Annotated in this window: 40 protein-coding genes; 11 read left to right on the top strand and 29 right to left on the bottom strand. The window is 59.5% G+C overall.

All coding sequences use genetic code 11. The features are described from left to right. Positions 1-181: 181 nt before the first annotated feature. Positions 182-1,030 (top strand): SDR family oxidoreductase, encoded by an 849-nt coding sequence (locus NOM06_RS18460; RefSeq protein WP_255912681.1) that lies wholly within the window; start codon positions 182-184, stop codon positions 1,028-1,030. Between the two features lie 59 nt (positions 1,031-1,089). After that, the gene (yciA, locus tag NOM06_RS18455) at positions 1,090-1,494 is read left to right on the top strand and encodes an acyl-CoA thioester hydrolase YciA (protein ID WP_005337875.1); all 405 of its coding nucleotides are present in this window, start codon (positions 1,090-1,092) and stop codon (positions 1,492-1,494) included. Here yciA and NOM06_RS18450 read toward each other — a convergent pair whose 3' ends face one another. After that, positions 1,495-1,719 (bottom strand): hypothetical protein, encoded by a 225-nt coding sequence (locus NOM06_RS18450; RefSeq protein WP_005337874.1) that lies wholly within the window; start codon positions 1,717-1,719, stop codon positions 1,495-1,497. A gap of 107 nt (positions 1,720-1,826) precedes the next feature. On the opposite strand from NOM06_RS18450, the gene NOM06_RS18445 reads away from it, so the two are divergent. Beyond that, on the top strand, positions 1,827-2,672 hold the full coding sequence (locus NOM06_RS18445) for an endonuclease/exonuclease/phosphatase family protein (RefSeq protein WP_005337873.1): 846 nt from the start codon (positions 1,827-1,829) through the stop codon (positions 2,670-2,672). Between the two features lie 106 nt (positions 2,673-2,778). Here NOM06_RS18445 and NOM06_RS18440 read toward each other — a convergent pair whose 3' ends face one another. From NOM06_RS18440 to NOM06_RS18400, 9 genes are all read right to left on the bottom strand, one after another. After that, positions 2,779-3,075, bottom strand: a complete 297-nt coding sequence (locus NOM06_RS18440) for a GrxA family glutaredoxin (protein WP_255912687.1) — start codon at positions 3,073-3,075, stop codon at positions 2,779-2,781. A 94-nt stretch (positions 3,076-3,169) separates the two neighbouring features. Next, on the bottom strand, positions 3,170-4,609 hold the full coding sequence (gene dacB / locus NOM06_RS18435) for a D-alanyl-D-alanine carboxypeptidase/D-alanyl-D-alanine-endopeptidase (RefSeq protein WP_255912679.1): 1,440 nt from the start codon (positions 4,607-4,609) through the stop codon (positions 3,170-3,172). A 112-nt stretch (positions 4,610-4,721) separates the two neighbouring features. Further along, positions 4,722-6,482, bottom strand: coding sequence for a DEAD/DEAH box helicase (locus tag NOM06_RS18430; protein WP_255912685.1), 1,761 nt, complete (start codon positions 6,480-6,482; stop codon positions 4,722-4,724). A 114-nt stretch (positions 6,483-6,596) separates the two neighbouring features. Continuing rightward, positions 6,597-7,634, bottom strand: coding sequence for an HlyD family secretion protein (locus NOM06_RS18425; protein ID WP_255912678.1), 1,038 nt, complete (start codon positions 7,632-7,634; stop codon positions 6,597-6,599). Positions 7,635-7,637: 3 nt separating this feature from the next. After that, the gene (locus NOM06_RS18420; protein WP_255912677.1) at positions 7,638-7,976 is read right to left on the bottom strand and encodes a DUF3302 domain-containing protein; all 339 of its coding nucleotides are present in this window, start codon (positions 7,974-7,976) and stop codon (positions 7,638-7,640) included. A gap of 222 nt (positions 7,977-8,198) precedes the next feature. Next, complete coding sequence (locus tag NOM06_RS18415) at positions 8,199-9,620, bottom strand: carbon starvation protein A (protein WP_255912676.1); 1,422 nt, start codon at positions 9,618-9,620, stop codon at positions 8,199-8,201. Positions 9,621-9,760: 140 nt separating this feature from the next. Further along, entirely contained in the window at positions 9,761-10,465 is a 705-nt protein-coding gene (gene btsR / locus NOM06_RS18410) for a two-component system response regulator BtsR (RefSeq protein WP_255912675.1), read from the bottom strand. Beyond that, on the bottom strand, positions 10,462-12,132 hold the full coding sequence (locus tag NOM06_RS18405; protein ID WP_255912674.1) for a sensor histidine kinase: 1,671 nt from the start codon (positions 12,130-12,132) through the stop codon (positions 10,462-10,464). The genes btsR and NOM06_RS18405 overlap by 4 nt, the downstream gene beginning before the upstream one ends. 353 nt (positions 12,133-12,485) lie before the next feature. Beyond that, the gene (locus NOM06_RS18400; protein ID WP_255912672.1) at positions 12,486-13,721 is read right to left on the bottom strand and encodes an HD-GYP domain-containing protein; all 1,236 of its coding nucleotides are present in this window, start codon (positions 13,719-13,721) and stop codon (positions 12,486-12,488) included. 230 nt (positions 13,722-13,951) lie between these two features. On the opposite strand from NOM06_RS18400, the gene NOM06_RS18395 reads away from it, so the two are divergent. Beyond that, entirely contained in the window at positions 13,952-15,568 is a 1,617-nt protein-coding gene (locus NOM06_RS18395; protein WP_255912669.1) for a phosphoethanolamine transferase, read from the top strand. A 71-nt stretch (positions 15,569-15,639) separates the two neighbouring features. On the opposite strand, the gene NOM06_RS18390 is transcribed toward NOM06_RS18395, so the two are convergent. From NOM06_RS18390 to nagB, 3 genes are read right to left on the bottom strand one after another with little or no spacing between them, the layout of a single operon-like run. After that, on the bottom strand, positions 15,640-16,854 hold the full coding sequence (locus NOM06_RS18390; protein ID WP_005334312.1) for an ROK family protein: 1,215 nt from the start codon (positions 16,852-16,854) through the stop codon (positions 15,640-15,642). A 4-nt stretch (positions 16,855-16,858) separates the two neighbouring features. After that, positions 16,859-18,004 (bottom strand): N-acetylglucosamine-6-phosphate deacetylase, encoded by a 1,146-nt coding sequence (gene nagA / locus NOM06_RS18385; RefSeq protein ID WP_115520892.1) that lies wholly within the window; start codon positions 18,002-18,004, stop codon positions 16,859-16,861. A gap of 9 nt (positions 18,005-18,013) precedes the next feature. Then, positions 18,014-18,814, bottom strand: coding sequence for a glucosamine-6-phosphate deaminase (gene nagB / locus NOM06_RS18380; protein ID WP_005334308.1), 801 nt, complete (start codon positions 18,812-18,814; stop codon positions 18,014-18,016). Between the two features lie 273 nt (positions 18,815-19,087). Here nagB and nagE point away from each other — a divergent pair, with 273 nt between their 5' ends. The 3 genes from nagE to glnS all read left to right on the top strand — a co-directional run bounded on the left by nagE (position 19,088) and on the right by glnS (position 25,368). After that, positions 19,088-20,566 (top strand): N-acetylglucosamine-specific PTS transporter subunit IIBC, encoded by a 1,479-nt coding sequence (gene nagE, locus NOM06_RS18375; protein ID WP_005334306.1) that lies wholly within the window; start codon positions 19,088-19,090, stop codon positions 20,564-20,566. A 121-nt stretch (positions 20,567-20,687) separates the two neighbouring features. Then, entirely contained in the window at positions 20,688-23,351 is a 2,664-nt protein-coding gene (locus tag NOM06_RS18370) for a beta-N-acetylhexosaminidase (protein ID WP_255912667.1), read from the top strand. Positions 23,352-23,706: 355 nt separating this feature from the next. Continuing rightward, entirely contained in the window at positions 23,707-25,368 is a 1,662-nt protein-coding gene (glnS, locus tag NOM06_RS18365) for a glutamine--tRNA ligase (protein WP_005334302.1), read from the top strand. A 116-nt stretch (positions 25,369-25,484) separates the two neighbouring features. On the opposite strand, the gene fur is transcribed toward glnS, so the two are convergent. Then, positions 25,485-25,913, bottom strand: coding sequence for a ferric iron uptake transcriptional regulator (fur, locus tag NOM06_RS18360; RefSeq protein WP_005334301.1), 429 nt, complete (start codon positions 25,911-25,913; stop codon positions 25,485-25,487). 242 nt (positions 25,914-26,155) lie between these two features. Between fur and NOM06_RS18355 the strand changes: the two genes are divergently transcribed. Continuing rightward, on the top strand, positions 26,156-26,629 hold the full coding sequence (locus tag NOM06_RS18355; protein ID WP_255912665.1) for a DUF4442 domain-containing protein: 474 nt from the start codon (positions 26,156-26,158) through the stop codon (positions 26,627-26,629). Positions 26,630-26,715: 86 nt separating this feature from the next. Here the strand turns inward: NOM06_RS18355 and fldA are convergent, their stop codons facing one another. Genes fldA through NOM06_RS18335 form a run of 4 tightly spaced genes read right to left on the bottom strand, consistent with a single transcriptional unit; the run spans position 26,716 to position 28,638 of the window. Continuing rightward, complete coding sequence (gene fldA, locus NOM06_RS18350; RefSeq protein WP_005334298.1) at positions 26,716-27,240, bottom strand: flavodoxin FldA; 525 nt, start codon at positions 27,238-27,240, stop codon at positions 26,716-26,718. Between the two features lie 39 nt (positions 27,241-27,279). Then, entirely contained in the window at positions 27,280-27,576 is a 297-nt protein-coding gene (ybfE, locus tag NOM06_RS18345; protein WP_005334297.1) for a LexA regulated protein, read from the bottom strand. 20 nt (positions 27,577-27,596) lie between these two features. Next, the gene (locus NOM06_RS18340) at positions 27,597-27,818 is read right to left on the bottom strand and encodes a DUF2788 domain-containing protein (RefSeq protein ID WP_005334296.1); all 222 of its coding nucleotides are present in this window, start codon (positions 27,816-27,818) and stop codon (positions 27,597-27,599) included. Positions 27,819-27,873: 55 nt separating this feature from the next. Beyond that, complete coding sequence (locus NOM06_RS18335) at positions 27,874-28,638, bottom strand: alpha/beta fold hydrolase (RefSeq protein ID WP_255912683.1); 765 nt, start codon at positions 28,636-28,638, stop codon at positions 27,874-27,876. Between the two features lie 292 nt (positions 28,639-28,930). Between NOM06_RS18335 and seqA the strand changes: the two genes are divergently transcribed. Together seqA and pgm are read left to right on the top strand one after the other, a co-directional pair. Beyond that, entirely contained in the window at positions 28,931-29,440 is a 510-nt protein-coding gene (gene seqA, locus NOM06_RS18330; RefSeq protein ID WP_255912663.1) for a replication initiation negative regulator SeqA, read from the top strand. Positions 29,441-29,498: 58 nt separating this feature from the next. Continuing rightward, entirely contained in the window at positions 29,499-31,163 is a 1,665-nt protein-coding gene (pgm, locus tag NOM06_RS18325; RefSeq protein ID WP_255912662.1) for a phosphoglucomutase (alpha-D-glucose-1,6-bisphosphate-dependent), read from the top strand. Between the two features lie 86 nt (positions 31,164-31,249). Here pgm and NOM06_RS18320 read toward each other — a convergent pair whose 3' ends face one another. Next, positions 31,250-32,131 carry a DMT family transporter gene (locus tag NOM06_RS18320; protein ID WP_127006826.1) on the bottom strand — a complete coding sequence of 294 codons (882 nt, stop codon included), beginning with the start codon at positions 32,129-32,131 and terminating at the stop codon, positions 31,250-31,252. 95 nt (positions 32,132-32,226) lie between these two features. On the opposite strand from NOM06_RS18320, the gene NOM06_RS18315 reads away from it, so the two are divergent. Then, positions 32,227-32,709 (top strand): MarR family winged helix-turn-helix transcriptional regulator, encoded by a 483-nt coding sequence (locus NOM06_RS18315; protein WP_216963609.1) that lies wholly within the window; start codon positions 32,227-32,229, stop codon positions 32,707-32,709. 48 nt (positions 32,710-32,757) lie between these two features. Here NOM06_RS18315 and mltB read toward each other — a convergent pair whose 3' ends face one another. The 10 genes from mltB to NOM06_RS18265 all read right to left on the bottom strand — a co-directional run bounded on the left by mltB (position 32,758) and on the right by NOM06_RS18265 (position 42,630). Next, the gene (mltB, locus tag NOM06_RS18310) at positions 32,758-33,849 is read right to left on the bottom strand and encodes a lytic murein transglycosylase B (RefSeq protein WP_255912661.1); all 1,092 of its coding nucleotides are present in this window, start codon (positions 33,847-33,849) and stop codon (positions 32,758-32,760) included. A gap of 132 nt (positions 33,850-33,981) precedes the next feature. Then, the gene (locus tag NOM06_RS18305) at positions 33,982-34,596 is read right to left on the bottom strand and encodes a CDP-alcohol phosphatidyltransferase family protein (RefSeq protein ID WP_108542448.1); all 615 of its coding nucleotides are present in this window, start codon (positions 34,594-34,596) and stop codon (positions 33,982-33,984) included. Between the two features lie 16 nt (positions 34,597-34,612). Continuing rightward, positions 34,613-35,263, bottom strand: coding sequence for an ATP-binding cassette domain-containing protein (locus NOM06_RS18300; protein ID WP_255912660.1), 651 nt, complete (start codon positions 35,261-35,263; stop codon positions 34,613-34,615). 16 nt (positions 35,264-35,279) lie between these two features. Then, positions 35,280-36,920, bottom strand: coding sequence for an ABC transporter permease (locus NOM06_RS18295; protein ID WP_255912659.1), 1,641 nt, complete (start codon positions 36,918-36,920; stop codon positions 35,280-35,282). Between the two features lie 77 nt (positions 36,921-36,997). Next, on the bottom strand, positions 36,998-38,221 hold the full coding sequence (locus tag NOM06_RS18290) for an ABC transporter substrate-binding protein (protein WP_255912658.1): 1,224 nt from the start codon (positions 38,219-38,221) through the stop codon (positions 36,998-37,000). A gap of 17 nt (positions 38,222-38,238) precedes the next feature. Beyond that, positions 38,239-40,392, bottom strand: a complete 2,154-nt coding sequence (locus NOM06_RS18285; RefSeq protein WP_255912657.1) for an FAD-dependent oxidoreductase — start codon at positions 40,390-40,392, stop codon at positions 38,239-38,241. Continuing rightward, positions 40,392-40,973 carry a carboxymuconolactone decarboxylase family protein gene (locus NOM06_RS18280; RefSeq protein WP_021231092.1) on the bottom strand — a complete coding sequence of 194 codons (582 nt, stop codon included), beginning with the start codon at positions 40,971-40,973 and terminating at the stop codon, positions 40,392-40,394. The genes NOM06_RS18285 and NOM06_RS18280 overlap by 1 nt, the downstream gene beginning before the upstream one ends. A gap of 25 nt (positions 40,974-40,998) precedes the next feature. After that, positions 40,999-41,673, bottom strand: coding sequence for a DUF1499 domain-containing protein (locus tag NOM06_RS18275; protein ID WP_255912656.1), 675 nt, complete (start codon positions 41,671-41,673; stop codon positions 40,999-41,001). A gap of 180 nt (positions 41,674-41,853) precedes the next feature. Beyond that, complete coding sequence (locus NOM06_RS18270; RefSeq protein WP_005334269.1) at positions 41,854-42,132, bottom strand: peptidylprolyl isomerase; 279 nt, start codon at positions 42,130-42,132, stop codon at positions 41,854-41,856. A 123-nt stretch (positions 42,133-42,255) separates the two neighbouring features. Next, complete coding sequence (locus tag NOM06_RS18265) at positions 42,256-42,630, bottom strand: hypothetical protein (protein ID WP_255912655.1); 375 nt, start codon at positions 42,628-42,630, stop codon at positions 42,256-42,258. Positions 42,631-42,797: the final 167 nt, after the last annotated feature.

The following is a 42,797-nucleotide window of genomic DNA, read 5'->3' as shown; positions in this document are numbered from 1 at the left end:
CGTTTTGTTATCCGGTTTGAAGCCGTATGACCACTCCCTTTTGTGGGCAACTGTCAGGTGAATACCATCTCCATACATACCACCATCTTGACGGTATTTGTCTATCTGCAGGTCAAGGCTTTCTTTTCCCTCCAAGGCAGGTAAGCTGCGGGACAAAATGCGTCAAGCAGGAGAAGGGACGATGACAGAACAACATATCGCCGGGACGATCGGCATTCTGGGGGCTGGGTGGCTCGGGCTGCCGCTGGCGCGGGCCCTGCTGGCGACAGGCAAGCAGGTGGCGGCCACGGTCAGCAGCGCCGAGAAGGCGGCACGCCTGCAGGGGGAGGGGATCGATGCCTATCCGCTGACCATCTCTGCCAACATGGGCTCTGCCGAGATGCCCGTTGCTGATCAACAAGCGCCGTGGCCCATCCCCTGCGAGAGTCTGGTGATCTGCGTACCGCCCAGCAAGACCGATGACTACCCGCAGGCGGTCGCAAAGGCCTGTCAGCTTGCCAAAGCGAGTGGTACCCGGCGGGTGCTGTTTGTCAGCGCCACCTCGGTATGGGGCGCGGGGCAGCAGGAGGGTGAACAGCCCAAACCGCGCCATGCCCGTGGTGAGCGGATGCTGGCGGCTGAGCAGGCGGTGCTGGCGGCCGGTTTCGAGACGGTGATGATAGTGCGCCCCTCCGGCCTTTATGGCCCGAAACGCCATCCCGGCCGTTTCCTGGCGGGCAAGACCCTGGATGGCGGCGCCCAGTCGGTCAATCTGGTTCATCTGGACGATGTGGTGGCGGCCTGCATCTTGCTGCTGGAACGGGGCAAGGACGGGGATGTTTTCAACCTGAGCGCGCCGGTGCATCCGCGCCGGGAGCAGTTCTACCCCTTTGCAGCCCGCCAGCAGGGGCTGCCTGCGCCGGTCTTTATCGAGCCTGCCGGTGAATTTCAGCCCATCGACGGTCAGCTGATTTGCCAGCAGATGGGATTCAACTATCGCTGGCCCGATCCGGCCCACTGGTTTGCCGAGCTCGCCGCCTCGGGCAATTGAGGTTTGCCAAGGGGGTGATCGCCCCCTATCATGCCGCCATCCATGAGAGAGAGGCGGTAATGATGGTAGATACAAAACGTCACCCCGATGGGGAGTTGTTGCTGAGAACCCTGGCAATGCCAGCCGATACCAACCCCAATGGCGACATCTTTGGTGGCTGGATCATGTCCCAGATGGATATAGGTGGGGGCATTATGGCCAAGGAGCTGGCAAAAGGACGTATTTGTACCGTATCCGTCGAAGGCATGACCTTTCACAGTCCGGTCAAGGTGGGTGATGTAGTCTGCTGCTACGGCCGCTGCATGAAGATCGGCCGCAGCTCCATGAAGCTCAAGCTGGAGGTGTGGGTCAAGCCGGTACTGCGGGAAAACGACGCCCAGCGTTACTGTGTGACCGAGGGGATCTTCACCTATGTCGCCATCGACGAACAGGGCAAATCCCGCCCGGTTCCGGTGAGTGCCTGATTAAATCAGCCGGGCATTGATGATGGATATTTCCTGCTCAAGCCCGGTTTTTTGCCGTATCATGCGTTCCAGCATCTCTTCCGAGCCCACATATTGCAGGGTGTCAAACAGGCAGAGATCGCATTGAGGGTCCCGTCTTATCTGGTAGACGGTGGCCAGCTCCACTTGATGACAATTTCCTTGTTGATCATAAAACGTCACGTTGTACCGAAGTTCTTTCGCCATGAGACAAGGTCCTTCTGGTTGGGTGGAACAGGGACTATCAGCTTAGTCGGCGTGGATGACGTTTGTGATGGTCGCACCAAAAAGCAAAGGCGGGCGGTTGTTAGCCAATGAAAAATAGTTATCGCATTCTTGGCACCTCCCTGCTGACCCTGGGGTTGGTAGGCTGTTTTGAGGTGCCGGATCAGAACCATCTGGTCACAGCTCAAGGGATTGTGCCGGGACTCGACTGCCAGCGTCCGCCGCTGGTAGCGTTGGCGACTACGGCGCTGCCCCGTGAATTCGGGGTGACGGTGTGGAATCTCTACAAGGGCCAGCGCAAGAACTGGCGCGAGGGGATGGACAGTTATGCCAAGGGGCAGGATCTGGTGCTGCTGCAAGAGTCGGCCACCCGTCCCGATATGCTCGACTGGCTGCGCGCCGGTGATTTCCAGTGGCAACAGCTGCAAGCCTTCACCCAGGGCGGCGTCTCGTTCGGGGTGATGACGGTGGCCAAGACCCCGCAGGCGTTCGTCTGTGGCGTGCGCTCCCCCGAGCCTTTGCTGCGCATCCCCAAATCCGGGCTGGTGAGCCTCTATCCGCTGCAGGGCGATCCTGACGGCGTCATGGTCATCAATATCCATGCGGTCAATTTCGAGCTGGGGATGGCTACCTTCCGCGAGCAGCTCAACGATTTGACTGCCTTGGTGCGCCGCCATCAGGGGCCGGTGATCCTGGCCGGTGATTTCAATACCTGGAGCGACAAGCGCCAGTTCTGGCTGAATAAATTGGTGGACGAGCTGGGGCTGCAAGAGGCCGTGCCGGTGCCAGACCTGCGCCGAACCGCCTTCGGTCGCCCGCTGGATCACCTCTACTACCGCAATCTGGACCTGGTCGAGGTGAGTTCACCGGCGACCGACAGTTCGGATCACAACCCCATCATCGCGCGCTTTGCCGCCCAGTCGGTGACCCCCTGATCGGGGATGATGTGCGAGTTCCGCTCATAAAAAATCCGGCGCCTGATGGCGCCGGATTTTTTTTATACGCACTGGCGGTAAACCCGCTCGGGCTGACCCGCAGGCATTACTGGTAGAGACCCAGATTCTCTTTGGCGTAGGCTTCGAAATCGGTGCAGCCACCGATGTGCTGCTCGTCCAGGAAGATCTGCGGCACGGTATTGACCGGCTTGCCGGCGCTCTTGGCCAGATCTTCTTTGGTGATGCCTTCGGCGTGGATATCCACGTAGCGGAATTTGAAGTCATCGCGCTGTTCGGTCAGCTGCTCGGCGATCTGTACGGCACGGACACAGTAGGGGCAACCCGGGCGACCAAAAATCACTGCAAACATATTTTCTCTCCGTTTTTTAAGCCGTTTTTGTATGGCCGTTGATATGAGGCAGGCAACAGCATAGCCCTGCCTTGTGGCGACTTGAAGCCGAAATTATCGATACCGTGATTCGAGTGGGCCTATTGGCTCAGCTCTCACCGGCGATCTGGATCGGCTGCTGCTGATAGATGCTCTCCAGCACCCCCTTCTCGAATACAGTCCAGGGCCACGGCGCCTTGCTGGCACGGTAGCGCTCATGGGTGGCCGGATCTTGGGACAGGCCGCGCTGGAACATCACGAACGCCTTGCGCTGACCGCCTGCCGTGTCGATAAAGCCCACCAGATTGGAGGTGCCGGTGATGGTGCCGGTCTTGGCGTGCACCTTGTTTTTCATCATGGGGGCGGTGACGCTGCGGCGCCACGCCAGGGTGCCATCCACCTGGGAGCTTGGCAGCAGCTTGATCAGGCCAAGTTCGGCATCATTCTTCTGGATGAAGTTCAGCACCGACATCATCTGACGGGCGCTGATGAGATTATGAGCGGAGAGACCGGAGCCGTCAGCCAGGGTGGCGTTGCCCAGATCGATCCCGTTCTTGGTCAGGATGGCGCGCACCGCCATGGTGCCGCTGCGATAGCTGCCCGGCTTGTTGTAGTAGTGACGGCCCACGGTTTTGAGGAAGGTATCGGCATAGAGGTTGTCCGATTTCTTCAGCATCTTGGCGAGCATTACCGGCAGGGAGACCGAGTAGTGGGTGCCGAGGGTCTCTACCCCTTCCGGGGCCTTGTGGGTGACCCGCAGCAGGCCATCATGCTTGATACCGGCACGGTTCATCGCCCAGCGGATGTTGTCCCAGCCCCAGGCTTCCACGTCGTGAATGGCGAAACGCAGACCCTGCGGCTCCTTGTTCGGGGTGATGCAGCCCTTGAGCTCGTAGAAGTTGCCCTTGGCCATGTCCACTTCCAGTGCGCAGAACTGGCGCGCCATGTCGCCATAGCTCATCACTTCCACGCTGTCGGCACCGATGCCGATGGGCACGCCGGTAGCCACATTGCCCACCGCCGGTTTGCCAATCTGGGTGGCAGTGATGGTGCCGTAGGCGCAGTTCTTGTCGATGATGACCGAGGAGACGGGGGCGGCGAAGCAGAGGGTCTGATCCCCCCACGACCAGCCGTTGCCGCGCTCGTAGCCGTTGTAGGCGCCGGTGTTGACGTAAACATTCCCCTTGATGCTGGTGACGCCGAGCTGCTTGAACAGGGCCAGCAGATCCATGCGGGAGAGGGTGGGGTCGCCGACGAAGTTGATCCAGATATCGCCATTGATGACGTTGCCCTGCTTGGCGCCAGGATGGGCCTGAATGTCGGTGGCAAAGCGGAAGTCGGCCCCCAGCTCGAGGCGGGCCGCCAGCGCGGTGAGCACCTTCATGGTGGAAGCGGGGGCGATCATCTGATCGGCGTGGCGGGCGAACTCGACGCCGTTATTGCCCTGCACCATGATGGCGTACTGGCCACCCTGAGGGGGCGTCAGCGGGGCGGCGTGAGCCGCCAGAGAAGAAAAGAGAGCACAAAAACCAATCAACAGCCGCTGCATAACATCCTCTAACGTGACGAAGGGCCCGGCAGTGGTGCCGACCCTGATAATTCAACCAGCCGATGCGGGATCGACGGGAAAACGCAATTCATGCCATCTATGCCGGTCGCCATCATGCCATCGAGTTGGCGGTACGATAGCGACCCTCATAATCAAAAATTTTCTCTTTTATCTGCCAGAAACGACCCGATTTGCGGGCGATGACAAAATCCGGATGACGGAACTGGCTTTGTGCGGCCAGCACGCTCGCCAGGGTGGCAAATTCGGGCTCCAGCCCCGAGGCGGGCCAATGATGACGCACAAAGACCTGTTGAAACAAGCGCCGTGCGCCCGGGGAGTGAAATCCGAAGTATTCACGGAGGGTCAGACCATCCTCATCGTGGTAGGTCACCTCTAGCCGTTCCCCCTGTTTGCTGCGACCTGCTGTGAGGGTTAGCCCCGCGCAGCGGATCACCATGCAATCCTTGAGATTGAGCGCCTCTTTGAGCTTGTCGTCCGGATCCACCAGCAGTTGATCGCAGCTCTGGCAGCGGCGGGCGGCGATGTCGTTCTCCGCGCCACAGCCGGGGCAGATCTTGGCGCGAAAGCGGTAGTCACACTCTTCGCGGTTGCCCTCGTCATCTTCAAACAGCCCCTGACAGCGGCGGCCGTAGTGCTCGATCACCTTGCCATCCTCGTCGGTCTTGCCCCAGAAGGTATTGGCAAAGCCGCAGGCAGGGCAGGGCACCTGCACCGGCTCGGTACCGGCGTGGGGGCGAGGTTCCCCCACTTCGGGGGCAAACAGGTTGAAGTTGTTGCCGGCGTAGTCGAGCACTAGACAATCCTCCTTGCCCGGCGAGAGGCGCAAGCCCCGCCCGACGATCTGCTGATAGAGCGAGACCGACTCGGTGGGCCTGAGCATCACGATAAGATCGACATGGGGGGCGTCGAAGCCGGTGGTGAGCACCGCCACGTTGACCAGAAACTTGAGCTCGCGCGCCTTGAAGGCGCTGATAAGGGCGTCGCGCTCCGGTCCCGGCGTTTCGCCGGTAATAAGGGCCGCCTGCTGGCCTCTGGCGCCAAGCAGGCCGTGAATTTCGCGGGCATGTTCGACGGTGGCGGCGAAGATCATCACCCCCTGCCGGTTGGCGGCATACTCCAGCACCTGACTCAGGATATGGGGGGTGACCCGCTCCTGACGCTTGAGCTCGCTGTTGAGCTCCGCCTCGCTAAAGAGGCCGTTCTCCCGCGGCACCAGCTTGCTGAAGTCGTAGTGGACGATGGGGGCATCCACCATGCGTGGCGGCGTCAGGTAACCGTTTTTCACCATGAAGCGCAGCGGCAGCTCGAACACGCAGTCGCCAAACAGCCGTTCGCCGTGGCTCTTGACCATGCCGTGATAGTGGCGCCGGTAGATCCAGCCCAGCCCGAGCCGATAGGGGGTGGCGGTGAGACCGAGGATCTTGAGGGCCGGATTGGCGGCCTTGAGGTGGTCGATCACCTGATGGTACTGGCTGTCATCATCGAGTGAGACCCGATGGCACTCGTCGATGATGAGCAGAGAAAAAGCGCCGTCGAAGGCATCCAGATTGCGGGCGACCGACTGCACCGAGCCGAACACCACCTGGGCGCTTGCCTCCTTGCGATCCAGACCGGCAGCGAAGATATCGGCCTTGAGCCCCCACGCCTCGTACTTGGCGTGGTTTTGCTCCACCAGCTCCTTGACGTGGGCCAGCACCAGCACCCGACCGCGCGCCTTGCGGGCCAGCTCGGCGATCACCAGACTCTTGCCGGCACCGGTTGGCAGCACCACCACGGCGGGATCCGGGTGTTTGCGAAAGTGGCTGATAACGGCGTTGACGGCGTCGGTCTGATAGGGTCTGAGAACGAACATGGGGGCGTGGTGTTTTGGCATGGTACGGCGCAGGGTGGCGCCATTATAGGGTGCTTGCCGCCACAAAAACAGCGGGCCGGCATGATGCCGACCCGCAGGGTGCTTGGTTGCTGATCAATGGAACGGGAAGATGTAGTTCATCCAGCTTGCCATGCGCAGCAGCACTTTGCGCATCACAGACACATGGTGGAAGTACTGGGTGTAGACCGCAGCCTGCCCGCTGGCACCGGCAATCATCTGATACTTGGACCACTCGGGGTCGGTAATGGAGATGACTACCGGCAGGCGACCCGGACGCACTGCGGTGGTCTGATCCAGCAGTCCCAGGTTGGCCTGCACGTTACCGGCGGCAATGGCCGGAACCACGGCGGTTACCTTGCCTTTGAAGATCTTGCCGGGTACGCCATCGATCACCACTTCCGCCTCGTCGCCAACGGCCAGACGCTGCATGCTGTTCTGCCAGAACCAGCCCACATAGGCGGTATCGTTCTGGTGGATGAAGGTCATCACCGGACGATACATGAAGGGGGTGGCGATCATGCCGGGGCGAAGGGCCAGCTGTACCACATGGCCATCACTCGGGGCATAGACTACGGTTTGGGCCAGTTGATACTTGGCTTCCAGCAGCTGTGCTTGCAGATCGTTCAGGGTGGCTTTCTGCTGGTCAATCTGGGCCACGATATCGTCTACGTTGGCCTGGCTGACATCCAGATCCCGCTGTTTGCCGACATTGCGTTGCATCAGCTCTTTGGCGCGATCCCGATCCAGCTTGGCGGAACGCAGTCGCGCCTCGATGGACTTGAGGTGCTCGCGGTTGGATTCGACCCGTGCGGTCAGACTCTCCACTTTCAGGCGAAACGGCTCGTCATCGATGCGAAACAGCACATCTCCTTTTTTCACCGGCTGATTGGCCTGCACCGGCACCTCGACCACCCGGCCCTTGACCAGCGGTACGATGGGGGTGGAAACGTAGTAGTTACGCGCCATCTCGGAGTAGGGGTGGTTGTAGTTCATCAGCATGATCAGGGTACCGATGAGCACCACGCCACCCAGTGCTGCGGTGGGGACGGTCCACTTGTTGAGCGGGATGCGGAAGATTTTGAATACGGCCACACACAGTGCCGTATAAGTCAGGATCAGTAGCAGGTCCATGGTTTATCCCTGTTGCTCACTCTGTTCGATAGTGTCGATACGGCTCTTCAGATCCGCCAACTCCTGCTTGAGGGTCGCCAGCTCCTCTTCATCTTTTTGCAGCCGCTGACTAAAGCCCCAGCCGCGATCGGGGCGATAGAGGGTGGCCCAGATCCAGAGGAAGGGCCACAGCACATGCAGGGTAAACAGGCTGACCCAACCTGCCACGTGAATGGCATCCTGATGAGGGTGATTGCGATGTTTGGCAATCTCGTAAGGAATATCGTGGATCACGATGATTCCATAAAAAATGACCAGCCCGACAAAGACGAGCAGACCAAGGGCAAAATAATCAAGGGCCATTTATAACCTCCACTGGCATGACGCACAGCTTAATCATTGGTTCCAACAAGCACTAAAGCAATTAAGAATCACACATTTATCGTCAGTTCGCCCGGAATCTTAAAGCTATTCGCTGTATTGAAGCTGAAGCCGTTCAACAGTTGCATTATTAGTCTTTTTGTCATTAAAAAAGGCGCCATCAGGCGCCTTTTTGTGCTGCTTTCGCTGCATTTTTTGCTGTTTTTACCCTTCGCTGGTACTGCTGACCAGCGGCTGGCGGAACTTCATCAGGAAGGCCACGGTAATGGCCGCCGTTGCAGTCAAGCCGATGATGGTGGAGGTTCCCATCTCCAGCCCGAACCCGATGGGGGCGTTGGCCAGATAGGTGATCACCACAGCAGTCATGAACATGGCGGGAATGGTGCAGATCCAGTGCAGCTTGCCCTCTTTGATGAGGTAGGCAGCCGCAGCCCACAGCATGATGACGGCGGTGGTCTGGTTGGCCCAACCGAAGTAGCGCCAGATCACCCCGAATTCAGCCTTGGAGATGATGAAACCAAGGATAAACATGGGGATGGCGATCAGCAGACGCTTGGCCAGCGGCTTCTGGGTCATCTTCAGGAAGTCCGCCACGATCAGGCGAGCACTGCGAAACGCGGTGTCACCGGAGGTAATGGGCAGGATCACCACGCCGAGGATGGCCAGAATGCCACCGACTGTGCCGAGCAGGCTGGTGGAGACTTCGTGTACCACGGCTGCCGGGCCGCCGTTGGCCATGGTGGCGTTGAGCGCTTCGGTGCTGTCGTAGAAGGAGAGACCCAGGGTGCACCAGATAAGGGCGATGATCCCTTCACCGATCATTGCGCCGTAGAAGATGAAGCGGCCGGATTTTTCGTTCTGCATGCAGCGCGCCATCAGCGGTGACTGGGTGGCGTGGAAGCCTGATACCGCGCCACAGGCGATGGTGATGAAGAGCAGCGGCCAGAGCGGCAGTTCGGTCGGGTGCAGGTTGGAGAAGTCCATCCCGGTGTTGTAGAAGCCTTTGCCGGAGGCGATCAGGCCAACGATGAGGCCGACCGACATGAAGACCAGCAGGGCGCCGAAGATGGGGTAGAAGCGGCCGATGATCTTGTCGATGGGGACTATGGTCGCGAGGATGTAGTAGGCAAAAATCGCCACAATCCAGTAGACCAGATCGGTGGAGGTGAGGTTGGCGAGCAGCCCTGCCGGGCTCAGCACGAATACCACGCCCACCAGCATCAGCAGCACCACGGCAAACAGGTTCATGAAGTGCTTGGCGGCGGTGCCCAGATGCTCACCGACCACGGTTGGCACCGAGGCACCCTTGGCGCGTACCGACAGCATGCCGGAGAAGTAGTCATGTACCGCACCTGCGAAGATGCAGCCAAAGACGATCCACAACATGGCGACGGGGCCGTAGAGGGCACCCAGGATGGGGCCGAAGATGGGGCCGACACCTGCGATGTTGAGCAGTTGAACCAGATAGACTTTCTTGTCCGACATCGGGACATAGTCCACCCCGTCAGCCATGGTGATGGCGGGGGTTTTCAGCTGAGGGTTAGGGCCAAATATCCGTTCGATGAATTTGCCGTATATGAAGTAGCCGGCCACAAGTAAGCCGACACAGAGGAAGAACCAGATCATTGCTACGCTCCTGCATTGTTATTTTTTAGTGTGCAGAGCGAGTCTAAAACGGTTGCGCCTGGCTGGCAGGTGAAACTCCCCGAGCGGCGCTTTGGCGCGCCGAGCGGTCGGCGGCTGTGATCAGGCGCACACTCCGCAGTTCAGTCCAGCCCCAGCTGATCTTTGAGCTCCTTGAGATAGCGACGACTGACCGGCACCCGGGCGCCGCTCGGGGTGACAATCTCTGCCAGCTGGTTATCCAGCAGCCGGATCTCGAAGATGGCGTTGGGGGAGACCAGATACTGGCGGTGGCAGCGCAGCAGCGGGCTCTTTTCTTCCAGCGATTTGAGGGTGAGCTGGGTGTGGAACAGTTCACCCTGACAGGCCACATGGACCCCGCCCAGATCGGAGAAGGCATACTCCACCTGCGCGATGGGCAGCAGCCTGACCCGATTGTGCAGATAGCCCGGAATATGTTCGATAGTCGGGGCCAGCCGCTCGATGGGCTGCGGGGAGATATCCTGCTTGAGGCGAGCCAGCGTCTTGGCGAGCCGAGCGGGCTCCACCGGTTTGAGCAGGTAGTCGAAGGCGTTCTCTTCAAAGGCCTGAATGGCATACTCGTCAAAGGCGGTGACAAAGACGATGCGGGGCAGGGGGTCGAGCATGGCGACCAGCTCCATGCCGCTCAGCTTGGGCATCTGGATATCAAGGAACACCACATCAGGCTTGAGGCGCTGAATAAGCGGCAGCGCCTCGATGGCGTTGGCCGCTTCCCCCACGATCTCGATGGCAGGATCGCAGGCCAGCTGCTGCCCCAGCTCTTCGCGGGCGTAGTGTTCGTCATCGACTATCAGGGTGCGGATCATGGTTGCTCCTTGGGGATGGTGAACGAGACCCGGGTCCACTGTTCCGGATCGCACGCAATAGTCACGCCATAGCGCTCGCCAAAGGCGCTTTTCAGTCGCCGATCGACAATAGTCATACCCAGACCGTTGCCAGCGGGGTGCGCTTGCCAGGTGCCTGCATTATCTTCCACATGGATGGTGACGCTGGTGGGATGCTCATCGGTCCAGAGGCGAATGCGCCCTTGCTCCAGCAGGGTCGAGACGCCGTGCTTGATGGCATTTTCGATCAGCGGTTGCAGGGTGAAGCTGGGCAGTCGCAGTGTGGCCAGATGGGGAGGGATCTCGTTTATCACCGTCAGCCGATCGCCAAAGCGGGCCAGCTCGATCTCCAGATAGGATTGGCAATGCTCCTGCTCCTCCTGCAGGGTCGCAAGGCCGCTCTGGCGCTTGAGGTTCTTGCGAAAGAACAGCGAAAGATGCAGCAGAAGGTCTCGCGCCTTGTCCGGATCGCGCCGGGTGATGGCACTGATGGTGTTGAGGGTGTTGAACAGAAAGTGGGGGTTGATCTGGGCCTGGATAAGTTTCAACTCGGACTGCACCAGCAGCCGCTGATGTTGCTCCAGCCGACCGGCCAGTAACTGCTGTGACAGCAGGTTGGCAATCCCTTCCCCCAGGGTGTGGTTGATCTTGAGAAACAGCCGCTTCTTCGGCTCGTAGAGCTTGATGGTGCCGATCACTCCCTTGTCCCCCTGCAGCGGGATCACCAGCACCGAACCCAGCTGGCATGCGGGGGAGAGGCTGCAGCGATAGGGCTGACTGTTGCCATCGGCAAACAGCACCTTGTTCTGGGCGATGGCCTGCATGGTGATGGCTGACGCGATGGGGGTACCCGGTAGGTGGTGATCTTCGCCGGTGCCGATAAAGGCGAGGATCTGCTCGGTGTCCGTGATGGCGACCGCCCCCACGCCGGTCTCCTCCTGAATGATACGGGCAATCTTGTGGCTCGCCTCCGGGGTAAAGCCCTGACTCATGATCCCCACTGTGCGGTTGGCGATATTGAGCGCCTTGGCGGAGAAGACCCGGGAGAACTTCTCATACATCCGCTGCTGGTCGCGGATCATGCTGATAAAAAGCGCCGCGCCGCAGGAGTTGGCCAGAATCATCGGGGTGGCGATGGTGCGCACCAGCAGCAGGGATTTGTCGAACGGGGTCGCCACCAGCAGGATGATGACCATCTGCATGATCTCGGCATAGAGAGTGGTAAAGAAGGCGATGCGTGGTTCAAACAGGGCATCCGTTCGCCCCGAGCGCATCAGTCGCCAGTGCACTATGCCCCCGAGCAACCCCTCGCAGGTGGTGGAGATGGCGCAGGCGAGATCGGTAAATCCCCCCAGCGTATAGCGGTGCAGACCGCCGGTCAGCCCCACCAGAAAGCCCACCAGCGGTCCCCCCAATAATCCCCCCAAGACGGCGCCGACAGCCCTGGTGTTGGCGATGGCATCATCGATATCGAGGCCCACATAGGTGCCGAGGATACAAAAGCTGGAAAAGATGATGTATATCAGTATCTTGTGAGGTAGTCTCACTGAATAGTTGGCAAGCGGGCGCAGCAGCGGGCTTTTCGAGAAGAGATAGGCGATCACCAGGCTGACGCTCATCTGTTGCAGCAAGGAGAGGACCAACTGCATAAAAAACGCTCCTCATAAGCCAGCTGAAAAAATAGCCAGCCCGTGAATAAGTGTGATCAGGATCTTGTTCTGTTGGCCCAACTGGGCGCAACGGGACGCCAGTTTGCCAGAACAAGTGGATAAAACCATATTAAATCAGCATGTTAAATTGATATTTGTGTAAGCGGCAGCGGGTTGATATTGATGGATGGAGCATGAATGTATCCGCGGGATACGCCACACGGAGGTGGCATGCTCCGCCCGGCCCCTTGGTTGGGCGTTTTTTATACATGATCAGATGGCAACCTGTTGGTGGGGATTCGTGCAATTATTCCGGTTTGTCCAATGAGTTATCCCCAGCTTCTGGGGATAACTCAGAATGCAAAGTAGTAGCAGAAGCGGCGGGTCAGATTGAAGAACTGCCGCTGTCCCTCATCCAGCTCCTCCTGTTTGATAAAGGCACTGATGGTGCGTTCATCTTCCCGCAGATCGATCATGGCGACCGCTTCCGGCCGCTGGGCCTTGATATAGGGCAGGATCTTCGGCTTGAGGGGCATGGTGGGCTCGGTGGAGAGCACCAACGCAATGCTCTCGTCGGAGAGTTTCACTAGTGATCCTGGTGGATAGACCCCCAGCACCTTGACCAGCAACTTGACCAGATTCTGGTCGAACTTCTTCTGGGATAACTTGTAGAGCTGGCTGATGGCCTGACTCGGCGCGGCCGGGTTACCGCTGTTGCGGGGATGGAGCAGCTCGTCGTAGAAGTCGACCAGCCCGATCAACCGCGCCAGCGGCGGGATCTCCCCGCCCTTGATCCCGAGCGGATAACCGCTGCCGTCGAGCCGCTCGTGGTGCAGATGGGCGACCTGACGGATTTTCGGTTCAAAGGCGTTGAGCTGGGTCAGCATCTCCAGCCCGTACTGGGGATGCATATTGAGGAAGTTCTGCTCGGCCTTGTTGAGATCCCCCCGTTTTTGGGTGATCTGGCTCGGGATTTTCAGTTCGCCGATGTCGTGGATAAGTCCCGCAAGTCCCGTCTCCTCAATCTCGATGGGGTTCATGCCGAGTTCGCGTGCCATCAGCATGGCAATGAAAGCCACATTGAGGCTGTGTTGCAGCAGGATATCTGTGTGGGGGCTGCGAATAAGGTGGAGCCCGAGAGGCCCTTCATGCTGACTGAGTGTGAAGGCGGCATTACGGACGATCTGGGCTGTGTTGGCCAGTCCCTCATCCGGTTTGAGGTTCAGCGCCCCGAGTGCATCGCGCAGCTCGCTCATGGATTGGCCAAAGGCTTTGTCAGCGGCGCGCATGGAGCGGCGAAAGGCTTTCTCGTCAAAGGGGGGCGGGCCCGAGGCAATCAGCTCTTCCAGCTCATCAAGATCAGGCCCGGCATCCGGGATATCGCCGCGCAGCAGCGGCTCGATGGGCAGATCGCTCTTGTCGGGGTCGACCATCAGCAGGGTGAGATCAAGATGACGGAGAATGTCGAGTTGCTGCTGATCCTTGATCTTGAAGGTATTGAACATAAACGGGTGGTTGGTCCATCCCGTGGGGAGATGGATATAGTGGCCTACTCTCAATTGCTCTATCGAGGCTTGGATCAGTGCCATCGGTTAACCTGCATTTCGTGAATGCCTACTCAACAAGCTAGCAAAATCCGATGGATAGACAACTAAAAATCCATTTCGGGGCCACGGAGCGCCCCGTGCTGTGATGGGGCGCACGAGCGCCGTGCTTCTCCTCTTAATTCGCGCTTAAGTTTTACTTCCTACGCTGGCCCCGTCGTTTTTGTTGGCTTGGCCGGCCCGCTGCGCTGCAGGCCGGTATGTAGGAGTTGTTTATGCGTGTAACCCTCGGTGTACTGCAGACCAATCTGTTGCTGGTGCTCTTTTTCGCCCTGGTACTGAACTGGCCAATCTTTTTGCATTTCTATACGGTGCTCAGCGCCCTGACCCATGTCAAAGCCGGATTTGCCATCTCGATCCCGCTGGTGCTGATCGCGGCGCTAAATGCCGTGTTTATTCCCTTCACGTTCCGGTTTGTGCTCAAGCCCTTTTTTACCGTGCTCATTCTGACTGGCTCCATCGTCAGCTACGCCATGCTCAAATACGGCGTCATCTTTGATGCAGGCATGATCCAGAATATAGTGGAGACCAACAGTGGTGAGGCGGGGGCCTATTTGAATGGCTCGGTTGCGCTCTGGTTTCTGCTGACCGGGCTGTTGCCTGTTCTGCTGCTCTGGTCACTGCGGATCCGCTATCCGGCTCGCTTGTATCAGGGGTTGGCGTTGCGGGCAGGTGTATTGGCTATCTCTCTGCTGTTTATCGGGGGCGTCGCGTCACTTTACTATCAGGATTACGCCTCGGTCGGGCGCAACAACAAGTCGCTGGCCAAAGAGATTGTGCCTGCCAACTATGTGCACGGCCTCTACAAATATGGGCGTGATGTGCTGTTTGCTACGCCGATCCCCTACCAACACTTGGGGACCGATGCCAGGGTGGTGGCCCGGGGAAGCAAGCCGACTTTGATGTTCCTGGTGGTGGGGGAGACGGCGCGCAGCCAGAACTACTCCCTTAACGGGTATGGCAAGGCGACCAACAGCTTCACGGCCAAAGAGCAGGGGGTGGTGTCGTTCAAAGATGTGCGCTCCTGCGGTACGGCTACTGCGGTTTCGGTGCCCTGCATGTTCTCCAACCTCACGCGCCGTGGTTACGATGACCAGCTCGCCAGCTCCCGTGACGGCCTGCTCGATGTGCTGCAACATGCCGGAGTCTCGGTATTGTGGAAAGAGAATGATGGCGGCTGCAAAGGGGTGTGCCGCAATGTGCCGACCATCGAGATCCTCCCCAAATCCTATCCTGCGCTCTGTCAGGGGGAGTCTTGCTATGACGAGGTGTTGCTGGAGGGGCTGGATCAGCAGATTGCCGGCATGAAGGGCAACAAGTTGGTGGCTTTTCACCTGATGGGCAGCCACGGCCCGACCTATTTTCGTCGTTATCCTGCCAGCGAGCGCGTCTTTATGCCGGACTGCCCGCGCAGCGACATTGAAAACTGCAGCAACGAAGAGCTGGTCAACACCTATGACAACACCATCCGCTACACCGACAAGGTGGTGGGGCTGCTGATCGACAAGCTCAAGTCGTTGGAGAGCCAGTACGATGTGGGACTGGTCTATCTCTCCGATCACGGCGAATCCCTCGGGGCCATGGGGCTCTATCTGCACGGCACGCCTTACAAGTTTGCGCCGGATGATCAGACACGGGTGCCGCTGCTGACCTGGTTCTCGCCTCAGTTACAGGCCGATCGCCAGCTTGATATGGGTTGCCTGGCGGCGGAGGCGAGCAGCCAGCGCTTCTCCCATGACAACCTCTTTCACTCCATGCTGGGGATCATGGATGTGCAGACGAGTGTTTACGACAACAAGCTGGATCTGTTCAAGCCATGTCGGGCGGGCTAAACCGCCAGCAAGCACACAATAGAAAACGGCAGCCAGTGGCTGCCGTTTGGTTATCTCGCAAGATCAGTGTTTTACTTCTGCTCCATGATGATCTGCAGCAGATCCCCCTCCAGCAGGGCGCGCTTGACCAGCGCAAAGCCGCCATAGGTTGGCTGGTTCTGGAAGCGGGCTTTCACGATGGGCAGGCCACGGTGGAAGCTCGGCAGGGATTGATGCTCGACGCAGCGACGGATGGCCGGGAAGAGGATCTCTTCGGCGGCGGTGATTTCACCGGCGATCAGCACCTTCTGCGGGTTGAACAGGTTGACCGTAATAGCCACCGCTCGTCCCAGATGCTCACCCACGTTCTCGATGACGCTGCGGGCCAGCTCATCACCTGCCAGTGCCGCCTTGCACACCTCCTGAATGGTGATGTGCTTCTCTTGCAGTGCGCTCTGGTGACCGCGGCTGATGAGCTCCTTCACCTTGTCGATGATCGCTTCGTTGGAGGCGATGGTCTCGAGGCAGCCGAAGTTGCCACAGTGGCAGCGCTTGCCGAGCGGCTCGACCTGGATATGGCCGATCTCGCCGACGTTGCGGTTCTGACCGAGGAACACCTGACCCTTGGTGATGATCCCCGAGCCCGTCCCCTGGTGGACACTCACCAGAATGGAGTCCATGCAGTCGCGGGACTCGCCGAAGAAGTGTTCGGCCAGAGCCAGCGAGCGGGTGTCGTTGCCCACGTAGCAGGGGAGGTTGAAGTGGTTCTCAAGCAGCTTCGCCAGTCCCAGATTGCGGATCTGGTACTTGGGGGTGTAGATGACCATGCCGGATTCCGGGTTGACCAGACCCGGCATGGTCAGCGCGATGCTGATGAGGTTGCGACAACGTTCGCGGTTGGCATCGATAAAGGCGCCAATCTCTCGCAGCAGCATGTCGACCACGGGTTGCTGGTCGATCTCGGTCACCTGAATGACGTGCTGGTCGAGCTCCTTGCCATCGAGGTCATAGAGACTCAGTTGCAGGTAGCCGCGGCCCAGCTTGGCAGAGACAAACTGAAAGCGATGTTTGATGGTGGTCAGGGAGATGGCACGCCGCCCGCCGGTTGAGGCTTGCGGAGAGGTCTCCTTGATCAGGCCATGCTCGATCAGTTGCCGGGTTATTTTGGTCACGCTGGCCGGGGCCAGCTGACTCAACTCGGCAATCTTGACCCGGGAGATGGGGCCTTGCAGGTCGATGAGCCGATACACGGCTGCACTGTTTACCTGCTTGATAAGATCTACGTTTGCTATTTGTCCGCCAGTCATGATGTCACTGTTGTGTGTAGTGTCCGTTAACCACGGTCCCACGGACCGTGAAGTCCTGATCGAAGACAGTGAGGTTGGCTACTTTACCGACCTGGATACTACCGAGACGTGAGTCCCATCCAATGGCGCGAGCGGGGTAGAGGCTGGCCATTCTCAGTGCTTCATCGAGCGGTAATCCGACCTGCTTGACCAGATTTTCCACCCCCTCAATCATGGTGAGGGAGGAACCGCCGAGTGTACCATTCTCGTCGACACACTGACCATCGCGTAAAAAGACGGTGGTGCCACAAAAATCAAATTTCTCAAAGCCTTCCGGCGCTCCGGCTGCCGCGGTGGCATCGGTGACCAGCACCAGTCGCTCCCCCAGCGCCTTGTGAGCCAGACGCACGTTGGCCCAGTGCACATGGTGGCCATCGACGATGATGCCCGCGTAGACATCCTTGCGATCATAGATGGCGCCCACGACGCCCGGCTCGCGACCGTTGAGGGTCGGAGTCATGGCGTTGTAGAGGTGGGTCGCAAAGCGAATACCGTTATCGAACCCGGCCATGGCCTGATCGTAACTGGCGGCAGTGTGACCGGCCGAGACCAGAATGCCCGCTTCCACCAGACGGCGGATATGGGCCGGCTCGTTGCGTTCCGGTGCCAGGGTGATTTTGGTGATGGCATCCGCGTTGGCGCAGAAGAAGTCGATCATTTCGTCCGCTGGCTGGCGAATTTGCGCGGCAGGGTGGATCCCCTTGCGCTTGAGGTTGGTGTAAGGCCCTTCCAGATGGACGCCCAGCACCTCGTTGGGGTGTGCCGCCATGTAGTCACGGGTCACCGCAACGGCCTGCTTCATGTCGGCATCCGGACTGGTGATCAGGGTCGGCAGGAAGCTGGTGGTACCGGATTTGAGGTTGGCCGCCTGCATGGTTGCCAGGGTCTCGACCGTGATCTCGGTGTTGAACATCACCCCGCCACAGCCGTTGAGCTGCACGTCGATAAAACCGGCAGTCAGGTTGGCGCCTTTGAGGTCAATCAGTTCGATGCCTGCAGGCAGTTCGGCCAGGTGAGAGATGGCGACAATCTTGTCGCCCTCGATAAGCACCCCGTAGCCGGTCAGCACGCAGCTGCCAGTGTAGAGGGTGCAGTTGGTCAATGCGTACATGACGACTCCTTACAGACGGCCGATGTTGGCGGCTTCCAGCTGCTGGAAGTAGCGAACGGTCTTGACCTTGAGCTCCATGGTGGAGGGCTCGTCGCACACCATCATTCCCTTCGGATGCAGTTGCAGGGTGGAGATGGTCCACATGTGGTTGACGCTGCCTTCCACGGCGGCCTGCAGGGCCAGTGCCTTGCCGTGACCGGTGACCAGGATCATGATCTCTTCCGCATCCATCAGGGTGCCGACACCCACGGTCAGGGCCAGTTTGGGCACCTGCTCCATGTCGCCACCGAAGAAGCGGGAGTTGGCGATGCGGGTATCTTCGGTCAGGGTCTTGACCCGGGTGCGGGAGGAGAGGGAAGAAGCCGGCTCGTTGAATGCGATGTGGCCGTCGTTACCCACGCCACCCATGAACAGGTGGATCTTGCCGTAGGACTTGATCTTGTCTTCGTAGCGCTTGCACTCGGCCACCAGATCCTCGGCATTGCCGTTGAGGATGTTGATGTTTTCGGGACGAATGTCGATGTGACTGAAGAAGTTGTTGTGCATGAAGCTGTGGTAGCTCTCCGGGTGATCTTCCGGCAGGCCGACGTACTCGTCCATGTTGAAGGTGACCACGTTCTGGAAGCTCACTTCACCGGCTTTGTGCAACTCGATCAGGCGCTTGTAGGTGTTGAGCGGGGTGCCACCGGTGGGCAGGCCCAGTACGAAAGGGCGATCGCTGGTCGGCTTGAACGCGTTGATGCGGTCAACGATGTAACGAGCAGACCACAGGCCTACTTGGCTGGCAGATTTCAACGGGATCAGGCGCATATGGGATACCTCTGTGTCGGGTTGCGACCGGTTTGGCGGTGGCAATTGGCTAAGACGGATTCAAGTTGTTTTATAGCGTAAATAAAGATTGCGAACTAAGCCACATCTATCCACCACCTTTATCTTGTTTGGGTGATAACGATCACGATTATCGGTTTATTAATTTGCGCAGCGAAATAAAAGCCCTAGACTGCCAATCAAGCCTTGATGGCTTATGCGTCAAACGTGATAAGCACTTAATTTCTAGAAAAACATTAACTAAGGAGAGGAACCGTGAACATTCTCGGTTATTTGCAAAAGATCGGCCGTGCCCTGATGGTGCCGGTAGCGGTATTGCCTGCCGCCGCGATCCTGATGGGGGTTGGCTACTGGATTGACCCGAATGGTTGGGGTGGTGACAGTGCGCTGGCTGCCTTCCTGATTAAAGCGGGCGCAGCCATTATCGATAACATGTCCGTACTGTTCGCAGTCGGTGTTGCTTACGGTATGTCCAAGGATAAAGATGGTTCTGCTGCTCTGGCTGGTCTGGTCGGCTTCCTGGTGGTTACCACCCTGCTGAGCCCGGGCGCTGTGGCCCAGATCAAGAGCATCCCGGTGGAGCAGGTTCCTGCCGCGTTTGCCAAGATCAGCAACCAGTTCGTGGGTATCCTGTGTGGTGTTATCGCCGCTGAGCTGTACAACCGCTTCAGCAGCGTCGAGCTGCACAAGGCACTCTCCTTCTTCTCCGGTCGTCGTCTGGTACCGATCGTAACCTCCGTGGTGATGATCGTCGTATCCTTCATCCTGATGGCCGTATGGCCGGCAATCTACGGTGGTCTGGTCTCCTTCGGTGAGTCCATCGTGAGCCTGGGCTCTACCGGTGCCGGTATCTACGCCTTCTTCAACCGTCTGCTGATCCCGATCGGTCTGCACCACGCCTTGAACTCCGTGTTCTGGTTCAACGTGGCCGGTATCAACGACATCCCGAACTTCCTGGGTGGTCAGGCTACCATCGATGCCGCTCTGGCCGCTGGCAAGAGCCTGGAGCAGGTGAAAGGCGTGGTCGGTATGTACCAGGCTGGCTTCTTCCCCATCATGATGTTCGGTCTGCCGGGTGCCGCTCTGGCCATCTACCACTCCGCCAAGAAAGAGAACAAAGAGAAAGTTGCCTCCATCATGATCGCAGCTGCCTTTGCCTCCTTCTTCACCGGTGTAACCGAGCCGCTCGAGTTCTCCTTCATGTTCGTGGCGCCGGTACTGTATGTCATCCACGCCGTACTGACCGGTATCTCCGTGTTCATCGCTGCCTCCATGCAGTGGATGGCCGGTTTCGGTTTCAGTGCCGGTCTGGTGGATATGGTGCTCTCCAGCCGTAACCCGCTGGCGACCAACTGGTACATGCTGATCCCTCAGGGTCTGGTCTTCTTCGGCCTCTACTACACCGTGTTCCGCGTAGTGATTGCCAAGCTGAACCTGAAAACCCCGGGTCGTGAAGATGACGAAGAGAGTGCTCCGGCTGCCGCTCAATCTACCAACCGTACCGAGCTGGCCAAGCAATACCTGGAAGTGCTGGGTGGTCAAGAGAACCTGGTCTCCATCGATGCCTGCATCACTCGTCTGCGTCTGACTCTGAAAGACCGCAGCATCGTCGATGAGCGCAAGCTGAAAGCCCTGGGTGCGGCCGGTGTGGTCAAACTCGGTGAGCAGAACCTGCAGGTGATTCTGGGCCCATTGGCCGAAATCATCGCCGGTGAGATGAAAGCCCTGCGTTAATCGAGCGACTCGCTCACCTCAAGTCTAAGTCCATTGTTGACATAACTAAGGGCCCCGCTCAGGGGCCCCATATAAAAAAGCCAAGAAAATCCAACCTTTACTTCAAATGAGAGCAGCAGTTATGAACTTGAAACATTCTCTGTTAGCCATTGCCATGTCTACCGTTTTTGTCAGCCAGGTCCAGGCAGCCGATGCCGCCAAGCAGGCTGTGGTCGACTCCCTCGCCAATAACCTGGTGGTCAAGTATGAAGTGGTCACCAACGACGGTGCCGGTGCCGGCCTCGATTGCCAGGCGCTCGGTTCCGAGTGGGCGAGCTGTGGCGTTGCCAAGCTGCACCTGACCAATACCGGTGCGGACGTCACCTCCAAAGACTGGAGCATCTACGTCTCCTCCATCCGTCGTATCCAGCGTGTGGATAACGACCAGTTCACCATCACTCACCTGACCGGCGATCTCTATCGTTTGACGCCAACCGAGAAGTTCCAGGGCTTTGCCAAGGATGCCACGGTCGAAGTGCCGCTGGTGGTGGAATACTGGGTACTGTTCGAATCTGACATCATGCCGAACTGGTATGTCGCCAGCGAAGGTGCCGAGCCGAAAGTACTGGTCAGCATGAGCAACATCAATGATGCCAGCACCTACGAGAAGCCGATGCCGGCCGATGGCTGGAAGCGTACCAAGGATGACAAGAACATCCTGATGAACAGCGAGACCCGCTTCGCGGCCAACCAGACCAGCACCCTGCTGCCGGCTGGCAAGATTGACAACCAGATCCTGCCGACCCCGATGAAGCAGGTAGTCAAAGCTGGCCCGCAGGTTGACTTCTCTACCATCAAACTCAATGCCCTGGACTTGCCGAGCGATCGCGCCGAGGCCCTGAAGGCTCAACTGACCAAGCTGGGTGTTACCCTCTCCGACACCGGCTACCCGGTGACCATCAAGCTCGGCAGCAAGCTCAAGCAGGCTGAAGGCTATGACATGACCATCGGTCAGAAGGGCACAGTGATCCAGGGTCGCGACATCGATGGGGCATTCTGGGGTGCACAATCCCTGATCTCCCTGCTGGGTGTTGATGACAAGCTGGTGAGCCCGATGACCGTCGAGGATGCGCCGCGCTTTGAATACCGCGGCATGCAGACCGACGTGGCCCGCCACTTCCGCAGTCTGGATACCATGAAGAAGCTGGTTGACCAGATGTCTGCCATGAAGCTCAACGTGCTGCACCTTGGCCTGACCAACGATGAAGGCTGGCGTCTGGAGATCCCGGGTCTGCCGGAGCTGACCCAGGTCGGTAGCCAGCGTTGCCACGACGAGTCCGAAACCAAGTGCCTGATGCCGCAACTGGGTTCCGGCCCGACCAGCGACAACCAGGGTTCCGGTTTCTACAGCAAGTCTGACTACGTGGATCTGGTGCGTTATGCCAAGGCCCGTGGTGTGACCGTGATCCCCGAGATCAACATGCCGGCCCACGCCCGTGCTGCCGTGGTCTCCATGGAAGCGCGCTACAAGCGTCTGATGGCGGAAGGCAAAGAAGCGGAAGCCAACCAGTTCCGTCTGACTGATCCGGCTGACACCTCCAATGTCACCTCCGTCCAGTTCTACGACAAGATGTCCTTCATCAACCCTTGCCAGCCGGGTGCTGCCACCTTCGTGGCCAAGGTAATGGATGAAGTTGCCCAGATGCACCAGGCCGCCGGTCAGCCGCTGACCGCATGGCACTACGGTGGTGATGAGGCGAAGAACATCATGCAGGGCGGTGGCTATCAGGATCCGGCCGTCACCAAGAAAGAAGAGCTGGTCGCCTGGAAAGGCAACGTCGACTCCAGCAAGCAGGACAAGCCGTTTGGCAAGTCCCCGATGTGCCAGAAGATGATCGACGAAGGCAAGATCAAGGAAGTGGGCGAGCTGCCGGTTTACTTCGCCAAGGAAGTGGGCCAGATGGTCAAAGACCGCGGCTTCTCTACCCTGCAGGCGTGGGAAGATGGTCTGAAGTACGCCAGCGGTGCCAAAGACTTCGCCACCGACAATACCCGTGTCAACTTCTGGGAAACCCTCTACTGGGGTGGCTTCAACGAAGCGATGAAGTGGGCGCACAAGGGTTACCAAGTGGTGCTGTCCAACCCGGATTACCTCTACTTCGACTTCCCGAACGAAGTACACCCGGCCGAGCGTGGCTACTACTGGGCAACCCGTTTCAACGACACCCGCAAGGTATTTGCCTTCGCCCCGGAAAACCTGCCGCAGAACGCCGAGACCTCGGTTGATCGCGACGGCAACGCCTTCGTGGCCAAGGGTGACCAGGATCCGGTCAAGTTCAAGGGGATCTCCGGTCAGCAGTGGAGTGAAACCGTGCGTACCGATGCTCAGTACGAGTACATGGTCTACCCGCGTATCTTCTCCGTGGCCGAGCGTGCCTGGCACAAAGGTGGCTTCGAGCTGGATTACGTGAAGAACCGCGAGTTCTCCGGCGAGACCAAGTTCGTCAACAAGGCCACCCTCAACAAAGAGTGGAACCAGTTTGCCAACGTACTGGGTCAGCGCGTGTTGCCGAAACTGGATCAGGCTGGTGTTGAATACCGCCTCTCCGTACCGGGTGCCAAGGTAGTGAACGGTGTGCTGGAAGCGAACGTGGATCTGCCGGGTCTGCCCATCCAGTACAGCCTGGACGGTACCAACTGGAGTGCCTATGACGCCGCGGCCAAGCCTAGCGTGAATGGCAAGGTCTACCTGCGTACCACCAGCTTCGATGGCAAGCGCACCAGCCGCGTCACCGAACTGAACTGATAGCAGTCAACCGTTAACATGAGGTGGGTCGCAAGACCCGCCTTTCCCAAGGGCGATGGCGTATCGGGTTTGGGAAAGGTTGACTGTGCGTGTGAGCCTTTGTTGTGTGTAATTGTCTGTTTTGTGTTTTTCATCACTTTCAGCCCCGCCCAGTGCGGGGCTTTTTTATGCATTTGGTGTGCAATGTGGCAAGCCACGCCGTTTTTAGCGGCGCAATGGCCGGGAAATGGCCCGGAAGTGCCAAATTCAGGTTGAGACAGCGCCCGTAATAAGGGATCATACCCGGCTTGACGGCGGGGGGATGAGGGTGCCAGCCGGCACAACTTCCGCCAGTGACGCTTTTTTGAGGTGAGCCATGAGTCAGGCGAACAGCCCAACTAACTTTATTCGTCAGATCATTGATGAAGATCTGGCCAGCGGTAAGCACAGCAGCGTGCATACCCGTTTTCCGCCCGAGCCGAACGGTTATCTCCATATCGGCCACGCCAAATCCATCTGCCTGAACTTCGGCATCGCCCGCGACTATCAGGGCCAGTGCAACCTGCGTTTCGATGACACCAACCCGGTGAAGGAAGATATCGAGTACGTAGAGTCCATCAAGCAGGACGTACAGTGGCTCGGCTTCCAGTGGAACGGCGAGATCTGCTACTCCTCCGACTATTTCGACAAGCTGCACGGCTACGCCATCGAGCTGATTGAAAAGGGTCTGGCCTATGTGGACGAGCTGACGCCCGAGCAGATGCGCGAGTACCGTGGCACCCTGACTGAAGCTGGCAAGAATAGCCCGTTCCGCGATCGCAGCGTGGAAGAGAACCTGGCGCTGTTTGCCAAGATGAAGAATGGCGAGTTCGCCGAAGGCACCGCCTGCCTGCGCGCCAAGATCGACATGGCATCCCCCTTCATGGTGATGCGTGATCCGGTTATCTACCGCATCAAGTTTGCCCACCATCACCAGACCGGTGACAAGTGGTGCATCTACCCGATGTATGACTTCACCCACTGCATCTCGGACGCGCTGGAAGGGATCACCCACTCCATCTGCACCCTGGAGTTCCAGGACAACCGTCGTCTGTATGACTGGGTGCTGGACAACATCACCATCGATTGCCACCCCCGTCAGTACGAGTTCTCTCGTCTGAACCTCGAATACACCGTCATGTCCAAGCGCAAGCTGAACCTGCTGGTGACCGAGAAGCACGTCGATGGTTGGGATGACCCGCGCATGCTGACCGTCTCCGGTCTGCGTCGTCGTGGTTACACCCCGGCCTCCATCCGCGAGTTCTGCAAGCGCATCGGTGTGACCAAGCAGGACAACATCGTCGAGATGAGCATGTTGGAAGCCTGCATCCGCGAAGACCTCAACGAGCATGCACCGCGCGCCATGGCCGTGCTGCATCCGGTGAAAGTGGTCATCGAGAACCTGGCTGCCGACGAAGTGCTGACTGCCCCGGCCCACCCGAGCAATGCCGAGATGGGTACCCGCGAGTTGAACTTCACCCGCGAGATCTTCATTGATGAAGCGGACTTCAAAGAAGAGGCGAACAAGCAGTTCAAGCGTCTGGTGCTGGGCAAGGAAGTGCGTCTGCGCAATGCCTATGTGATCAAGGCCGAGCGCATCGAGAAAGATGCCGATGGCAAGGTCACCTGCATCTACTGCTCCTACGACCCCGAGACCCTGGGCAAGGATCCGGCCGATGGCCGCAAGGTGAAAGGGGTGATCCACTGGGTCAGCGCCACTCACTCCCTGCCAGCCGAAGTGCGTCTCTACGATCGTCTGTTCAAGGTGCCGAACCCGGGCGCCGAGGATGACTTCGAAGCAGCGCTGAACCCGGAATCTCTGGTGATCATCGAGGGGGCCCGTGTTGAGGCATCCCTGAAGAACGCCAAGCCGGAGCAGGCTTACCAGTTCGAGCGTGAAGGTTACTTCTGCGCCGACAACAAGCTCTCCAGCCCGGAGCATCTGGTGTTTAACCGCACCGTTGCCCTGCGCGACTCCTGGGGCAAGGTAGAAGGCTAAGCCGATGGGGCAGGGGAGACCCTGCCCTGTGTGCTGCCAGCGGCCTGCGCCGGACAATAAAAAAGCCAGCTGATGCTGGCTTTTTTATTGTCCGTTATCTGCAAGTCGCGGGCGACTTATTCGTCGTGCTTGCACTCACCTGTTGCACAGTGACCGTAGAGGTAGAGGCTGTGGTTGGTGAGACGGATATTGAATTTCTTGGCGATCTCGCGCTGACGCTGTTCGATCACTTCGTCGGAGAACTCGATCACCTTGCCGCAGTCGAGGCAAACCAGGTGGTCGTGGTGCTCCTGAGTGGCCAGCTCGAATACCGACTTGCCACCTTCGAAGTGGTGACGGGTAACGATACCGGCATCATCAAACTGGTTGAGAACGCGATAGACGGTAGCGAGACCAATCTCTTCACCCAGGTCGATCAGTCGTTTATAGAGATCTTCGGCGCTGGTGTGCTGGCAGTCCGGCTGTTGCAGGATTTCCAGGATTTTGACCCGGGGCAAGGTGATCTTGAGCCCGGCCTTTTTTAACGCTTGGTTGTTGTCTGCCATATTCTACTTATTCGCATTCTCGAAGGTGGGGTTATTCTGATGGACTGCCGCAGGAATGGCAACCTTGAACTCGCTTGGCCTGTCATTATAGGTCGTAGCCTCCCTAAAAATAAACCCAGCAATTCAAGGGGTTTAGCCATAAATGGCCGGTTGGATTGAAATAATCAATCGTGTCGTCCGACTTGCTGGCATGGCAGATGTTGATAAGATGTAACTTTCATATTTCTGGTCGGATGAGATCCATGGATTGGCTTTTTGACAATGCGGCCTGGGTGCGCAGCGCACTCAACGCCTGGCCTCCCTTCTGGGGCGCCGGTATCAAGATAGAGACCCTGAGCGATGACTTTCGCTACTGCCGGGTGACCCTGAAATCCCGCTGGTGGAACAAGAATGCCAACCGCACCCAGTTTGGCGGCAGTATGTTTGCCATGACAGACCCCATCTATCCACTGATGCTGATGGGCTACTTCAAGAATCGCTACTACGTCTGGGACAAGGCGGGCAGCATCAACTATATCAAGCCGGGCAAGGGCAAGCTGGTGGCCGAGTTCAACCTGACCGAGGGCAAGCTGGCCGAAATCGTGGCGGCGACTGAAGGTGGCAACAAACACTTCCCCGAATTCGAGGTGACGGTGCAGGACAAGAGTGGCGAGCTGGTGGCGCAGGTCAAGCGCACCCTCTATGTGCGAGCCAAACCGGAGCACAGAGGTGAATAACAAGAGAGAATAAAGGCAAGCATCGCAGCAAGCAGATACAACAAGGGCCCCGACGGGCCCTTGTTGCTTCAAGCAGGGGGAGGAGATTACTCCAGCTCGCCCAAGCACATCTCTTCGTGCAGCTGCTTGCACCAGCCCTTGACGCGCTCGGCGGTCAGCTCCGGCTGGCGATCTTCATCGATACCCAGACCGACAAAGTGCTTGTCATCGACCAGTGCCTTGGAGGCTTCGAACTCGTAGCCGGCAGTTGGCCAGTGACCGATGATGATGGCGCCTTTGGCTTCAACGATGTCACGCAGGGTGCCCATGGCGTCGAGGAAGTACTCGGAGTAGTCTTCCTGATCACCGCAACCGAAGATGGCGACCAGCTTGTTGGTGAAGTCGATTTCGCCCAGATCGGGGAAGAAGTCGTCCCAGTCGGCCTGGGCTTCGCCGTAGTACCAAGTCGGGATGCCGAACATCAGCAGATCAAAGCTCTCGATGTCGGCCTTGCTGCTCTTGGCGATGTCACGGACTTCAATCAGGTTTTTGCCCAGCTCTTTCTGGATCATCTTGGCGACAGCTTCGGTGTTACCGGTATCGCTGCCAAAAAACAGACCTACACTTGCCATAGTGTTTAGTTACCCGTATTTGGTGTTAATGCTCAACGCTCAGACTGCAATGTCCACCGCAAAGGCGGACTCAATCTGTTGTTTCAGGATAGATTGGATCAGCTCGGCTCGGCTGATGTTCTGTTGTAACGCAAGTTGGTTCAGGCGCTCCAGCAACTCGGCCTCCACCTTTAACTCTACCCGCTTCAGCCCATTTTCCCGATCGCGCTTAAGCTGGTTACGCTTGTTGATCTTGAGCTGGGTCTCGCGGGGGAGTGGATTGGTCTTTGGCCTGCCGGGGCGCTTCTCATTTGCGAACAGATCCAGTGTTGTTCGATCAGTTTGCTGTTTGGCCATACATCACAGATGAAAATAAGTTAGCCGAGTCCTGAGCCTTCCCAGCCCAGTTCGATCAGCCCCTTGGCGACAAAACCCGCACAACCCAGAAACAGTACCAACCAGACGATAAAACGACCGAAACGGGGCACGTTGCCGCGCTTGAGCACGTCCTGAATGGCCAGGCCAATCAATATGAAAATGGCCACAAAGAATAACTTGAGGCCCAAACTTTCGATCAGGTCGATATGTTCACTTAGCATGGATTGCGCACACTCCTTATGACGGGCGCACTATATCACAAAGGATTTGAAACTGTTAACCGCCTGTCGACAGGAAATCCACAACCAATTTGTTGAACAGAGCCGGTTTTTCCGCATGCAGCCAGTGGCCGGTACCCGCGATGACACGCACCTTTGCCGCCGGGAATTGGGCCAGTGCCGTCTCGCTGTATTGGGGCTGCATATAGTCAGAATCCCCGCCTTTGATAAAGAGCACAGGCCCTTCGAAGCGGCGTTCATCGTCTGGCCAGTCCATGATGTTGGCGTAGTTTTGCTCAAGGGCGGGCACATTGAAGCGCCAACCCCAGCCATGCTCGCCTCTGGCGAAGGATTTGAGCAGGAACTGGCGCACCCCGGCGATCTCGATGTGCTGCGCCAGCATGGCTTCCGCTTCACTGCGGCTTTGCGGCGGCGTGCGCAGTGTGGCGTTGAGTCCGGCGAACACATTCTGGTGGCGGGAGTGGGGATAGGCGACCGGCGCCATGTCGGCGACGACCAGACGGCTTACCCGCGCTGGCGCCAGCTTGGTGACCTGCATCCCTACCTTGCCCCCCATCGAGTGGCCTACTATCGCCGCCTGATCAAGCTCAAGGTTATCCATCAGCGCGAGAATGTCGGCCGCTTGCGCCGGATAGCTCATCTCGCTGCTATGAAAGGAGGCGCCGTGGTTGCGCAGATCGACGCTGATGACCCGGTACTGTTCGCAGAGGGCACGGGCCAGCAGGCCGAGGTTATCGAGGCTGCCAAACAGGCCGTGGATCAGAATGACCGCCGGGCCCTGACCCTGCTCCTTGAAGTTCAATATGCTGTTTTGTTGCAAAATGACACCTTGTCGGTCGTGGGTGCGTATCGCTGTTTTATTTAACGCACTGGAAAGAAAAGGATTTCGTCCAATGGATTGGGATTTTATGTGGTTTTTTTTCTAAAAAATCCCGTCCGGATCGGCTATCAGTGCGGCTGATCACACACTTGGCCCGCTATTATGCCGTATTCTCGATGAGATTCATGTACATCTGCCAGCCCCTTGCTTGGGCTGTCGGGTTTGCCTATGTATAATCGCCGCATCCGAATTTCGACGAGTCCAGCGCATCCCTATGAAAACCATCGAGCTTGATGACGATCTCTACTTCTATATCGCCAGCCAGACCCGGCACATTGGTGAGAGTGCCTCCGATATCCTGCGCCGTCTGCTGGAACAGCCTGCCCACCAAGGTGTGCCGGTTGCCGAGCCCGTTGCCGTCGCGCAGCCCAGTGCGGTAGCCACCCAACAAGGGCTGCAAGCCCTGCTCGATTCCGGTGAGCTGCAAAAGGAAGAGAAGTCCATCAACCGCTTTATGCTGGTGCTGAGTACCCTCTACCGGGATAACCCGGAAGGCTTTACCCAGGCCACCGAAATCAAGGGGCGCAAGCGCGTCTATTTCTCGCGGGATCCCGAGGCTCTGCGCGCCAGTGGCAGCACCACCAAGCCCAAGCCGGTACCGGAGACCCCGTTCTGGGTGATCACCAACACCAACACCAGCCGCAAGCAGAATATGGTGGCCCAGCTGATGGCCAGCATGGGCTATGGCGAAGAGGTGATCGCACAGGTGTGTGGCGCAATTTAACGATTCTTCAAGACTCAGGCCTTGCCCGGCAAGGCCGCCATTACGCAAGGAAAACGCCATGGCTCAGCATTCCCACGCCGGTCAACCGGCCCGTTTAAGCGATCTGACCAACATCCCCCGTCTGGTCAGCGCCTACTACCTCAACAAGCCGGACATGAGCCGCCCCGAGCAGCGAGTTGCCTTCGGTACCTCCGGCCACCGCGGCAGCGCCCTGCACAGCGCCTTTACCGAATCCCATATTCTGGCGGTGACCCAGGCACTGGTGGAGTATCGCCAGCAGGCAGGCATCACGGGCCCGCTGTTTGTCGGCATGGATACTCACGCCCTGTCCGAATCCGCCTTTGCCAGCGCCGTCGAAGTGCTGGCCGCCAACGGTGTTGAAACCCGCATTCAGGCTGGCCTCGGCTTTACCCCGACCCCTGTCATCTCTCACGCCATCCTGCGCTACAACTCTGGCAAAGAAGGGGCCAGCAAGCCTGCAGCGCGCGCCGACGGCGTGGTGATCACGCCGTCCCACAACCCGCCGGAAGATGGTGGTTTCAAATACAACCCGCCCCATGGAGGCCCTGCCGAAGGGGAGATCACCAAGTGGGTAGAAGATCGTGCCAACGCTATTCTGGAAGCGGGTCTGGCTGGCGTGAAACGGATGCCGTTCGCCGAGGCGCTCAAAAGCCCGTTCGTGGTCGAGCACGACTATGTCACCCCCTATGTGGATGATCTGAAGAACGTGCTGGACATGGACGCCATCAAGAACGCAGGCATCAAGATCGGTGTCGATCCGCTGGGCGGCTCCGGCGTCGCCTACTGGGACGTCATCGCCAAGACCTATGGCCTGAACATCGAGGTGGTGAACTACAAGGTCGACCCGACCTTCTCCTTCATGACCCTGGATAAAGACGGCAAGATCCGGATGGACTGCTCCAGCCCGTTCGCCATGGCCAGCCTGATTGCTCTCAAAGACAAGTTCGACATTGCCCTTGGCAACGACCCTGACTACGACCGTCACGGCATCGTCACCAAGTCCGGCCTGATGAACCCGAACCACTATCTGGCGGTGGCAATCCAGTATCTGTTTACCCATCGCACCGGCTGGTCTGCCAATGCAGCCGTTGGCAAGACGCTGGTCTCTTCCTCCATGATCGACCGGGTTGCCGGCGAGATTGGCCGCACCCTCAAAGAGGTGCCGGTCGGCTTCAAGTGGTTCGTGGATGGCCTCTACAGCGGCGAGTTTGGCTTTGGCGGCGAGGAGAGCGCGGGCGCCTCCTTCCTGCGCAAAGATGGCACCGTCTGGACCACCGACAAGGATGGCTTCATTCTGGCGCTGCTGGCGGCAGAAATTCTGGCGGTGACCGGCAAGGATCCGCAGGCTCACTACGATGCACTGGAAGCCAAGTTTGGCCGCTCCAGCTATCGCCGTATCGACGCCCCGGCCAACAGCGCCCAGAAAGCGGTGCTCTCCAAGCTGGATCCTGCACTGGTAGAAGCCTCAACACTGGCGGGTGAGCCCATCATCGCCAAGCTGACCAAGGCGCCGGGCAACGATGCCGCCATCGGCGGTCTCAAGGTAGTGACCGAGAACGGCTGGTTCGCGGCGCGCCCCTCCGGCACCGAGTCCATCTACAAGATCTACATGGAGAGTTTCAAGGGCGACGCGCACCTCGACCTTATCCAGCAGGAAGCCCAGCAGATCGTCTCCGCGGCACTGGCCAAGGCAGGTGTATAAGCCACCTTCAAGTCACTGACCGCTGGCTAAAAAGAGGAGCCGCAATGGCTCCTCTTGTTTATGCGCGGGTTGAGGTGGTCTGGTGTTTACGCCTCGTTACAGATCCCTGTACTCGCTCGGCGGGCTTGCCAACGTTTGAAGAAGGGGCGTGCTGGCAGCTTCATCAGGAACAGGGAGAGCAGGATCACCCCGATGCCGATCCACTGGCTGACATCCAGGGTTTCACCCACCATCAATACCCCAAGCGACACAGCCATCATGGGATTGGTGAGGGCCAGCATGCCCATCACCTCTGGGCCGTGGTGCTTTAATCCCCACAACCAGGCCCAGTAGCCCAGCGCGGTGTTGAGCAGGATCAACCAGAGCAATCCCGGCGCACTGGCCGGATCCGGTAACGGCATTGGGCCAGCTAGCCACCAGGCGAGCGGGATCAGCATCAAGCCCCCAAGCAGCAATTGCCAGGCGGTCAGCGCCAGCAGATCGTTTACCGGCCAGTGGCGCATCCAGCGGCTGGATTGGCCGATCAGCACTGTGGCCAGCATGGCGCATGCAACTCCGACAGGATCCAGATTGGCAGAGGGGTTGAGCAACAGTAATACCCCAGCCAACCCCATCAATCCCAGCAGTAGCCATTTCAGGCTCGGTCGTGTGCCATCTTGCAACCAGGCCAGTAGCATCAGCACCAGCGGCAGGGTGGCACCAAGTGTACCTGCTACTGCCCCCGGCAGCCGGAAGGCTGCCACAAACAGCAAAGCGAAGAAGGCGGCAATGTTGCAAAACGCCAACAGGAACTGCTTGCCCCAGGGCAGAGGCGGCATGCGCGGATGCAACAGTAACAAGAGCAGCCCAGCAGGCAGTGCCCGCCATACGGCAACCCAGTAGGGTGAGTAGTCAGTCAGGTAGAGGCTGACGACAGCATAGGTGCTGCCCCACAGCAGTGGAGCCAGCAAGGCGATCAGCATTGGCATTATTTATCTCTTCACAAAGTATCTTTAAGTGAAGATAAATTAGCGCCAAATTGATTTATCATCAAGTATCTCGATATAAAGATAAGTAGTTGGCGATGAAATCAGATCATGTAGACCTGCTGCTGGCTCAGTGGGCCCGGCAGCGACCGGATCTCGACTGTTCTCCTATGGGGGTGCTGGGTCGGGTAGCCCGGATGGCGGCAATTGCCGGTCGTGAGGTGAGTGAAGAGCTCAAGGAGTGCGGCTTGCTTGGCACGGACTTCGACATTTTGGCGACCCTGCGTCGGTCGGGTGAGCCACTGACGCCGACAGTGCTCTACCAATCGGCCATGTTGAGTTCGGGTGCCATGACGGCCCGGCTCGACAAGCTGGCCGAGCGGGGACTGATAGAGCGGCAAGCGGCGCCCAGCGATCGGCGCAGCCTGCTGGTCTGCCTCACCGAATCGGGCAAAGCGCTTATCGACCGAGCGGTTGAGCTGCACGTGGCCAACGAGCGTCGCCTGTTGGCGCCACTGACCGAGGCGGAGCAGGCTCAGTTAGCGGCACTGCTCAAACGCTGGTTGCTGGAAAACGAATAACAAAAACGGGCCAGCAGGCCCGTTTTTGTTGGCAAATCAGTACCTGACTCAGTAACCGCCTTTGGCCTCTTTCACCGCCAGACCCAACTGCCATACCGCCATGGCGTAGTGGGTGCTGTGGTTGTAGCGGGTGATGGTGTAGAAGTTGGGCAGACCGTACCAGTATTGGTAGCCGGTGCCGACATCGAGGCGTAGTAGGCTCGACTCGCTGTGGTTGCCCAAGCTACTGGTTGGCGTCAGCCCCGCACGGCGCAGGGTGGCGACCGGGTAGCGGGTCTGGAAGCCATGCTCATAGCCGGGCAGTTGGCCCTGACCGCGCACCGCCACCGGTTGGCCTTTCTCCCAGCCGTGGGCCTTGAAGTAGTTGGCGACGCTGCCGATGGCATCCACCGGATCCCACAGGTTGGTGTGGCCGTTGCCATCAAAGTCCACCGCATAGCGCTGGAAGCTGGAGGGCATAAACTGGCCGTAGCCCATGGCGCCTGCATAGGAGCCCTTGGGTTCGGTGGGGTCGATCCCCTCGTCGCGGGTCATCACCAGGAAGGCTTCCAATTCGCTGGTGAAGAATTCGGCGCGGCGCGGATAATCAAATGCCAGGGTGGCCAGCGCATCCAGAATGCGGGTCTTGCCCATCACCCGGCCCCAGCGGGTCTCGACCCCGATAATGCCGACGATGATCTCCGGCGGCACCCCGTAGATCTGCTCCGCCCGGTTCAGCTCGCTTGCGTATTCACGCCAGAAGTTGACGCCGTTCTGTACGTTGTCCGGGGTGATGAACTTGGCGCGATAGCGGTTCCAGGCGCCGGTCGGGCCGGTGGGCTTGGCTGTAGTCGGCGCCTGGGCATCCATCAGGCGGATGATCCAGTCGTAACGCTCTGCCTGTGCCAGCACCTGATGCAGCTGTGCGTTGTCAAAACCGTGCTTCTCGACCATTTTCTGGACGAATCGGTCCACGTTGGGGCGATTGGCGAAGTCCCCCTTGCTAACCCCTTGTGTATAAACGGGTTTGCTCGATGGCGCCTGATTGATAAAGGCGCTCTTGGGCTGGGGGACGACCACGGGTTTTGGCGCTGGGGCGCTGCTGCAGCCACCGAGCAGGGGGAATAATGACAGAGTGAGAAGAGAGGCAAGGCGACGCATAGGGTTCTCAAAGAGACTGATAAAAGTGTCGTCATGGTAAAACATTGCCATCCCCGTGCAAGTGTTCCGTGCGCCTTGTTTGCCGCCAATTCATCGTGCGATGGATTAGCCCTTCTGTGAGGGCTGTGCTGTTTAGGGCTGGGGGGGACGTAGAGTGTGGTAGCCGCTCCAGAGTCGGGTCAGGGTGGTGATGGCGCAGAGCAGGGCAAAGCCGTAGGCGAGCGGGGCGAAGGCGGCGGGCCACAGGCACATCAGCACGAACAGGGCGATGGTCTCGCTCCCCTCGGTGAGGCCGCCCAGATAGTAGAGGGATTTGTGGTGGTAGACCGGATTGTCGATGCCCCGCTTGCCCGCCATGATGGCAAACGCCAGAAAGCTCGAGCCGGTGCCCATAAAGGCAAACAGCAGGGTGGCGGCGGGTAGTGCATTGGCGGGGGCGGCGAGGGCAAAGCCCAGTACCACGGCGGCGTAGAAGATAAAATCCAGCGTGATGTCGAGAAAGCCGCCGCAGTCGGTGATGCCGGTTTCCCGCGCCACGGCGCCATCGAGCCCGTCCAGCAGCCGGTTGAGCAGGATGGCCGCCAGCGCCCACGGATAGCAGCCAAAGGCCAGCAGCGGCAGCGCCAGCATGCCGATGGCAAAGCCGGTGAGGCTCACCTGATTGGCACTGATCCCGGCACGGCAGAGCGGCTTGGCGAGCTGAGTGAGGGGGCTGCGGATCACGGGGATCAGATGGCGATCAAACAAGGTGAACACTCCTCGGTTAACAGTGGCATTCGGTGAGGTGGAGTATGGTGCCCGGTGCGTCTTCCGCATCGTGGGTCACCAGAATAGCGGGGATGGCCAGCGCTTTGATCTGCGCGAACACCAGTTCGCGAAAGGCGGCTCGCAGCGGCTTGTCGAGGCGGGAGAAGGGCTCGTCCAGCAGCAGGGCGTCGGGTTCCGCCAACAGCGCCCGCAGCAGGCTGACCCGCGCCCGCTGACCCCCCGATAGCAGTTGCGGCAGCTTGTCAGCATGATCCTCCAGCGCGACCTGCGCCAATGCGGCCAACGCCTTTTCCCGCCGCGCACGTTTTTCCTTGATGATCGCAGGCATGCCGAACATCAGGTTCTCCGCCACCGTCAGATGGTCGAACAGCAGGTCATCCTGAAACAGCATGCCGATGCGCCGTGCTTGCGCAGGCAAGGTGTTGAGTAGCCGCTCGCCGAGCCTTACCTCCCCCTCCAGCCGGATCGGGCCGCTATCTGTCTGCGCGCCGGGCAGTACCCCGGCGAGCCCCGCCAGCAGGGAGCTTTTACCACAGCCGCTCGGCCCCATCAGGGTCAATACCTCGCCGGGGGCCACCTGCAGGGGGGGCAGCGAAAGCAGCAGATTTTCATCAAGGTAAAGTCGAAGAGGCGTGGTGCTCAGCATATGGCTGTTTCCATCATCAGAGTTCATCGTGAGCCGCCCCCTTGAGCGCCGGATTGATCCGCGCCGGCAGCCAGAGCGCCAGCAGATAGATAACGAGCGGCAGCAGCAGTTGCAGCAGGCCGTAGAGCCCCGCCAGCCGCCGGTTGAGGCCGCTGCCGATGGCCACCGCTTCGGTGGTGATGGTGACCACTCTGCCTGCGCCAAAGAGCAGGGTCGGCAGGTATTGGGCCAGGCTCACCGCCGCCCCGACGCCGAAGGCAAACAGCAGCGGGCGCGCCAGCAGCGGTGCTTTTACCTGCCACCAGGCTCGCCACGGCGTGGCCCCCAGCAGCAGAGCGCTTTGGGTGATCCGTGGATCGAACTGGCGATAGGGGCCGTGCAGGCACAAATAGACATAGGGAAAGACAAACAGCAGCTGGCTCCAGAGCACCCAGCCCCAGCCAATGCCGCTGCTTATCGAGTCATGTGCAAGCCAGTCCAGCCCGAGCCGGATACCAAACAGCAGGCTCGCTTGCGGCAGTAACAGCGGCAGGCAGATAAGCCAGAGCGGCCAGGGGCGGCGGCCGGCTTGTGCCTCCAGACTACACACCGCCATCATCAGTGCCAGCAAGCCGCTCACCAGCGCCAGCAGTGCGCTGGTTGTCAGCAGTGGTAGCAGGGTTGGCAGCAGATCCCGCCAGTAGTGACTGCTCCACTGGCTGGGCCAGAGGGCGGGAAAGGGCCAGCGGCGCGCCAGCGACCAGAGCAGCAGGGCCGCCAGCACCGCCAGATTGAGGATGATCAGGGTTAATGCCAAGCCTGCTGCGAGCCGGTTGGCAAAGGATTGGGGCGCTGCCCGTTTGCCATTGAGCCAGCAGCCTTTGCCCACCTCTTGATGAAGCCACTCCAGTAATCTGAGCATGGCGATGAGCAGCGCCGTGATGGCGAGCAGCAGCAGGGCGCCGCTGGCGGTGGTGCCGCGCCAGAGCAGATCCGGGTCCTGATACCAGAGCCACAACCGCACCGCCAGCGGGGCGGGGGCATCGGGCCCGAGCAACTGGGCGAGATCCACTACCGCCACCCCGTAGGCGGCCACCGCGTAGATGGGCAGGCGCAGGGCTGGCCAGAGCGCTGGCAGCAGCAGGCGCCACCAGATCTGGGGGGTGCTGAAGCCGAGGCTCGCCCCCAACCATTGCTGGCGTGCCAGCTGGATGGGCTGTTGTGCGGCCATCGCCATCAGCAGCAAAAAGGGGGTCTCCTTGAAAATGAGCAGTGCAATCAGCCCGAGCCCCCAAGGGTCGCGAATGGTCTGCCAATCGGGAGGCAGTTCAAACCCGGTCAGAGCTGGCGAGACGAGCCGCAGCAGCCAGCCGGAGGGGGCGAGCAGAAAGGCAAAACCGATGGCATAGGCGACATGGGGCATGGCCAGCATGGGCGAGAGCAGACGACGGAGCAGCCCGAAAGCCCGGCTGTCGCTGTGGGCCAGCAGCAGGGCGGTCAACAGCAGACTACCGAGGGTTGAGGCGGCGCCAATCCACAGACTCAGCGCAGCTGAGTGCCAAAGACCGGGTTGGGCCAGCAGCAAGGCGAGATGAGAGGCGGCCATCCCCTCCGCCAGCAGTTGCCACAGCCCCGCCAGCAGGGGGATGACGAAGATCGCCAGATAAATGACCGCCATCCCCGTACTCATACTGGGGTGGCGTGTCAACCGGCGCCACGGTCGGGAGCGGGAAAGCGGGTGACCAGAGGCACTCATCAGTGACCGTAACGCTCGGCCCAGGCCGCTTCCAGTTTGAGCTGCCAGCTGGGGTGAGGCTCGGCCACCGCTTTGAAGCGCAGTGCCGGTTGCTCTTTGGCGGAGTCAGGCAGGGCATCGGCCCGCAGCACGCTGGGATCACCCCAGAAGGCCGGATTGGCTTTTCGCGCCTGCGCCGCCGGGCTCAGCAGGAAGTTGGCCACCACCTTGGCACCCGCACGGGCACTGGCGTTAAAGGGGATGGCGAGAAAATGGCTGTTGGTGAGCGCCCCTTTTTTCATGGCGACCGCTTCCACGCTGGGGGGCAGGGCGCCAATCTGGGTGGCGCTTTGCGCCTCCTGCGGGTTGAAGCTGATGGCCATGGCCAGTTCGCCATCATCGAGCAGTTGGCGGGTCTCGGCGGCGCTGGTGGGGAACAGCTTGCCCTTGCGCCAGAGTGCCGGATGCAGCTCATCGAGCCAGGCCCAGAGCGGGGCGGTGAGTTGGGCAAAATCGTTCTCGGTCGCCTCCCGATAGAGGGGGGCGGGGTCTGGCGTCAACTCCAGCAGGATCTGCTTGAGAAAACTGGAGCCATGGAACTGGGGCGGCTTGGGATAGGTGAAGCGGCCGGGATGGGCCTTGGCCCATGCCAGCAGGGCAGCTGCCGAGGTGGGCGCTCTGGCGACCTCTTCGGTGTCGACCATCAGATTGAGCTGGCCGATGCCCCAGGGGGCTTCCAGCCCTTCCACCGGCAGGGTGAAGTCCTCACTCACCGGCAGGCTGCTGTCGACCAGCGCCATGTTGGGCAGCTCGGCGGTAAAGGGAGCGCCGAGCAGCCCCTGCTCCTTGAGCGCCTTGAAGTTCTCGCCGTTGACCCAGAGCAGATCGATGGGCCCGCCAGCTTGCTTGCCCGCCTGCTTGTTGGCCAGCAGCTGGCTGACGCTCTGGGCGATATCATCCACCTTCACCTGCACCAGCTTGACCTGATAGTCGCGCGCCAGCTCCTGCCCGGCCCACACCAGATAGGCGTTGATCTCCGGGCTGCCGCCCCAGGCGTTGAAGTAGACGGTCTGCCCCTTCGCCTCCTCAAGGGTCCGTTGCCAGTTATCGTCTGGGTTGGCCGCCAACAGCGGGCCGCAGGCCAGCAGTGGCAGGGCGCACAGCAGGGCGTTGAGCCACTGTTTGAGCCGAGAGTTTGGGCGTGATCTGAGGCGTGAGTTGAGCTGTGAGAATGGCTTGAGCATAAACGTTTCTCTGGTTGTCAGGCGCCACGGCGCCATCGGTGATAACGGGCCAGCAGAGCCAGCCCCCGGGTGGGCTGGTGGGCCCGTTTCCATTCACCTGCCACATATTTGTTCCCCTCCATCAGGGTGGGATAGGCGTGAATGGTGCCGAGGATCTTGCCAAGGCCGAGGCGGTGACGCATGGCGAGCACGAACTCGGCGATCCGTTCACCGGCGTGAGTGCCCACTATGGTGGCGCCAAGGATAGTATCCTTGCCCGGCATGGTCAGCACCTCGACAAAACCGTGGCGCTCGCCATCGGCAATGGCTCTGTCCAGCTCAGCCAGCTCGAAGCGGGTCGCCTCGAAGGGAATCCCCTGCGCGTCGGCTTCCTTGCGATTGAGGCCGACCCGGGCAATCTCCGGCGTGGTGTAGGTGGCCGCCGGAATGACCCGATAGTCGGCCCGAAAGCGCTTGAACTGGCCAAACAGGGCATTGACCGCCGCATACCAGGCCTGATGGGCTGCGAAGTGGGTGAACTGGTAAGGGCCCGCTACGTCTCCCACCGCCAGTATGCTGGGGAAGTTGGTGGCAAGAAAGCCATCGACCGCTATGGTGCCGCGGGGGGCAAGCTCGACCCCCAACGCTTCGAGCCCGAAGCCGCTGACGTTGGCGACCCGACCCAGTGCCAGCAGCAGCTGATCCCCTTCCACCACCTGTGTCTCATCGCCCCGGCGTAGTTGCAGCCGGATGGGGAGTTCCCCCTCGGCTGCTAGCAGATAGTCGACTCGCTCGGCGCGCCAGCCGGTGAGTAGCTGCACGCCATCTTGGCTCATCTGCCCGGCCAGCGCGTCGGCTACCTCTCTCTCTTCGCGGGGCAGCAGTTGCTCCGAGAGTTCCACCAAGGTCACGGGAATACCGAGCAGTGCGAAGCTCTGGGCCAGCTCGCAGCCGATAGGGCCACCACCCAGCACCAGCAGCCGGCGCGGCGGGGTGCGCAGCTGCCAGAGGCTATCCGAGGTGAGGTAAGGCACCTGATCCAGCCCCGGTAGCTTGGGCACCAACGGTCGGGCGCCAGTGGCGATAACGATATGGCGGCTGGCGAGGCGCTGGCCGTTCACCTCCACCTCCCAGGGAGAGACCAGCCGCGCCTCCCCTTGGATGCACTCCACTCCAAGTCCCTGATAGCGTTCGATGGAGTCGTGGGGCTCGACCTCCTTGATCACCTCCGCTACCCGCTCCATCACGGCGGCAAAATCGGCGCGAGAGTGGCTTGGGCTAAAGCCCAGCTCGTCGGCTTTACGCTGCTCTGCGGCAAAGCGGGCGCTTCGGATCAGCGCCTTGGAGGGGACACAGCCGCTGTTGAGACAATCGCCCCCCATCTTGTGCTTCTCGATGAGCGCCACCTTGGCCTTCACCGCTGCCGCGATATAGCTGGTGACCAGCCCACCGGCACCGGCACCGATCACCAGCAGGTTGTAGTCATAGCGAGCGGGTTTGCGGTAGGGGGCGAGCAGACGCCGCTGTGCGATCTTGGCGGTCACTTTCTTGACCAGCCAGGGCATCAGCCCCAGCAGGGTCAGCGCCACCATCAGGCCGGGAGAGAGGATATTGCCGGTGCTGGTCAACTGGCCAAGCTCGCTGCCCGCCAGCACATAGACGAAGGTGCCGGGCAGCATGCCAAGCTGGCTGACCCAGTAGTAGGTGCTGACTCTGATGGAGGTGAGCCCCATCAGCAGATTGACCAGAAAGAAGGGAAAAATGGGAATGAGGCGCAGGCTGAGCAGATAGAAGGCTCCCTCCTTCGCCATGCCGGATTGAAAGGTGTCCAGCTTGTCGCCAAAGCGGGCGGTGACCCAGTCGCGCAGCAAGAAGCGGGCGCTGAGAAAGGCCAGGGTCGCGCCGATGGTGCTGGCAAAGGAGACCAGCAGCAATCCCCAGGCGACGCCGAACACAGCGCTGCCACCCAGGGTGAGCAGGCTGGCGCCGGGCAGGGAGAGAGCGGTGCTCAGCACATAGATAAGCACGAACAGCAGGCTGGCCGTGACAAAGTGGCTGTCAACCCATTGCGCCACTGTCGCCTGCTGGGTCTGCAAGGCGTCCAGAGTGAGGTAACGGCCAAGATCGAGGGTAAAAAAGGCGCCGATAAGGCTCCCCATCACCAGTGCAAGCAGCAGGCGGGTCCGGTTCATCAGGCGTCCTTGCTGTCTGGCTGGGCAGGGCGTTCCGGCTGCACCGGCAGCTGGCAGAAGCCCTGCGGCGCGATATCGAGGGCGGCGTTGAACTTGGCCGACATGTTCTGGAAGGCGATAAGGCCGGTCAGTTCCACCATGGCATCGTCATCGAACCAGGGTTTGAGGCGGGCTGCCTGCTCATCGCTCACCCCATCCAGTCCGGTCATCGCTTCGGTGTAGTCGAGCACTGCTTTTTCCCGCTCGTCGAACAAGGGGCTTTCGCGCCAGTTGGCCAGCGCCTCCACTTTCTCGCTGGAACCGGCTCTCTTTACCAGGGTCATGGCGTTGATGTCGACGCAAAAACGACACCAGTTGAGCTGGGAGACCCGCACCGTCACCAGCGAGCGCAGCACGGGATCGATGGGGGAGCGCTTGCGGTTGATGACGCCGTAGAGGGTGGCGACGGCGGCAAAGAGGCGCGGCGAGCGGCCCCAGCATTTGCCCGGAATAAGCACCTGACCATAGTTGCGTTTTTGCAGCCAGAAAAAGGGGCGGATAAACCAGGCATATTCCCGGTCGGGTTTGACCTCAACGCGCATCAGTTACCTTCTTGTCGTTTCACACTTACGGTTTCAAATTGGGTTTGTAGGCCTGGCCGAGGCGCTCATTCAGGCGGGTCAGGAAATCCTCGATCCGCGCCCGGTTGGTGCCCAGATCGCTTTGCCCCTGACGGGAGGCTGATCGCATATCGATGCGGGTCTCTTTGGGGCCAGCAAAGACCCGCAGCGCCACATCATCCTGAAAGCCGAACCAGCCGGTGGTAACCACCGCATCCAGACCGTCGGGGCTGGGTCGTACCTGCCAACCCAGCTCCTGCATCAGTTCGTTGGCTTCAATCACCACTTCGGCAGGAGAGGCCCTGGTAAAGAGAGGACCGGGTTTTGCCTCAACTGCTTTCAGCGGGGCGCTATTAATTGACAGATCCTGCGCTGTTCTCAGCTCTGCCGCCCAGCGTAGCTGGGGGGGATTGTAGGGATCTGTGCTCACATCGTTGATCAGCGGCATGCGCAGCGCCTGTGCCACAAAGGTCAGCGGCAGCAGCAGTGGCAATGCGCCAAGGCCGCTGGCATAGCGGTTACGGCTCCAGGGCAGGCGTACCAGCAAGATCAGGGAAACAAGGGCTCCGATGAGACAGATCGCAAAACCGATCCACCAGGGCCAGAGATGAAAGCGGCTGCCGAGGGCGCCAGCGAGCGGGAGTAACCAGGCCAGCAGGGGCCACAAGCAAGAGCGGGGCATAGCACGGGATCCATCGACGAATGTGGACAATGCCGAGAAGGATAAACTTAATTGCCTGATAACGTTAGTAAATTGATGAGAGTTTGGCGTGGTTTTGGTCAGTTTTGCGAGGGGGGATGCAGAGGTCGGTGAAGCCCGCCTGATGGGAGCTTCACCGAGAAAATGGTCAGTTGCGATGACTTAGTTGCGATAGAGCACTTTGATCAGATGAAAGCCGAACTTGGTGCGCACCGGTCCCAGCACCTTGAGCAGTTCGCCCTTGAAGACGGCATCGTCGAAGGGCTTGACCATATCCCCTTTATTGAACTCCCCCAGATCGCCGCTACGTTTTGCAGAAGCGCAGGTGGAGAAGCGCTTGGCCATCTGGCCGAAGTCGGCTCCCTTCTCGATCTTCTCCTTGATCTCCAGACACTGTTTTTCGGTCTTGACCAGAATGTGCTGGGCACAGGCTTTTTTCATCGGGGCGCTCCTGGGAGTGATGGCGAAGGTTGTTAACGCCAAGGGTGGTAGCAAATCGGGGCGCAAGAGTACCCCAATTTGCCACTGGCGTCAGCCATCACAGCCCGCCCTTTATCGGCCGTATTATTGGCGAGCGCGGGTGGCCAGCATGGCGCGGGGGCGCGCTTGCCAGATGATCTCCAGCCCGAGCAGGGCGTAGAGGCTCCAGATGGCCAGCGGATTGAGCCACTGTCCCCCCAGTTGCAGGGTCATCAGGGCGCACCCTGCCAGCAGCAAGGTGATCCCCGGCAGCCGCCAGTGGACGGGCAGGGGGGCCAGCAGCGCCATCGCCAGCAAAATGCCGAGGCCAAACGGCAGGTTCAGGGCGGTAAAGGCCAGCGCCTGTTGGCCACTCATGCCGGTCAGCAGGGCCAGCAGGGCGCTGCAACAGGCGAGAAAGGTGATGAACTCGAGACGATCGGCAATATAGTCAGCCATCTGTTCGCTACGTGCATGCATGATGTGTCTCCTTCAGTTGATGGTTCAAGTGTGAGGGAGGGGCGTCTGCAAAGGCAGCGGGATAATTCGATTGCGCTGAACGAGCAATTCTTAGAGCCGCTAACAAAACCGAGTTGATTCGAATGATGCCAACCCCAACATAGGCAGCATGACACGAAAAATCATCA

This window comes from Aeromonas sp. JL9 (assembly GCF_024436075.1).
GTDB lineage: Bacteria > Pseudomonadota > Gammaproteobacteria > Enterobacterales > Aeromonadaceae > Aeromonas > Aeromonas veronii.
The sequence above is the reverse complement of the archived record's forward strand: the minus strand, read 5'-3'. Positions and strand labels throughout refer to the sequence as shown.

What these genes read in the sequence shown, in the direction of transcription:
- NOM06_RS18290 (WP_255912658.1), bottom strand. Translation starts at nt 38,221, where the DNA reads ATGCTCAAGCCATTCTCACAGCTCAACTCACGCCTCAGATCACGCCCA.
- NOM06_RS18275 (WP_255912656.1), bottom strand. Translation starts at nt 41,673, where the DNA reads ATGCCCCGCTCTTGCTTGTGGCCCCTGCTGGCCTGGTTACTCCCGCTC.
- NOM06_RS18400 (WP_255912672.1), bottom strand. Translation starts at nt 13,721, where the DNA reads ATGGCACTGATCCAAGCCTCGATAGAGCAATTGAGAGTAGGCCACTAT.
- NOM06_RS18295 (WP_255912659.1), bottom strand. Translation starts at nt 36,920, where the DNA reads ATGGCGGTCATTTATCTGGCGATCTTCGTCATCCCCCTGCTGGCGGGG.
- NOM06_RS18270 (WP_005334269.1), bottom strand. Translation starts at nt 42,132, where the DNA reads ATGAAAAAAGCCTGTGCCCAGCACATTCTGGTCAAGACCGAAAAACAG.
- NOM06_RS18450 (WP_005337874.1), bottom strand. Translation starts at nt 1,719, where the DNA reads ATGGCGAAAGAACTTCGGTACAACGTGACGTTTTATGATCAACAAGGA.
- NOM06_RS18430 (WP_255912685.1), bottom strand. Translation starts at nt 6,482, where the DNA reads ATGTTCGTTCTCAGACCCTATCAGACCGACGCCGTCAACGCCGTTATC.
- yciA (WP_005337875.1), top strand. Translation starts at nt 1,090, where the DNA reads ATGATGGTAGATACAAAACGTCACCCCGATGGGGAGTTGTTGCTGAGA.
- NOM06_RS18300 (WP_255912660.1), bottom strand. Translation starts at nt 35,263, where the DNA reads ATGCTGAGCACCACGCCTCTTCGACTTTACCTTGATGAAAATCTGCTG.
- dacB (WP_255912679.1), bottom strand. Translation starts at nt 4,609, where the DNA reads ATGCAGCGGCTGTTGATTGGTTTTTGTGCTCTCTTTTCTTCTCTGGCG.
- NOM06_RS18370 (WP_255912667.1), top strand. Translation starts at nt 20,688, where the DNA reads ATGAACTTGAAACATTCTCTGTTAGCCATTGCCATGTCTACCGTTTTT.
- ybfE (WP_005334297.1), bottom strand. Translation starts at nt 27,576, where the DNA reads ATGGCCAAACAGCAAACTGATCGAACAACACTGGATCTGTTCGCAAAT.
- nagB (WP_005334308.1), bottom strand. Translation starts at nt 18,814, where the DNA reads ATGCGCCTGATCCCGTTGAAATCTGCCAGCCAAGTAGGCCTGTGGTCT.
- NOM06_RS18415 (WP_255912676.1), bottom strand. Translation starts at nt 9,620, where the DNA reads ATGATCTGGTTCTTCCTCTGTGTCGGCTTACTTGTGGCCGGCTACTTC.
- NOM06_RS18460 (WP_255912681.1), top strand. Translation starts at nt 182, where the DNA reads ATGACAGAACAACATATCGCCGGGACGATCGGCATTCTGGGGGCTGGG.
- fldA (WP_005334298.1), bottom strand. Translation starts at nt 27,240, where the DNA reads ATGGCAAGTGTAGGTCTGTTTTTTGGCAGCGATACCGGTAACACCGAA.
- NOM06_RS18320 (WP_127006826.1), bottom strand. Translation starts at nt 32,131, where the DNA reads ATGCCAATGCTGATCGCCTTGCTGGCTCCACTGCTGTGGGGCAGCACC.
- NOM06_RS18445 (WP_005337873.1), top strand. Translation starts at nt 1,827, where the DNA reads ATGAAAAATAGTTATCGCATTCTTGGCACCTCCCTGCTGACCCTGGGG.
- pgm (WP_255912662.1), top strand. Translation starts at nt 29,499, where the DNA reads ATGGCTCAGCATTCCCACGCCGGTCAACCGGCCCGTTTAAGCGATCTG.
- fur (WP_005334301.1), bottom strand. Translation starts at nt 25,913, where the DNA reads ATGGCAGACAACAACCAAGCGTTAAAAAAGGCCGGGCTCAAGATCACC.
- NOM06_RS18390 (WP_005334312.1), bottom strand. Translation starts at nt 16,854, where the DNA reads ATGACTGGCGGACAAATAGCAAACGTAGATCTTATCAAGCAGGTAAAC.
- glnS (WP_005334302.1), top strand. Translation starts at nt 23,707, where the DNA reads ATGAGTCAGGCGAACAGCCCAACTAACTTTATTCGTCAGATCATTGAT.
- NOM06_RS18340 (WP_005334296.1), bottom strand. Translation starts at nt 27,818, where the DNA reads ATGCTAAGTGAACATATCGACCTGATCGAAAGTTTGGGCCTCAAGTTA.
- NOM06_RS18315 (WP_216963609.1), top strand. Translation starts at nt 32,227, where the DNA reads ATGAAATCAGATCATGTAGACCTGCTGCTGGCTCAGTGGGCCCGGCAG.
- NOM06_RS18420 (WP_255912677.1), bottom strand. Translation starts at nt 7,976, where the DNA reads ATGGCCCTTGATTATTTTGCCCTTGGTCTGCTCGTCTTTGTCGGGCTG.
- btsR (WP_255912675.1), bottom strand. Translation starts at nt 10,465, where the DNA reads ATGATCCGCACCCTGATAGTCGATGACGAACACTACGCCCGCGAAGAG.
- mltB (WP_255912661.1), bottom strand. Translation starts at nt 33,849, where the DNA reads ATGCGTCGCCTTGCCTCTCTTCTCACTCTGTCATTATTCCCCCTGCTC.
- NOM06_RS18425 (WP_255912678.1), bottom strand. Translation starts at nt 7,634, where the DNA reads ATGGACCTGCTACTGATCCTGACTTATACGGCACTGTGTGTGGCCGTA.
- NOM06_RS18395 (WP_255912669.1), top strand. Translation starts at nt 13,952, where the DNA reads ATGCGTGTAACCCTCGGTGTACTGCAGACCAATCTGTTGCTGGTGCTC.
- NOM06_RS18265 (WP_255912655.1), bottom strand. Translation starts at nt 42,630, where the DNA reads ATGCATGCACGTAGCGAACAGATGGCTGACTATATTGCCGATCGTCTC.
- nagA (WP_115520892.1), bottom strand. Translation starts at nt 18,004, where the DNA reads ATGTACGCATTGACCAACTGCACCCTCTACACTGGCAGCTGCGTGCTG.
- seqA (WP_255912663.1), top strand. Translation starts at nt 28,931, where the DNA reads ATGAAAACCATCGAGCTTGATGACGATCTCTACTTCTATATCGCCAGC.
- NOM06_RS18355 (WP_255912665.1), top strand. Translation starts at nt 26,156, where the DNA reads ATGGATTGGCTTTTTGACAATGCGGCCTGGGTGCGCAGCGCACTCAAC.
- NOM06_RS18280 (WP_021231092.1), bottom strand. Translation starts at nt 40,973, where the DNA reads ATGCGCGTTGAGGTCAAACCCGACCGGGAATATGCCTGGTTTATCCGC.
- NOM06_RS18285 (WP_255912657.1), bottom strand. Translation starts at nt 40,392, where the DNA reads ATGAACCGGACCCGCCTGCTGCTTGCACTGGTGATGGGGAGCCTTATC.
- NOM06_RS18405 (WP_255912674.1), bottom strand. Translation starts at nt 12,132, where the DNA reads ATGCAGTTGGTCCTCTCCTTGCTGCAACAGATGAGCGTCAGCCTGGTG.